This is a genomic window from Ensifer canadensis, from assembly GCF_017488845.2.
GTDB classification, from domain to species: domain Bacteria; phylum Pseudomonadota; class Alphaproteobacteria; order Rhizobiales; family Rhizobiaceae; genus Ensifer; species Ensifer canadensis.
This window is the reverse complement of sequence record NZ_CP083370.1, coordinates 2,079,022-2,135,825: the sequence shown is the minus strand read 5'-3', so window position 1 is coordinate 2,135,825 and position 56,804 is coordinate 2,079,022. Positions and strand designations below refer to the sequence as shown.

Annotated in this window: 50 protein-coding genes and 4 pseudogenes (2 of these 54 only partly in view); 36 read left to right on the top strand and 18 right to left on the bottom strand. The window is 59.7% G+C overall.

Going from position 1 to position 56,804, the window contains the following annotated elements:
- Positions 1–386: the 5' portion of a trypsin-like peptidase domain-containing protein gene (locus J3R84_RS10490; RefSeq protein ID WP_203528211.1), read on the bottom strand. It extends 226 nt beyond the left edge of the window; the window shows 386 of its 612 coding nt (coding positions 1–386); its start codon is at positions 384–386; its stop codon lies beyond the left edge, outside the window.
- Between the two features lie 987 nt (positions 387–1,373).
- On the opposite strand from J3R84_RS10490, the gene J3R84_RS10485 reads away from it, so the two are divergent.
- The 4 genes and pseudogenes from J3R84_RS10485 to J3R84_RS10470 form a co-directional block, all read left to right on the top strand.
- Positions 1,374–1,778: a hypothetical protein gene (locus tag J3R84_RS10485; RefSeq protein ID WP_203528209.1), complete on the top strand. Its 405-nt coding sequence runs from the start codon at positions 1,374–1,376 to the stop codon at positions 1,776–1,778.
- Positions 1,768–2,355, top strand: coding sequence for a hypothetical protein (locus J3R84_RS10480; RefSeq protein WP_203528207.1), 588 nt, complete (start codon positions 1,768–1,770; stop codon positions 2,353–2,355). The genes J3R84_RS10485 and J3R84_RS10480 overlap by 11 nt, the downstream gene beginning before the upstream one ends.
- Before the next feature lie 166 nt (positions 2,356–2,521).
- Positions 2,522–3,715, top strand: coding sequence for an ABC transporter substrate-binding protein (locus tag J3R84_RS10475; RefSeq protein ID WP_225906318.1), 1,194 nt, complete (start codon positions 2,522–2,524; stop codon positions 3,713–3,715).
- 102 nt (positions 3,716–3,817) lie between these two features.
- Positions 3,818–4,234, top strand: a pseudogene (locus tag J3R84_RS10470) (Mu transposase domain-containing protein); the annotation flags it as partial.
- A gap of 407 nt (positions 4,235–4,641) precedes the next feature.
- On the opposite strand, the gene J3R84_RS10465 reads toward J3R84_RS10470, so the two are convergent.
- Entirely contained in the window at positions 4,642–5,364 is a 723-nt protein-coding gene (locus J3R84_RS10465) for a hypothetical protein (protein WP_203528205.1), read from the bottom strand.
- Positions 5,365–5,398: 34 nt separating this feature from the next.
- On the bottom strand, positions 5,399–6,475 hold the full coding sequence (locus J3R84_RS10460) for an endonuclease/exonuclease/phosphatase family protein (protein WP_203528203.1): 1,077 nt from the start codon (positions 6,473–6,475) through the stop codon (positions 5,399–5,401).
- Between the two features lie 181 nt (positions 6,476–6,656).
- On the opposite strand from J3R84_RS10460, the gene J3R84_RS10455 reads away from it, so the two are divergent.
- Positions 6,657–7,775, top strand: coding sequence for a heparin lyase I family protein (locus J3R84_RS10455; protein WP_203528199.1), 1,119 nt, complete (start codon positions 6,657–6,659; stop codon positions 7,773–7,775).
- Positions 7,772–9,004 (top strand): serine hydrolase domain-containing protein, encoded by a 1,233-nt coding sequence (locus J3R84_RS10450; RefSeq protein ID WP_309239112.1) that lies wholly within the window; start codon positions 7,772–7,774, stop codon positions 9,002–9,004. The genes J3R84_RS10455 and J3R84_RS10450 overlap by 4 nt, the downstream gene beginning before the upstream one ends.
- A gap of 27 nt (positions 9,005–9,031) precedes the next feature.
- Here the strand turns inward: J3R84_RS10450 and J3R84_RS10445 are convergent.
- A pseudogene (locus J3R84_RS10445) lies at positions 9,032–9,381 on the bottom strand (thermonuclease family protein); the annotation flags it as partial.
- Between the two features lie 274 nt (positions 9,382–9,655).
- Here J3R84_RS10445 and J3R84_RS10440 point away from each other — a divergent pair.
- Positions 9,656–11,161, top strand: a complete 1,506-nt coding sequence (locus tag J3R84_RS10440; protein WP_203528192.1) for an amidase — start codon at positions 9,656–9,658, stop codon at positions 11,159–11,161.
- Positions 11,162–11,517: 356 nt separating this feature from the next.
- On the opposite strand, the gene J3R84_RS10435 is transcribed toward J3R84_RS10440, so the two are convergent.
- A complete protein-coding gene (locus J3R84_RS10435; protein WP_203528190.1) occupies positions 11,518–12,240 on the bottom strand; it encodes a hypothetical protein in 723 nt (240 codons plus the stop codon).
- Positions 12,241–13,320: 1,080 nt separating this feature from the next.
- Complete coding sequence (locus tag J3R84_RS10430) at positions 13,321–13,632, bottom strand: hypothetical protein (protein WP_203528188.1); 312 nt, start codon at positions 13,630–13,632, stop codon at positions 13,321–13,323.
- A gap of 1,305 nt (positions 13,633–14,937) precedes the next feature.
- On the opposite strand from J3R84_RS10430, the gene J3R84_RS10425 reads away from it, so the two are divergent.
- From J3R84_RS10425 to J3R84_RS10360, 14 genes and pseudogenes are all read left to right on the top strand, one after another.
- Positions 14,938–15,207 (top strand): hypothetical protein, encoded by a 270-nt coding sequence (locus J3R84_RS10425; protein ID WP_203528186.1) that lies wholly within the window; start codon positions 14,938–14,940, stop codon positions 15,205–15,207.
- The gene (locus tag J3R84_RS10420; protein WP_203528184.1) at positions 15,200–18,256 is read left to right on the top strand and encodes a hypothetical protein; all 3,057 of its coding nucleotides are present in this window, start codon (positions 15,200–15,202) and stop codon (positions 18,254–18,256) included. The genes J3R84_RS10425 and J3R84_RS10420 overlap by 8 nt, the downstream gene beginning before the upstream one ends.
- Positions 18,256–20,295: a hypothetical protein gene (locus J3R84_RS10415; RefSeq protein WP_203528181.1), complete on the top strand. Its 2,040-nt coding sequence runs from the start codon at positions 18,256–18,258 to the stop codon at positions 20,293–20,295. The genes J3R84_RS10420 and J3R84_RS10415 overlap by 1 nt, the downstream gene beginning before the upstream one ends.
- Positions 20,273–20,815 carry a hypothetical protein gene (locus J3R84_RS10410; RefSeq protein WP_203528179.1) on the top strand — a complete coding sequence of 181 codons (543 nt, stop codon included), beginning with the start codon at positions 20,273–20,275 and terminating at the stop codon, positions 20,813–20,815. The genes J3R84_RS10415 and J3R84_RS10410 overlap by 23 nt, the downstream gene beginning before the upstream one ends.
- A 27-nt stretch (positions 20,816–20,842) precedes the next feature.
- Positions 20,843–22,477, top strand: a complete 1,635-nt coding sequence (locus J3R84_RS10405; protein ID WP_203528177.1) for a site-specific integrase — start codon at positions 20,843–20,845, stop codon at positions 22,475–22,477.
- Positions 22,478–22,868: 391 nt separating this feature from the next.
- Positions 22,869–23,147 (top strand): annotated as a pseudogene (gene thyA / locus J3R84_RS10400) (thymidylate synthase); the annotation flags it as partial.
- Positions 23,148–23,298: 151 nt separating this feature from the next.
- Positions 23,299–23,904 (top strand): glutathione S-transferase, encoded by a 606-nt coding sequence (locus J3R84_RS10395; protein WP_025427674.1) that lies wholly within the window; start codon positions 23,299–23,301, stop codon positions 23,902–23,904.
- Positions 23,897–24,433, top strand: coding sequence for a dihydrofolate reductase (locus tag J3R84_RS10390; protein WP_025427673.1), 537 nt, complete (start codon positions 23,897–23,899; stop codon positions 24,431–24,433). Before J3R84_RS10395 ends, J3R84_RS10390 begins: the two co-directional genes overlap by 8 nt.
- Before the next feature lie 253 nt (positions 24,434–24,686).
- Positions 24,687–25,784 (top strand): FtsH protease activity modulator HflK, encoded by a 1,098-nt coding sequence (gene hflK, locus J3R84_RS10385; RefSeq protein WP_025427672.1) that lies wholly within the window; start codon positions 24,687–24,689, stop codon positions 25,782–25,784.
- Entirely contained in the window at positions 25,781–26,704 is a 924-nt protein-coding gene (gene hflC / locus J3R84_RS10380) for a protease modulator HflC (protein ID WP_025427671.1), read from the top strand. The genes hflK and hflC overlap by 4 nt, the downstream gene beginning before the upstream one ends.
- Positions 26,705–26,711: 7 nt before the next feature.
- Positions 26,712–26,897, top strand: coding sequence for a DUF2065 domain-containing protein (locus tag J3R84_RS10375; RefSeq protein ID WP_025427670.1), 186 nt, complete (start codon positions 26,712–26,714; stop codon positions 26,895–26,897).
- A 5-nt stretch (positions 26,898–26,902) separates the two neighbouring features.
- Positions 26,903–27,289 carry an ACT domain-containing protein gene (locus J3R84_RS10370; RefSeq protein ID WP_025427669.1) on the top strand — a complete coding sequence of 129 codons (387 nt, stop codon included), beginning with the start codon at positions 26,903–26,905 and terminating at the stop codon, positions 27,287–27,289.
- 466 nt (positions 27,290–27,755) lie between these two features.
- A complete protein-coding gene (locus J3R84_RS10365; protein ID WP_371412250.1) occupies positions 27,756–29,195 on the top strand; it encodes a DegQ family serine endoprotease in 1,440 nt (479 codons plus the stop codon).
- A 40-nt stretch (positions 29,196–29,235) separates the two neighbouring features.
- Complete coding sequence (locus tag J3R84_RS10360; RefSeq protein WP_156408090.1) at positions 29,236–29,406, top strand: hypothetical protein; 171 nt, start codon at positions 29,236–29,238, stop codon at positions 29,404–29,406.
- A gap of 119 nt (positions 29,407–29,525) precedes the next feature.
- Here the strand turns inward: J3R84_RS10360 and J3R84_RS38480 are convergent, their stop codons facing one another.
- Entirely contained in the window at positions 29,526–29,654 is a 129-nt protein-coding gene (locus J3R84_RS38480; protein WP_255569857.1) for a hypothetical protein, read from the bottom strand.
- On the opposite strand from J3R84_RS38480, the gene J3R84_RS10355 reads away from it, so the two are divergent.
- On the top strand, positions 29,653–30,129 hold the full coding sequence (locus J3R84_RS10355) for a LysR substrate-binding domain-containing protein (protein WP_203528173.1): 477 nt from the start codon (positions 29,653–29,655) through the stop codon (positions 30,127–30,129). The genes J3R84_RS38480 and J3R84_RS10355 overlap by 2 nt on opposite strands.
- 272 nt (positions 30,130–30,401) lie before the next feature.
- On the opposite strand, the gene J3R84_RS10350 is transcribed toward J3R84_RS10355, so the two are convergent.
- Entirely contained in the window at positions 30,402–30,977 is a 576-nt protein-coding gene (locus J3R84_RS10350; protein WP_025427666.1) for a GNAT family N-acetyltransferase, read from the bottom strand.
- Positions 30,974–31,861 (bottom strand): phosphoserine phosphatase SerB, encoded by an 888-nt coding sequence (serB, locus tag J3R84_RS10345; RefSeq protein WP_025427665.1) that lies wholly within the window; start codon positions 31,859–31,861, stop codon positions 30,974–30,976. The genes J3R84_RS10350 and serB overlap by 4 nt, the downstream gene beginning before the upstream one ends.
- Here serB and miaA point away from each other — a divergent pair.
- The gene (gene miaA, locus J3R84_RS10340) at positions 31,860–32,771 is read left to right on the top strand and encodes a tRNA (adenosine(37)-N6)-dimethylallyltransferase MiaA (RefSeq protein ID WP_203528171.1); all 912 of its coding nucleotides are present in this window, start codon (positions 31,860–31,862) and stop codon (positions 32,769–32,771) included. The genes serB and miaA overlap by 2 nt on opposite strands.
- Before the next feature lie 166 nt (positions 32,772–32,937).
- On the opposite strand, the pseudogene J3R84_RS10335 reads toward miaA, so the two are convergent.
- Positions 32,938–34,080, bottom strand: a pseudogene (locus tag J3R84_RS10335) (sulfatase-like hydrolase/transferase); the annotation flags it as partial.
- A 186-nt stretch (positions 34,081–34,266) separates the two neighbouring features.
- Here J3R84_RS10335 and J3R84_RS10330 point away from each other — a divergent pair.
- Together J3R84_RS10330 and cax are read left to right on the top strand one after the other, a co-directional pair.
- Positions 34,267–34,608, top strand: coding sequence for a potassium channel family protein (locus J3R84_RS10330; protein ID WP_025427662.1), 342 nt, complete (start codon positions 34,267–34,269; stop codon positions 34,606–34,608).
- Positions 34,609–34,669: 61 nt separating this feature from the next.
- On the top strand, positions 34,670–35,770 hold the full coding sequence (gene cax, locus J3R84_RS10325; protein WP_057211147.1) for a calcium/proton exchanger: 1,101 nt from the start codon (positions 34,670–34,672) through the stop codon (positions 35,768–35,770).
- A gap of 29 nt (positions 35,771–35,799) precedes the next feature.
- Here cax and J3R84_RS10320 read toward each other — a convergent pair whose 3' ends face one another.
- Positions 35,800–36,201 carry a VOC family protein gene (locus J3R84_RS10320; protein ID WP_025427660.1) on the bottom strand — a complete coding sequence of 134 codons (402 nt, stop codon included), beginning with the start codon at positions 36,199–36,201 and terminating at the stop codon, positions 35,800–35,802.
- A gap of 269 nt (positions 36,202–36,470) precedes the next feature.
- Complete coding sequence (locus tag J3R84_RS10315) at positions 36,471–38,495, bottom strand: ATP-binding protein (protein ID WP_162174744.1); 2,025 nt, start codon at positions 38,493–38,495, stop codon at positions 36,471–36,473.
- Positions 38,496–38,711: 216 nt separating this feature from the next.
- Here J3R84_RS10315 and J3R84_RS10310 point away from each other — a divergent pair, with 216 nt between their 5' ends.
- The 7 genes from J3R84_RS10310 to J3R84_RS10280 all read left to right on the top strand — a co-directional run bounded on the left by J3R84_RS10310 (position 38,712) and on the right by J3R84_RS10280 (position 48,122).
- Positions 38,712–41,153: an arylsulfatase gene (locus J3R84_RS10310; protein ID WP_203528169.1), complete on the top strand. Its 2,442-nt coding sequence runs from the start codon at positions 38,712–38,714 to the stop codon at positions 41,151–41,153.
- Positions 41,154–41,211: 58 nt separating this feature from the next.
- A complete protein-coding gene (locus J3R84_RS10305) occupies positions 41,212–41,559 on the top strand; it encodes a hypothetical protein (protein ID WP_025427657.1) in 348 nt (115 codons plus the stop codon).
- 421 nt (positions 41,560–41,980) lie between these two features.
- Complete coding sequence (locus J3R84_RS10300) at positions 41,981–42,514, top strand: SRPBCC family protein (protein ID WP_025427656.1); 534 nt, start codon at positions 41,981–41,983, stop codon at positions 42,512–42,514.
- A gap of 254 nt (positions 42,515–42,768) precedes the next feature.
- A complete protein-coding gene (locus J3R84_RS10295) occupies positions 42,769–43,986 on the top strand; it encodes an MFS transporter (protein WP_025427655.1) in 1,218 nt (405 codons plus the stop codon).
- A gap of 795 nt (positions 43,987–44,781) precedes the next feature.
- Complete coding sequence (locus tag J3R84_RS10290; protein ID WP_025427654.1) at positions 44,782–46,560, top strand: acetolactate synthase 3 large subunit; 1,779 nt, start codon at positions 44,782–44,784, stop codon at positions 46,558–46,560.
- Positions 46,561–46,582: 22 nt separating this feature from the next.
- Positions 46,583–47,155, top strand: a complete 573-nt coding sequence (ilvN, locus tag J3R84_RS10285; protein ID WP_025427653.1) for an acetolactate synthase small subunit — start codon at positions 46,583–46,585, stop codon at positions 47,153–47,155.
- A 472-nt stretch (positions 47,156–47,627) separates the two neighbouring features.
- The gene (locus J3R84_RS10280) at positions 47,628–48,122 is read left to right on the top strand and encodes a nucleoside deaminase (RefSeq protein WP_025427652.1); all 495 of its coding nucleotides are present in this window, start codon (positions 47,628–47,630) and stop codon (positions 48,120–48,122) included.
- A gap of 627 nt (positions 48,123–48,749) precedes the next feature.
- On the opposite strand, the gene J3R84_RS10275 is transcribed toward J3R84_RS10280, so the two are convergent.
- Positions 48,750–49,595 carry an aldo/keto reductase gene (locus J3R84_RS10275; protein WP_025427651.1) on the bottom strand — a complete coding sequence of 282 codons (846 nt, stop codon included), beginning with the start codon at positions 49,593–49,595 and terminating at the stop codon, positions 48,750–48,752.
- 277 nt (positions 49,596–49,872) lie between these two features.
- Between J3R84_RS10275 and J3R84_RS10270 the strand changes: the two genes are divergently transcribed.
- Complete coding sequence (locus J3R84_RS10270; protein WP_025427650.1) at positions 49,873–50,466, top strand: LysE family translocator; 594 nt, start codon at positions 49,873–49,875, stop codon at positions 50,464–50,466.
- On the opposite strand, the gene J3R84_RS10265 is transcribed toward J3R84_RS10270, so the two are convergent.
- The 3 genes from J3R84_RS10265 to J3R84_RS10255 all read right to left on the bottom strand — a co-directional run bounded on the left by J3R84_RS10265 (position 50,458) and on the right by J3R84_RS10255 (position 53,422).
- Complete coding sequence (locus tag J3R84_RS10265; protein WP_025427649.1) at positions 50,458–50,937, bottom strand: DUF2269 family protein; 480 nt, start codon at positions 50,935–50,937, stop codon at positions 50,458–50,460. The genes J3R84_RS10270 and J3R84_RS10265 overlap by 9 nt on opposite strands.
- Positions 50,937–52,220 carry an SDR family oxidoreductase gene (locus J3R84_RS10260; protein WP_025427648.1) on the bottom strand — a complete coding sequence of 428 codons (1,284 nt, stop codon included), beginning with the start codon at positions 52,218–52,220 and terminating at the stop codon, positions 50,937–50,939. The genes J3R84_RS10265 and J3R84_RS10260 overlap by 1 nt, the downstream gene beginning before the upstream one ends.
- A gap of 188 nt (positions 52,221–52,408) precedes the next feature.
- Positions 52,409–53,422 carry a hypothetical protein gene (locus J3R84_RS10255; protein ID WP_025427647.1) on the bottom strand — a complete coding sequence of 338 codons (1,014 nt, stop codon included), beginning with the start codon at positions 53,420–53,422 and terminating at the stop codon, positions 52,409–52,411.
- Between the two features lie 346 nt (positions 53,423–53,768).
- Between J3R84_RS10255 and nthA the strand changes: the two genes are divergently transcribed.
- From nthA to J3R84_RS10240, 3 genes are read left to right on the top strand one after another with little or no spacing between them, the layout of a single operon-like run.
- The gene (gene nthA / locus J3R84_RS10250) at positions 53,769–54,413 is read left to right on the top strand and encodes a nitrile hydratase subunit alpha (RefSeq protein ID WP_025427646.1); all 645 of its coding nucleotides are present in this window, start codon (positions 53,769–53,771) and stop codon (positions 54,411–54,413) included.
- Positions 54,410–55,069 (top strand): nitrile hydratase subunit beta, encoded by a 660-nt coding sequence (gene nthB / locus J3R84_RS10245; protein WP_025427645.1) that lies wholly within the window; start codon positions 54,410–54,412, stop codon positions 55,067–55,069. The genes nthA and nthB overlap by 4 nt, the downstream gene beginning before the upstream one ends.
- Positions 55,038–55,427, top strand: a complete 390-nt coding sequence (locus J3R84_RS10240; RefSeq protein WP_371412247.1) for a nitrile hydratase accessory protein — start codon at positions 55,038–55,040, stop codon at positions 55,425–55,427. The genes nthB and J3R84_RS10240 overlap by 32 nt, the downstream gene beginning before the upstream one ends.
- Before the next feature lie 348 nt (positions 55,428–55,775).
- Here the strand turns inward: J3R84_RS10240 and J3R84_RS10235 are convergent, their stop codons facing one another.
- Together J3R84_RS10235 and J3R84_RS10230 are read right to left on the bottom strand one after the other, a co-directional pair.
- Positions 55,776–56,603, bottom strand: coding sequence for an anti-sigma factor family protein (locus J3R84_RS10235; RefSeq protein ID WP_025427643.1), 828 nt, complete (start codon positions 56,601–56,603; stop codon positions 55,776–55,778).
- Positions 56,600–56,804, bottom strand: the 3' portion of a protein-coding gene (locus J3R84_RS10230) for an RNA polymerase sigma factor (protein ID WP_025427642.1). 350 nt of this gene lie beyond the right edge of the window; 205 of the gene's 555 nt are visible here — the last part of the coding sequence; its start codon lies beyond the right edge, outside the window; its stop codon occupies positions 56,600–56,602. The genes J3R84_RS10235 and J3R84_RS10230 overlap by 4 nt, the downstream gene beginning before the upstream one ends.

Genomic DNA, 56,804 nt, shown 5'->3' with positions numbered 1-56,804 from the left:
GGGAATCCGACGGTGGAAACCGATTGGCCCACTTCCGGTGGCACTATCGCGTCGGCATCGAAGAAGCTGAAACTCGACAAGGCCTGGGCCTCGACCTCGGTAAGTTTTACGGAAATCACGTCGAAGAATGTGCGGTCCGAAGGGTCATAAGCAATCTGCGAGCGTGGTTTGTCGCCGGCCACAGTAATTTTGATGTCAGTCCCCAAAACCGAGAGAGCCGCACCTTCGGGTATTTCGAAGCTGGTAGGGATGACCGTGAGGCCATTGAAAATATGCAGGCAGGTCAGTAGCCAGCATTCTTCGCCGCGTTTGATCAAGAAGCCAGTACCGGCAGACGACTCATTGATAGCAGCATTGTGGTAGGTCAGAGGTAACGGCAACGGCATGGCACATCAACTTTCGTGGTCAGGTTGCAGCTAAATCGCACATGCCCAGAACAAAAAATAGTGCCGCCCTCAGTTGGGGCAGCACTAATCGTTATTCAGGCAGCTTCCGGACATCGGGCCACTGCCGAGCATCGGGAACCGAATGTTGAACTTCGTCAGATGACCAAGGGGCACAACGTCGTGGAGGACTACGAGCGCAGCCTTCGAGGTCCCAATGCTCCTCGGGCGGGGGCGGGTCAACATGATCTCGACGCAGATTTACCAGTCGTCGTCAGGTGTCTCGGGGGCGAACTGGCCGTTGGCCGCGAGCCTATCGATCCTTTCGGCGATTAAGCCGTACCTGCCACACCACTCGGTATGCGGGCCCGCACCGGGCGGTTCGAGAAGCCCAGGTCATGCAAGTCGGGAGAAGCCACAGGCGTCGAAGCGTCCAACCGTCAGGACGTGGCTCAGCCCAGCTTCGCTGTGCCTCCACCGATGCATCCGGCTATGATCAACTCATTGGTTAGCTCTGAGGCTGCGGAGACGGCTATGGACCGTGGTTCCTTCGGAATTGTTTAGCAAAATGCCACTAGACGGCTTAGGATGCCGATTGGGCCATTATCGCCGAGGAAGCACGGTGTCAGACAACGTATCAAACTCTTCAGAAAGGAAACGCCAAGCCGCCGCGCGTGCCCGTTTTGAGAAAGCTACATTGGAAATTGCCTCAGAGCAGCGTTTCGGTGGACCCAATGCGGAATCCACAGAGATCGAGATAATGGAAGAAGCCACTCGGCTCGTAAGAGAAGCTCGGAAGGTCGAATAACAATCTGACGCTTGTGGCATTTGCCACGGAATTCTGGCCTTTCTGTAGGAAGCGAGCATTTCTGGCAATTGCCGTGCCCGACTGCACGACTGGCAGTAAGTGGAATTCGATACAGCCTTGACTCGCAAATGGTCTGTGTCACCCTCGCATACCGGGTTGAGGCTCATCGAGGAGCGACGTCCATGTCAGGGTCAATGGTGAGTGGCGAGGCGACGCCCCCTTGGCAAGACCGCGCGATTGCAAAACTCGCCACCTACTTCGAATTGGATGACGATAGCAAAGCTATAGCCAAGACAGCGCTCGACGCTCTTGGCCAAGTTCTCCGCGATCAACGACTGTACAGCCCCCATATCATTTCTGAGCCCACAATTGTTGTCGGCGGACGACAGTTTGCCGTTCCTCTGAACGGGCCGGAGGTCCCCGGCGCAGTGATTGACCAACTGGCTTCAAGTCCGATCCTAAGACAGTACGCGGAGGGCAGAAAGCTTAGCGGCGCAGGGATTCAGGCACTGCTAAACAATCCGGCTGCAGTTCGCGCAATCTTCGGAAGCCGGCTGCCTATACTGGCTTGTATGGATGTCGATTAACTTTGATGACGAAACGCGTAATTCACTGGACGGTAGCGCTCAGGCAACTCTGATCTCTGGGGTCTGCAACAGCATTCTGCTCTTTTGTGGCCTTCTCATCGCCGGCACATTCACTGTTGTCACAAGCAGCCGGTTCAATTTCGACAACATTGTTTTGGTAGCTGCACTTGCTTGCGTCTTCGGCTTGAGCTTTTCTGCCGGCATCGTCGCTCTCATCGGGATTATGAAGGCGCACAACCTAGCGCGGAGAGCGGAGAGGTACCGCCTTGGGCTGGATGCGGGTCGGTGGCGAATAGATTCGGCCAGAAGGCACTCGGTGTTACTCTCGGTAGCCGCGTTCTACCTGACGATAGGTGCTTCGTTGGCTGCCTTTGTGGTTGTAGTCATGTATCTCTTTCAAAGAGAATTGCCGGAGCCGTCGCAGTTCAAGGGTATAACAATAATCAAAAGCGCTGGTAAGACGACGATAACGATAGGTAAAGCTCTGGAAACAATCCAATTGGTTCACGACGGAAGAGTTTGCAAGACGGTTGTCCCAATCGACAACGGCCAAGTCACCATCGATTCCGCATGCTAGGGCGTAAGCCCATTTAATATCTGATAGCAAGTGCTACACCACCTCACGGGACACGATCCCGCTTAATAAGCTCGGGCTTGGTCCACTATGACAACGGCAGCCGTTATCACCGGGCAAAAAGTGATATAATCGCTTCAGCCGTTTGCCGTTGCTTGTGGGGGCGGACATGAAAAAAGGGTGGAGAGAGACCTGGCTGCCGATGTGGGCGTCGGCATTGGGGCTGATATTCGCCACAGTGGCTTCCGCCGATCCGATGGACGAGCTGGTGGCAGCCGCCAAAGCCGAAGGCCGACTGAACGTTATCGCATTGCCTCGCGACTGGTGTGGATACGGCGGCATAATCGACGGCTTCAAGGCGAAATACGGCCTCACGGTCAACGAACTTTCGCCCAACGCGACATCGTCCGATGAGATTGCCGCGATCAGAAACGCGCGGGACAAAACCGATTCGCGGACGCCGGATGTGATCGACGTCGGTCTGTCCTTCGCACCATTGGCGAAGAGGGACGGCCTGCTGCAGCCTTACAAGGTTTCGACGTGGGCCAGCATCCCGCACTCGGCGAAGGATGCGGACGGGTATTGGTACGGCGACTACTACGGCACGATCGCCTTCGAGGTCAACGCGGACCTTGTCAAGAAGATGCCGACAGATTGGCCCGACCTCGCCGGGCCGGAGTATAGAAACGCAATCGGCCTGGCTGGCGATCTTACGGCAAATCAGGCCATCCAAGCGGTCTTCGCCGCGGGTGTGTCGACCGCGAACGGCAATATCGAAGAGGCGGCCGATCAGGGCTTGAGGTTCTTCGCGGACCTCAACCGAAAGGGCAACTTCGTTCCTGTGGTCGGCGAACTTGCTTCGCTCGTCGACGGACGCACGCCCATTCTCATCCGCTGGGACTACCTTGCGCTGGGCGACCGCGACCGCCTGCGAGGCAAAACCAGGATCGAGATCGTCAGGCCGAAGACCGGCGTCGTCGCGGGTGTGTATGTCCAGGCGATCAGCGCCTTCGCTCCGCATCCGAACGCAGCCCGCCTCTGGATGGAGTACCTATACTCGGACGAGACGCAGCTTGCCTGGCTGAACGGCCACTGTTCGCCGATCCGGCTGCCGGACCTGGTAAGCAGGGGGAAGGTGCCGGCCGATTTGAGAAAAAGGCTCGCGCAGTTCGAGCATCATGGGGAGTATGCCGATCCGCTCTTCCCGACGATCGAGGAGCAGGAAAAGGCAAGGGAGACCATCATGAAGGGATGGGGCAGTATCGTCGGCGTGACGGTGCAATGTTTGCCAGACAAAAGCCCTTCCGATTTCCCGATGGTCCTCAATGACATTCCCATTCTCCAGTGCAGCACTCCCCAGTAGCCGAAGGGGGGGCAGCGCCGGGCAACATCCGCAAGCGGATGTGACAACGGGCCTCGACGCCGATACGGAAGATCATCTTGGTCAGCGCCGGCTAGAGAGCCGTACTCCGTCCTCTCGACTGCGGTCGGTCGTCCTGTTGAGGTTCCCGCCTATGCCGACCGGATCGTCATCCGACAGGACGGAGTGAATGTCGGTGAGCATCCTCGTTGCTTTGGCCGTGGCGAGACGATCTACGATCCCTGGCATTATGTCCCTGTTCTGGCTCGCAAACCCGGTGCTCTTGCGCAATGGCGCGCCGTTCCGGGAATGGGTCTTACCCGCAGCGATGGAGAAAGTGCGCCGGCGGCTGAAGAGCGTCCATGATGGTGATCGGCAAATGGTCAGCATCCTCGGATGCGTCCTGCCGATGGCTTGGCGGCCGTCGATGCCGCCTGCCAGGAAGCGGTGGATCATGGCGTCTGCTCGGCCTCGGTGATCATCAACATTCTGGCCCGGAGCCGTGATCCGGATGCGGCGCTGAGGCGATGGAGGTTCGCGACTGAAATTGGTGCCCCCTCTGTCCAATTGGCAGGCGAAACCGCCGATGGTGCGGTTGCATCTTACTGCTCACACACGTCACTGTCACTATCACTATCACTATCACTATCACTGTCGATGTACCCTCTCGCAGCCCTGATTAGCAAAGCGCGACCGAAGGTTAGAAGGCGAATGACATTTGTTAGGCCCACATCAGAGGGCATTTCACCTGGCAGACGGCAGCCCTCCTGAGAAATCCGCGAATCTCCATGAAGGCAGCCTAACGTTTCCTTCAGTTCTTAGGTTTCTTGACCTCAGCAGGGCCAAGGCCGTCCCGTACCGGTCCCTCGGGGCGAGGCGGCTTTGGCTTCTCCCCGCTTTTTCCTTTGGGCTTTTTTAAGCCTTTTGCGTCAGGGGTTCCGACCTGCTTGGCCATTGTTCTTACTCCATATGTCAGGAAGCGGATTGTCTTTGTTGACGGGAGCGATCGTGAACTTCAACGACTGGACGTCATTGCGTTCGCTTTCCACCCCCGCCGATCCGGCAAGGAAGACGACATCAAAATCGAGCCCGAGCTTGTCCTTCGCGACGACGCCGAATTCGGCATCGTACGTTAGGGCATCGGCCTGTCCCATCGGATAGGTGTATGAGTTGGCATCGAGCCCTTCGACGACGGTCGAAAGCCACTCCGTGAACCCGTACCTGGCGCGCGTGTCGGCACCTACGTTACCACACACGTCAGCGTCTGCCGCCCACATGTAATAGCGGAAGTTGATCTCGGTCTTGATCGTATTGGTGGCGACAACCGAGTGCGAGAAACTTGGAAGGAAGTTACCGACCCCTCCGGCGAAACTGAACACAAACGGACCACCCGTAACGGGCTTCGCTGCGACGCTGAAGTCTTTGGTGTTTTTATGAACGACCTTGAGTGTGAGCGTCCCCGCAGCCACGGTTCCTTCCAGCCGTTTGATTTCACCCGACCGCTTCTCCTTCATAAGCGCGGTAGCGAAGGCACACTTCAGCGCTCCGAGTATGGCTGGAACCTGGACCAGTGAAGAGTCCATCCGCGTTACAGGCGTGGCGCATGCGTTAAGCCCGAAAGCCAGCGCTGACGCCAGGCACAGCTTCTTCATGGCAGGTTGGACCCTTTCGTTTATGGAGTTCATCTTAGGGCAGACTCATCGAGATCGGGCAATGATCGCTCGGCTCCACCTCCGAGAAGGTCAGAACCGAACCGTCTTCAAATTTGTTTGGCGTGCCAGCGCATGTTTTCAGATAGTCGGTCGCGAAATCCGTGGTTTTCGCTTCGGTACCCATCGGATACTGCTCGGCGGCTGGGCTCGCCAAGGGTCCGTCGCCACTTATGACGAAGTAGTCGATCTTGCTGTTCGACTTCGGGCTGTACGGCAGGGGCCTGCCTCCGGCAGCGGCGATCTCTGGGAACTTGGCATTGGCGGCCGAAATGATCGCGTTCCCGCGGTTCGGGAATGACGCCCAGCATTCTCTTTGTGTTGGCTCGAAGCGAATGCCACTGTCGGCGGCTTTGAATTTGGCCGCCACGTTGTCGTTGTGATCGATGAGCTGCCGATTGAAGTCGCCAGCGACAATCACAGTCTTCCCAGCCTGGCGCTCCTTCTTGATCCAATCCAGGAGTACTTCCACCTGCTTCATCAGCGTCGCACAATCATCCTTCTGATCGGCGCTAGTTTCTGCGCTGTTGTTCTTGCATGAAGCCTTGAGATGCACGGAGAGGATGACGACCTTTTTTCCGTTCCGGTCGAATTCGAGACCCACGCCACCTCGGACGGGTCTTGGCATTTCGCCCGCGCATTCACTGGTATGCATCACGGCCAATCCAGGGACTTGGACTTCGGTAGGTGTACCCAGCGATTTCCTATAGGCGATCGCCGTGAAGATATCGCCGACGTCCTCCTTACATTGCTTCGCATTCTGCAAGCAGCGTGTCTCGAACACGATTTCGTATTCATTTGACAGCACCGCTCGTGCGCTCCCGAAGCTTCCCATCTCCTGTAGGCCAATAACGTCCGGAGCGACCTTCGCAACGATGTCTCGGATGTGCTGATATTCAGCCTCGTCTCGTGCGTGTCCGCGCAACGGTATGCCCGGTTTGCCTGCGAGATTTCCGATGTTCCAACTGGCGATTTTGAGATCGGCAGAATAGGTAGCGGTCGAACACAAGACAGTCACTGCGGAAAGCAACCCGAACAATACAGATCGAAACATTTCCCATCCCCCGGATATATGACGACTCGATCATATTTCACCTGAGAGGCGAGTCAATTCTCGATTGTATTATAACTGACTGTGTTAGGTTGGTTGAAAGTGGTGGCGGCAACCGAATGAACGCGCGTCGGACGACATCGGTTAATGTTATGCTCGCTTTCGATCATGTGAGGGGCGTCGCATGCATTTCGCGATACTGAGATCTCGGCCGATACATGCCCTGGTGCTGGCGTGCTTGCTGGTGTTAGGGGGCCCGAACGTATGGGCGAGCAACCTCGACGAGGAGTTTTCCGAGGGCAAGTTGGTGAGAGCCCATTGGTGCCCCTGTCAACTTGATGAGAAGCTGCTCTCGTTTCCCAAAGACGACGACGGAAGCGGCGATCTTATTGCTCGCATAACCGTCAATAGGACCATCGCTGGTGAAAAAGACTGCAACTACAACGCGGTTTGCAAGCCGTATGAGGGCTCGGAGGAAAGCCAGGGCGAGCGGTTGGGGCCAAGCTTCATGCAGGCCCCAAGGATGGATATCATGACAGAGGGACGTACGCGGAAGAAGAACCCGTACTGCCCCTATTCGGACCCGACGGACGATCGATGCCTGCAGCGCCAGGAAATGCGTCTTACGCGTACCTATCAGTATGCCTTTGAACAATTGGTGGATTATACGATCCGATTTCGCATGCCCGAGGAGATCGGAAACGAAACGGATTCACTCCGCTGGGTCATTGCTCAATGGAAACAGGAGCCCGCCCAACAGGTTGTTGACCCGGCCGTCGAGCTAGAGCGTCCGCGCAAGGGTAAGCAGGACGAGAAAGAGGAAAAGTGGGAGCCGAGCCCGTTCCTCGCGCAACGCTTCGACGATGGCATTCTGCACATCACCGTCCAGGATGGCGACTGCCGATGCATCGTTGCATCAGAGAAGAAGCCAGCAATCTGGACGCATGGGTGGGAGAACGGCAAGCCGCCGCCGGACTGCAGGTACACTTACCCGTCGGCCTTGGAAGATCGCCAGTGTGTCAGTTCTCTCATCCTCGAATTCAATGGGGAGCCGAAACTCACCACGGCGAGGGGTGTCTGGACGGAGATGAACTATGAAGTCCAGCCCGGGCGCAAAGGCTCCGGTGGATCGATAACCGTGACACAGGACGGCAACCTCGTGGTCAAAGTTACGGGCAAGATTGGTTATGACGATGTCCCGGACAACCCACCAAAGCAGAAGTTCAAGATCGGCCATTACCGCGACATCATGGCGACGAGCGACTCCATAGATATCGATAGAGTCACGGTCGTCGCCAAATGAGATATCTCCGATTGCGGGCCAAGGTCACGAGTTGCTTGGCAATGGCCACTCTTCTGTTCTGGCTAACAGGAGGGCAACCCGCGGGGGCCACACAAAACGAGCCAATCCACCCGCCACCGAAGCCGATCGGCTTACCCAAAAAGGTCGAAATCGGCGACATCCAATATGCTTGCAGGCGGGGAACCGCAACATGCCGGCTCTCCGATTTCATGGAGAAGGCCAGGGTATGTGCGCTTCTTGTAGTTAGAGATCAGAAGTACCGGATCGAGGAGTTTGGGCCCTCGGACAAGTTCTGCAAGGAGAAGGGTGAGAGAAACGGTCGGAAGAGGCTCTATGGAGTGGCCTCCGTGGCAAAGTCGATTACCTCGACGCTGCTGGGCCACGCGATCGCCGTTACGCAAGGCGCGCGAACGCGGCAAGACTTCGAAGCGGCTCTCAGCCGCCCGGTCGACCGCTATGTGTCCGATCTCCACCTGTTCATTCCATCGGCGTATGTCGGTGTTCCGCTCGACCGGGTTCTGCGCATGCGATCCGGGGTCTGGTGGACGGAATACGGATGGAAGGGGTTCGGTTCAGGTGCCGCTTTCTTCAGTCAAAGAGTGAGGCAGATGCATGAGAGCGTTCCGCATTTCGCACGACGCTACGTGCTGCGCACGATTTGGCGGCCCACATTCAACTATTCGGCGCTCGATACTGCGATCGCAGCGCAGGCCGCGGACGACATGTTGGGCGGCGTGCGATTGACCAAGTTCCTGGAGACCGGAATATGGGCTGCAATTGGGGCTGAATCCGAGGCCATGTGGGGCGTCGACAAAGCGGGAACCGCGATCGGCCCATGTTGCTTCAAGGCGACGGTCGGAGACCTCGCCCGCTTTGGATTGCTGGTGCTTCGGCGGGGGAAGGACCGTCACGGGAATGAGATCATCCCCGAGGCCTGGTTTGACGTTGCGACAATTAGCAGGGGGCAGGCCGACGAAATCCCACCCGAAAACCGATCTGCCAACGCCGGCTGGCGGATGCATTATGGATACTTTTGGTGGCTGAATGCAAAGGGCACCGACTTCTCCGCCATCGGACGGGACGGCCAGTTCATTCACATCTTCCCGGACAACGACACGGTCATCGTGCAGATCAGCGACTGGAACGCTTGGACAAATGGCGATGAGCGCGAGGTCGACACCTTCGAAGCGCATAAAGCGCTGGTTACGACAATCGGCCGATTGCCTTGATCTCCTACAAATGGTTCATCCGCTGGCTCAACAAGCAAGTGTGTGTCCAAAGCGTTCGGCTCGTGCCTTACACGGGAGTTGGAATTCGCCGCGCCAAATACCGATGTACCCTGCGCGAGCTGTCTTGTCGGCAGCTGCATACGTTCCATTGCTGTATCGTGCCCAGTCCAAGGCATTACCACTTTCGACCAACCATCCCGGCCGTCGGCGCGAAAGCAGACTGCGACGAGTCTCTGATAGCGATCGCGTTCGGTCACGTCGCAACGGATTGGTCGGGATGCGGCCAGGAACTGATCAAGCGCGTTTGCCGCCACCTTGCCGCACCGATAGGAGCCTCCATCTCCATCCGAGCATCTTTGCCAACTTTCCGGCGCATCGGGTCACCGACCACGACTGCTCGCCTCGTCGCGCGATGGCCCCGACGGCCGCCTGCGGCAGCGCCTGGCCCGCCTCTTGATAAGCAGTCATCCTGACGCTTCCGCCGGAACTCTGCCGAACATTCGGCCCATGTCAGGTCGCTCGAAGAACTCCGTCGATATGAACGTGCCCGCGTTTCTTGTTGCCAGGACCTGAGCCGGAGGACGTCCGACACTGCTCTGGCGCGATGCGAGTTACACGCTACACTCTGAATCCATACGCTGGGGGTGGTATATGTTAGCAGAGTACGACGACCTGGATGGTATCGGATTGGCGGAACTGGTAAGGGCCCGGGATGTCTCGGCCCTTGAGTTAGTCGAGACCGCAATCGGAAGGATCGAGTCCCGAAATCCGCTACTCAACGCCGTCGTCCTCAACATGTTTGATCAGGCACGTAGCGCGGCGCTCGACGTGAATTTCAGTGCTCCATTCGCAGGCGTTCCTTTTCTCATGAAGGACCTGCTCTCGACGGTAAAGGGTGTACCCACCTCCCACGGAAACCGCCTTTGCGCAAATCTACCCGCCGGCGGTGATTCCGAAATCGTGAAGCGCTGGAAGAAGGCGGGGCTCATTACCCTCGGCAAGACAAATACGCCTGAGTTCGGACTGACCCCATACACAGAGTCCGAAACCTTTGGGCCGGCTCGGAACCCATGGGACATTGAGCGCACACCGGGCGGCTCGAGCGGCGGCTCGGGAGCCGCAGTCGCAGCCCGCATGGTGCCGCTCGCCTCCGGCGGCGATGGCGGCGGGTCTCTCCGGATACCGGCATCTGCCTGCGGGGTGTTCGGCATGAAGCCAACCCGCGGCCGCACCCCAGCCGGACCATACATTGGAGAACCTTGGGCAGGCTTTGCGGTCGAGCATGTGCTGACTCGGTCGGTGCGCGATTCCGCCGCACTGCTCGACGTGGTGCAGGGAGTCGATGTTGGTGCGCCGTATTATCTGCCAACTTTCTCGGGCTCCTTCCTTGACGCCGTCGCTACGCCCACCAGGAAACTGCGAATTGCGGTTTCCTCAGCTCCGATGCTCGGTGGCACAGTCGAGCCGGAGGTCTTGGCGGCGTACGCTGACGCAGCCAAGCTGTTGGAAGAGCTTGGCCACGAGGTCGTGGAGGCCGCGCCACGGATAGATGCGGAGCCATTCTCGTTGTCCTTTCTCACAGTGCTCGCTGCGGAACTGCGCGTAGACATGGAAGAGGCGGCGAAAGCGGCCGGTGTTTCAATACGGGTCGACGATTTCGACGCTTCAACGGTCGGCATGGGTCTACTGGGGCAAACCTTCTCCGCGGGCGAACTTGCAGCGGCTCTGCGCTACCTCAAGCTGGCATCTCGCGGTGTCATGTCCTTCTTCGAGAATTATCAAGTGCTTATGACGCCTGTGCTTTCGATGCTACCGCCGCTGATCGGGGCGCTCCAGCCGTCATCCCAGGAGAAGACGATCATCCGCACGATTGGCCGCGCAAGGGCGGGGTGGTTACTGAGAAAGCTTGGCATAGCGGAGAGACTTGCTGCACATACGTTCAGCTTCATGCCTTGGACGCCGGTGTTCAATGTGACCGGACAGCCTGCCATGTCGGTACCACTTCTATGGACCGACAGTGGACTACCAATCGGGACGCATTTTGTCGGCCGCTTCGGCGATGAGGCAACCCTGTTCGGACTCGCTGACCAACTTGAAAGGGCGCGGCCCTGGTCGCACCGCAAGCCGCCTCTGTTTCTTCCAGTAAGGACATATTGACTGGCCAACCATGCGGCGAAGCACGATGGGCCGAAAAAGCTGAACCTTCCGACATCGTGGATGTGGCCGTCGCCACCCTACATTGGATAATGAAGCGCTCCAGCGCTAGCCGGAGGAGGAGAAGTTACGTCGAGATCGAAGGCAATGTTGAAGCTATTGACGAGATCGCTGTGGCCGGGGCCTGGCACGATGGCGACACAAGCGACAATCCAGTCGTTGTTGGTTGACTGCAAGCGCCGTCGCGAGCAACTTGCATTGGTCGAAGGCGACCATGAGCGTCGGCTTTGCTCGCGGCTAGCGATCCGCGGACGGCGCGACGACCCGGACGCAGCAATGACGACAGACGCAGGGCCCGATTAGGCCAGGTTTGAACGCGCCGACGTGGCAGTTAAGCCTTCAGTGTGTATCTCCCGATAGATTTTGAGTACTTCCTCGACCTCACCCGCTTTTTCTCGCCAAGCGTAAACTGTTGGTCGCGCCTCGGGTCCCCTCCCGATCAAACCATCGCAATGTTCGTATCCGTCCCTACCAGTGTATGTCCCCGGAATTAAGCGGTCTGCAGCTTCGCCGATCATTCGCTTAGCAATTGCTTCGGCCATCCGCGGAGTTTTCGGTTTAATCCGCGTTTCATCAGAGCCGTGCTTCGATGCTGGCATAGAGTCCACCTTCGTCGCGCTGGCGGCTACTTGGGCATCCTCGGTGGACGACTCCTTGAGGTCTGCCACCCACGCCGACACAATACCTTCTGCGTGCGCCACTAGCACAACTGAAGGCTGCTGTGATGTGACAGGCGGCGACTCAAGGAAAGCAGTCCTCTCAGCAGCGGTCTTGGGCATTGTAAGGCCGGCTCGTTTAATAGCCTTTGAAAGCGTGTTGGAAGAAATCCCGAGTGCGGATCGAATTTCCGAATGCGTCTTGCCCGCGCGGATTGCCGTATCCAGTAAAACGTTCGGCAGGTCCAAATTGCGCTTTGCTCCACGGGCTTTGTTGGCATCGTTTCCTCGAACCCAATCCGCCGCCATCTCGGCAAATTGGCTCGGATAAGGCTTGTTTTTGTAAGTAGGAGGACGGATCGTCATTGTGAGCACTCGTTAAAAATGCGACCGCGCTTCCAGATTGTTACTGTTGCTGATCGGTTTCGAGGTGTGGTTTCCGACTTCTGGTATGTGAAACTGTTCACCACCGAGTACCCTCGTCAACTCTTTCTCTTCAGATTATGTATAGCCTGTGGAAATCGGTAATAAATCGTCACGACCATTGACATAGCAAATATAAATTTACGTCTTTAATTTATTGTTGGTTTTGGTCTAAACTTCATAATAGATGAATAACGAAAAAATACAGGAACTCAAGTGCTAATTATTCTGTAGACGCGAGATCGAGTTCTACAATTCCGAATGCTGCGATAGACGGAGTCTTTTAATTGGGAGATAACGAGGAGGTTTGCGCGGACCCGCCGTACATAACCAAGGGCTTACTCTCGAACAGCCCGTGAATTCTTAGACTCGAGGGCTAGTTGGTCGGCGGCTGCGCAGCACTTTCCGGCACGCAAAGGTGTTTGTCAGGCTGCCGCAATCTCGAGCCTTGAGGGAAGCATGCGCGCAGTATCGAGATGCATTATGCTGCTCGATTGGTCGACGACGGGCGGCGAGAAGACTGCGACGCGATCAAGCGCGCCTGAGACCGGCACGAAAAGCAGGTCGAGCTCAATGCTCGCGCTGGGTTCTTTTTGAGCCAGACGGCAGTCGGTCCTCAGCCGACATAGCGGGACGGTCTATATAGATCAGGCCGGCTCCGATCATCCGTTGCATGCCGTGCAGCACAAGCTCGTCATCAGAGCTACGTTCTCCAAGACGCATATCACATCGATCGTGTCGTCGCCCGGCGGACCATCCTTGGATCGCTGTTGTGGCTCCTTCCAGGGCGAGAACTCAGCTGGCCGCCTGCCTCAGATCGGATTTCACCTCGATCATAGCTCGAGCAGCCTGAAAGGGGACGAAAACGAGGAGCGTGATCGATCAGATCAAAAAATCAGGATGTCTATCTGAAGGGGCAGTCGCGCACATCTTTGGCGAAGAGGATCGTGCCCTTGTCGTCGCGGAAAGGTCGGTCATCGCGATCGTCGTTGCCACCGGGCCTTCACGGCAGCCGGAACCGGTTCAACTTTCGTGGTAGAGAAAGAGGTTGGGATATGACTGAAGAGCGCCGCCGGTTACGAACCGGATGTTTTTCAGGTCGTTCTCTTCCAGGTCAGTCCACACCTCGTCCCCCGACAGCATGTAAGGCTCGATGTGTTTGTAGAAGGCGACGACTATGTCGATGTTTAGGAAATCGTATCCATACGGGCCTTCTGCAATCTCCTCCAGCATTTCTGAGATACCATCTATTCCCCAGCCTTCCAGTGCACGTCCATTCGAAGGCTGCGCGAAATGTAGCACGTGGGATTCGATCTTTTTCGAGTAGATTTCCATGTCGTCCCCTTGATTCAAACCAAATCACCAGCGGTGAACATACCGATATTCTTAACCGCAGCAAAGTCTACTTGCCTCACACTGGAGTTGGGAGCAGGACCTGAAACGTGGCAGTTTGGTTCCTAGCGGTTTAATTCTCGCGGTCATGGATAATCACTTCGATCCAGAGGGCCAGAAGGTCTCGGTTGGTCGAGAGCCAGAAAGGCCGTGGGACTGAAATGCCAATGTCGCGAACGGCTTGTAGCTGACCGACCCAGATTTCGTGCCCGGGGGATGTCTGGCGAAGCGTCGATGATCATCTGCGTTGAAGCGCAAACCGGCTCCCCGTCCTCGTAGAATTCGGCGATCCTGACTTCTCTTTCGCTTCGGCTGCCGACGAGCGACCTCCTGTCGTTCCCCAGGTAGATCGAGGGCGGGTCTTCGATGACCTGTTCGCAGGAATCATCGGCCGGATCAGGGCCTGTTGGTCGGCGGGGCGAAGGTGCCCGACAGAGTTTAGAATTGCATCAATTTAGACATCGTGTTGCCGCGCGCCACCAACGACGACGGCATCTACAAGTCTTTCGAGACGGAGACGCAGGTCAACACGCGGGCGTAGTTCGGTGCATCCTAGAAGAAGGAAAGTCCTCTTTCAATCGCGCCGCGTTCATACCGGCCCGACAAGTTGACAGCCGATTCCGACGGCGGGCAACGAGTGAGTGCCGACGCGCACTTCATCCAAGCGATGAATAGGAGTGCTAGACACCTCCAATTATCGGCGGGATGCACCGGCAGGCATTTTGAATCAATTGTTTGCAGCTGAAGTCTTTCAATACAGTGCCAAAGAGGGTCTTCAATTTATAACAATAAAGATAACTAGCGCAGTAAATTTCGCATGACATAAATATAGACCTCACAATCACGGTACCAAAGCCGCGTTTCCTCAGTGAAGAAACGAAGCGTCGAGTTAATTCCTGATTTTCTGATATCAGTAATTCGCGCTATGCTTCCGTTAGCTCAATTTATGTTTCTCTTTAATACTCATTTAACTTTTTTATCCCAGCCTTTATTGCGAAGTAAAAGTTACATAGCCGCTCTCGTTTTCGTCAGTTTCGGGAATATACAATCAGAAAAATGGCTGAGGTGGGCGAAATGACACGCACCGGAAGTACCTTAAAAGAGGCCGTCGAGCGGGGCTGGTCCACGTACTCGTGGACGGTTCTTGGCCCCCCTCGAATTATCCGATCTCGCAAACACCGTTATCCGAACGGCTCGCTGCATTTAGCCACTTTGTATTCCGATGTTTTCGCCCGACCGGAGGTCGTGATGACCGATATCGTGAAAGTCGCGTCACAAATGGCCGTTGAGGTTTCTCGGAGCTTGACATTGGAGGCGATGTTGCTTGCGGACCTTGCGGCTGGGTGCCTACCGAAGGGGCGGCGGGCCGGCATCTCGAATAGCATTTTAGTGTTCTATGAGGATGTCGTCGGCGCTTGCAGTCAACGCGCTGGAATCATCGCCCCAGAAGATTGGCTGGCATCACTTGTGGAGGATAATTATGCGAAGCTGATGAAGAGCGGTATCCGACATGGATGACGCGATAGCTCAGCAATTCTTCCCGGCCGGCACAGCTGAAGTTGGTCCGTCTGCGCCACAGGCATCAAGCGATACAGCCTCCTTTCAGTGGGACCTGATTGATCGGTTCCCGCTGCTTGCCAAGCACCAAAACTACAAACCTTCCTCGACGCGCTTCGCGATCGTTCAGGAGCTCAATTGCGCATTCGAAGCAAACGAAGTGCCTCGCGCTCCCCGGGACGCGGGTATGATCAACCGCAAATATCTCAGCGACCGGCTGGGTGTGAGCATTTTTACCGTCCGACGGTATCTTGATGTGATCGGAGACTATGAGTCTCTACTGCCGTATTTCGCTGCTCCGGAGCGGGGCAGGTTCGGATCAACACCCAACCGTAAAAACGTTTTGGATGACGCCGCACGCTTCGTGCTTGAGCAGTTCCCGTCTTTGGAACACCATCAGCGTTATCCGCCAGGTTCCACGGCATTCCGTTTGGCGAATTTGTTGAACAAGTCGATTTTCGAGGAGGACGTGGCTCGAAGCCGTAAAGGACGATTCAATCAGACGCCGATCGCCGAGGAGCTGGGCTTCAGCCGGTCAGCATTGACATTCTACAAGGAGATTCTCGCAGATTACAATCGTTGCATTGGTACGTGGGAGGATGTCTTCGAGGCACGCGTCCCGTCGATGCGCGAATGGCTACACAACCACATTGCGGAAGGGACGCTAGAGCTTAGAGACGGACAGGTAAATCGCCAGCAGTTATTCTCCGATCTGGGTTATCCAAAGACTTGGTCGTATGATCGATATCCCACTCTGCGCAAATTTTGGGATGAAGCTGATGCTCTAGTTACACAACTGGGATATCAACCAGCGGAGATTGTGCAGCGCCTTAGCCTCCTTTCACAGAAGCTTTCGAATGACCCACCGGTTGGCAAGGACGGTTTTACGATAAATCGCATTCAACTTGGGCGTGACCTCGGTTGGAGCGCGAAAACAACAACGTCCATGCCGTACATTGCCGTCATCTTGGCAGCCGAACAGGAATTGCGGGGTCGGATCGAGTACGATCCTCTAATTCTTGTCATCGAGGGGAAGCAGTACAAATTCAATGCTCTGCTAAGCCAGGGCTGGAACTATCCTTTTCTTGTGGACCTTCGAAAAAGCTTCCAAAAGTTCTATCGAAATCGGAAGATGGCTACACCGGCGTTCTACGCCATTCGAGACGTGCTTGCGCATATCAGCTCTTCGAGTTCCGACGCTGCCAGGGCGCTGCGTGAAGCCATTCAAAATCGCGTACCTCTACGGTACTTGGAAGCGGAGTGGTCTCGCATCGGACTGGAATACCGCGATTTAATCCGACTCCGTTACCGCACGACCACAACTGCGAACAAAGTGCTGGGAACGACCAACTCGCTGATGCGTAGACTGGGTACCGATGGGGTTTTTCCCCCACTCATGGTCAAGCTCCGAAGGTTGAGGGTCGACAACCATGGGCACCTTCGTTCGGTGGCGGAAGTCTCGGCGGGACGACCGTCACACAGTCAAAATCCGCATGTTGATGACTACCTCCGGTTCGCAACATCAATGCTTTCGAAAGCCGCAGCAATTCGCAATGTCGAACTCACAGCATCTGAGGAAGGCGACTTCAGCGCAGCACTTCGGGTTGAGCTTGAAAGGAGAGAATACAAGGCAAGCGAGAATCCGGCGTATGTCATCCTAACCGTGATCGAGCGCCGGTTGGAAGCCCTGAAAACGGAAGCTATGAAAATCATCGACAAGGCTCGTGCGCTTTTGGAGACGGGCCAGGAGCTCCTCGAAAAGACCAAGAGCGTTTTAGTCGATTGGCGGGCGAAACTGGAATTGAAGGGCACGGAGTATCAGGCTTTTCTCGAGGAAACGTTTCCGATCGAAGACGATAGACGAGACGAAGGCCTCGGCAATCTTCTGAGAATTGTTACTAACGACTTCGGCCGTCGCTTGCCGGTTGGTAGAAAAGATCGAGGCGGGGTGTCGTTTCTAACGCAGCGTGCCGACGGCTACGGCGGAACCAAATTGGTTCAGTCTTATTTGCTTCCTTCATCCGATGCCGTATCCGCGTGCCTCACCCTCTATCTCTTGGCTTCAGGAAGTAACATCGGCGTCGGCCGCACGCTTGACGATGACTGCCTGGAAACGTCAGAGGAGCCGAATTCCACAAGAATCACCGGTTTCAAGGCGCGGGCAAAAGGCAAGCCAATTCACACGACTCTGTCCGACAGCAGTGCAGCTGTCCGGTCGATGCGATGGCTGGACAGTGCCACACGCGTCGTGAGACCAAGCAAAGGTAAGTGGGCGAAGACATTTTTCATCTGCCTTAACAGGAACGGTCTTGGAGAGCTTAGCGATCACATTCATAGGCGACGTTTTAAGGAGATGGCTGAACGCTCGCCGGATTTGCAAGGCTTGGGTCTCACTCCAAACATGTTGCGCCCATCGATTTTGCTCAGGGCAGCCCTGACGCAAGACGGGCGGACAAGTCTTTCCCGCGCTATCGGTCAGCACTCTCGGATCGTCAATCAGGGTTACACCGGTAAATACCCCACGCGCTTTCTCCATGATGTAACGATCCGTCACTTCATGCACTCCATGGAAACTGTCGTAGTCCGAAACGTCGAGGAAATCCACGAGGCTCTCGGGGTTTCTGTCGAGGATTTCGAAGCGCGAATCGAAGGCGTCATGGCAACAGGGCTCGGTGTGCTTTGTCGTGATCGGCAAGGACGCCCTGGAAGCGAGGGAACACCCTGCAAATCACTCGATTGCTGGAATGATTGTCCCCAGCTCTTCATCGTTGCGAGGGAGAAGGACATGGCGATCCTTCAGATATGGCAGGCATCCTTACGTGCGGTCGAGGGCGAGTGGATGCGCGACAGGCCGGAACGATGGGGAGAGGTCTGGTTGCCCTGGCTTTGTTTCGTCGATGCTGTCGAACTCAAGATGCGACAAAACTTCTCCAGTGTGTGGAGAGCAGCAACAGCAATGGCGACAAGCGTGATGTCGAACCCAAATTTTCAGTTGATGAGGTTGTTCTGATGCCAGTGAGGCTAAACCAGAAGCCGTCCGTCAAATTTTCCGGAGTTAATCCTGCGTCCAGAGAACGCAGCTGGCTGGACGGTCCGTACGGAGCTCATTCGTGGAAGATAAAGTCAGGCGCGGGTGAGGTCGACAGCCAAGTTGTGCATTTCGATGTCAAAATGGCCGACGGCCGGTCACTGATCGAGCATGTCGAACTCTACGCCACCGCGAAAGAGTTTGTTTTCTGGATCAGAGAAGGAATCTACACCAGACTGGATTCTACTCAGCGGCATATGCAGTATGCAAATACAGTCAAGTCGATATGCTACGCGATGACGTCTCGGAACATATCGTCGTTCGCGATGCTCACTCGCGAAGACATCGACGAAATGACCGAACAGGCCTCTTTCGGCCGCGACCAACTCTCGAATGTCTCAAAGGTAGTAAAGGCCAATCTTGATGGATTTCAGGAATGGGCAGACGTACCCGAACATCTGATGCTGAATGGCGGGTTCAACAAAAAGGCTTTTCGCAGAGAACTTGGCCTTCCTGAGAGCTGGTCGAAGAAGGAGGTAAACCAGGCGTTCGCGGCCGCCAGCGCCAGGCTAAACAATAAACTTCTGGCGCCTGTCGCAAAGGCCCCGCTTGTTCCAGTTACGGAACAGAACGTTTCCACCGTAGCGATGACGTTCGAAGCGGTACATTTGCTAAGGCATTTTATTGAAGCACCGACAATAAGCTTTCGACCGTATTTAGAGGGAGCGGGCAAAAGGGCACTAAGTCTTGGTCGCGAAAGCAAACGAACGCCCATCCCGCCGCCCGAACTTGCGCTAAAACTGATGGAAGAGAGCGCTCGGGTAGTCGCCACCGACGCGGAACGCGTGGCCTCAAGCTACCAGGAGGTGTTGAAATCTGTTGGCATGGGGAAGGACCTCCCACCCCTCAAGTTCGATGCGTTGCTGCCATCTATTCAGCGCGTTTTCTGCGCTTGCTATATCTTGATCTGCTCGTTCACCGCGAGGCGAACATCTGAAACGATGAGGACGCCCCGAGACTGTTTGGCAGGCACCGATGATTATGGTTGGTGGATGAAGGTCTACATCGCGAAAACCCAGCGAGATTACACCTGGATTCCCGTCCCTAAAATCGTTGAACTTGCGGTAAGGACGCTCCAATCATTTACCTCAGAGATATTCGACGAAAAGCAGAAGTTGATCTCCTACTACAATCCAACGGTTGGGACGTACGTTTCGCCGAGAATACACGCCAACATCAACGAGTTTGCGGGTTCCGTAGGAGCGACCCAATACGTGGACACGAAAAAAGTGCCGCGTAACTGGCATTGGGTGACGCGGCAATTTCGGCGCTTCTTCGCGGTATTGTTCCATTACCGTTACAAAGGCAAAATCGAAACGCTGGCGCATCATCTTCGTCATTTCGATTTGGAGGTCACAAATGATTATGTGACCCTCGATCCGGACAATGCGCGCGTTTGGGCCGAGGAGGCTTGGAATTTTCAGATCGGCATTGCACGTAGCGTGGCGTCAGGCGAGACAACATATGTCGGCCCTCTAGCTGAACAGCTTAAAAAGCTGGCCGCACGGCTCCGCAGAAAATTCGGCGAGATACGGATTGTCACTGAATCGATGGCAAAAATGCTTGCCGGCACCATGGGTAGAAACCAGCTTGTCCTTTCTCCCAAACTTTGGGTCACGTGCGCTTGCCCGAGGACCCGAAGCGGTTGTGCAAGGGCGGCTTGCCAAAAGCTGAACGGGAGCGATACGGACATCGGGCCAAACTTCGCAGCTGCGGGGCCGCACGTTTGCCCGGGATGCCCTTTCGCCATTTTCGATAGCGACAACCTCTCTTTCATTGATCAGGAACTGGAATTCCTATCCCACACCGCGAACGCCCAGGGTGAGGCCAACACTATATTCGGAGAGTTGCAGAGGGCGAATGTGGTGGTGCTTTCGCAGTATCGTGACAAGCTCAAAGCTGCCGCAGAGAGCGAACCGTCATCAAGGGAGGCGTTTCATGGCAGTGAAGCAGCAACTTGAAGCCATGAAGGTTCTGTTTGAAAAATGGGTCGAAAAGGGTGTGCCCAAAGGGGTTACGGTTCCGAGAACCCTCTCTGATGCGGTAGGTTGGTCCTGCCCAGAGTTTGGAATTCGTGGAGTTGGAAGCAAACGAGACCTCAACACCAAAAGCGAGAAATATAGCGAGGAATCTACAGAGATCGCTAGGCTCTTAGACGACCTGTATTCTGCCGCGGTTAAAGGACCTGGGGAAGCGAAGGTCGAACCTGAAAAGCCGAAGCGAAAGCGCCAGTACGTTTCCCGAGAGGTCAGAGACCTCGCGACGGAGGAGCGGTTGAAAGGTCTCAAAAAGCAGGTGGAATTGGCAAACGGGAAGGTCCACGTGGCCCGAGACCTTGTTGACGCAGCCGAGGCTGCCTTGAAACGTGAACGGTATACTATCAAGCAACTAACCAGCACGATCAAATCTCTGGAAGCGGAAAATGCGGAACTCAAACGCATCGTTGCGACCCAGGGTGGGGCGCTTACATTGGTACGTTGATCCATGGCTCGATCTACGGCAGCCCAAATGAAACTGTTTGTGGAAGGGCTCGAGAACCTGCTCGTAGGCTTAAATCCTGCGGATGTGCCGAACAGGGCCGGCCGTTACTCGCGTGAGTGGTTTGCTTCGCGGATCGGGTGCGCAACGGCAACGCTGACCAGTAGTACAGCGCTACGGCGCATGTTGGGCGACTGGGAAAGGGATAACCCCGCGCCAGCAGATTTCGGCAAGCTCGCTGGTCTCGAGTCAAATGCAGCCGACAACGTTGTTGTCTTTTCTTCGCGAGTAGCGGACGCATCGATTTGGCGCGTGCCCGTGCTCGTTAAAACCCGTCAGCTGATCGTGCCAACCCTAATCTGGGACGACGAGGGCTTCGACGATTGGGTAGGCGACTACGCGCGGTACTTAGTTGTTGAGCGAAAGCAAACCCCCCAGAGCGTTGAAGAGACGATAAAGGACTTGCGCGTAGTTCGACGAGCTCAACGCAAACGCTCGCTTGAATACCATGAGATCAACGATGGGTTTCTACTCGAGCTGCAGAGCGAATTTGCCAACGCGGGAGTGTCACCCCGGCAAAGTGACGGATACATTATAGCACTCCACGACTTCCTTAAATGGGCGGAGTCGAAAGGCCGCTTGAAAAATCAGGTGCAGGTCGCCTCGAAGCACGACTATCCAGAGGACATGGCCGACTACCCGTTTCCGGTCACCAGCGAGCAGGTGCAAGTAACCGGGCGTCATGGAAAAACTTACATGAAATGGGTGTCACCGTTGCTGATCCGCGGTGGTCACAGCACGTACGGTACAAGACATACTCCGACAGGCGACGAAATCGAAGAGCTTCTGCGTCAGATCGATCTGCACTCCAGGAACATCGGCAGAGACAAGCTTATTGTGAGCTGCCCTTTTATGAGTGGCGCTCGGGTCAGCGAAATGGTCCAGCTGTATCAGAGCGACTTTCCCACCCCCGATACCGTGATGGGCCTATTCGACGAGGGAATGCCGCCATACCTTGAAGTCAAGGTAGTCCGGAAGAACAGAGGGAAAAGCAATCTACGGATTCCGCTCGATCTTGTCCTGATGATTGTTGATTACCTCTACAATGACGAGCAGCGAAAGCAAGTCATCCGGGACCTTGGTCTGGAAGGCCAAAACAACCTTCCGCTCTTCATTTCCGAGAAGACCGGCAAGGCGCTTACCACCGATAGTATCACGCGGATTTGTGGATTTTTCTTCAGAAAGGCTCGTATCAAAAAGGCCAACATTCATCGCTTGCGTGCACGATACATCACGGAGGTGATAGAGTATCAGCTTGACCTGCTGGCTGAACGGGGAATGGATGTCGACCCGACGACCAACTGGCAAGAGACTATCCTTACCATGGCGGTCCAACTCATGGGCCAGGGACACCGAATTTCACTTCAACCGTACTTGAACGAGATTCTCGTCCGCCGCACCACTGCAGAGGGCAAGATCGAGCCGCGATCCGTCGAGGCTCGCGAGAAAGCGCTAGGTGAAATTCAGAAACAAATGGCAGGCCGGTTCAAGGCTTATAAAGTCCTGTCGGACGCCGAGAGACTGTTGGCTGAAGGTAATTATGAAGCTGCCGCCGGTATTCTCGAAAGGGTTTTGGATAGCATTCGGAACCGACGTGCCGGTTAAGCAGCCCTTCACATGGAACGTTTCAGTTCTCGTCGAGGGCTGATGTTGTCACTGGTTTTCTCTCTTTAGCGTTGCAGGTCGGATCGGAACGTGCGATAACAGTCTTGCGGTAATGGGTTGGGGAGCCGACGATCGCGAAGGGTTAAGTTGATGAGTCAGGTGGCCAAGAGGCCGCCTTTTTTGCGTTTCATATATGCAATCTTAGGTTTGTCTTTTTTCTTTTTGAAGCAACCTTCGGTTGCCATCACCCCTGGCGGGGTGCAAAAGAGGGGAGATGAAAGAAGGGTTAAATCACTATTGGGCTACCATTCGTGGGTCAGGACCTTACTTTGAATTAAACATAAACTGAGTCGTAGGTCGGTACCAAATGAATGCCAAAAGTGTTGATGTCGGAAAACCGTTCAACATCGCCTCCTACGCGCTTCTGACGATGATGGTGGCGCAGGTGACCGGGCTGAAGCCGGGCGATTTCGTCCATACCTTCGGCGACGCGCATATCTACCACAACCATTTCGACCAGGCACGGCTGCAGCTTGCCCGCACGCCGAAGACGCTGCCGACCATGCAGATCAAGCCAGACGTCAAGGATCTGTTTTCGTTCCGTTTTGAAGACTTTACCCTGGTCGGCTACGAAGCTGATTCAACCATCAAGGCGCCGATCGCCGTCTGAGGCGTCGTCGCCTCGGGGGTGCGGGCAGGCGGTCGATACGGGCATTCGCGTAACGGCGGCAGACCGGGAGGGTTTGCCGTTTCTTACGGAGTTCAGATGTTACAGCGGCCTTTGCGCATCATGTTCGGCGAGGCGCTGTCGGGAGGTTTCGATGCTGACGCTCGTCCACGCACCCTTGTCGCGCTCGTCGCGTATCGTCTGGCTGCTCGAGGAGATCGGCGCGGAATACGAGATCCGCTATGTCTCGATCCGCCGCTGGGATGGCACCGGCGCACCCGACGACAACAATCCGCATCCGCACAAGCAGGTGCCGGCGCTCTTGCACAAGGGTGCGCTGATCTGGGAATCGGCGGCCGTGGTACAATATCTCACCGACCTTCACCCCGAATGCAGTCTCGGCCGGGCGCCCGGCCATCCCGAGCGCGGCGCCTATCTCTCCTGGCTTGCCTATTATGCCGGCGTGATCGAGCCGACGGCGCTGGCCCACATCACCGGCGCGACGATCAACAATCCGGCGCAGGCGCGGCTCTACAGCGAAATGTGCGCCCATGTGATCGACGTGCTCAACCGACAGACCTATCTGCTCGGCGCGACGATGAGCGCCGCCGACCTGCTTTTGGCCAGCGCACTGCAATGGATGCGCAAGATCCTGCCCGAGAGTGAGGTCGTCGACCGCTATATCCGGGTGGTCACGGACCGGGCAGCCTATGTCAGGGCAAGTGAAATCGACAGCAAACCGAATGGGTTCCATGACTGATACCAGCACCAACGAGCCGAAAATCTCCATCGTCGTCGCGGTTGCCGCCAACGGCGTCATCGGCCGCGACGGCGATCTGCCGTGGCGGCTTTCCACCGATCTCAAGCGCTTCAAGGCGCTGACGATCGGCAAGCCCGTGATCATGGGGCGCAAGACCTGGGCCTCGATCGGACGTCCGCTGCCCGGCCGAGCGAACATCGTCATCAGCCGCAGCGCAGATTTTACTGCTGAGGGCGCGACCGTCGCGCATTCGCTGGAGGAGGCGCTGGGCGCAGCGCGGCGCGAAGCGTCGGCATCAGGGGCAGACGAGATCTGCGTTATTGGCGGCGGCGAGATCTACCGGCAATCGATCGGCGTCGCCGATATCCTGCACATCACAGAGGTTCAGGCGGAAGTCGAAGGCGATACTCGCTTTCCGGATATCGACCCTGACGTTTTCGACAAGGTGTTCGAAGAGGACCTGCCGCAGGGCGAGAAAGACAGCCATGCCATGCATTTCGTGACGTGGCGGCGCCGGGCCACGCGCTAATGCATGCCTCCTAAAATCGGCATCGATCTAAGGAGAAAGTTATGCAGCGAGTTTGAAGCGCTGTCCTTGGCGCGTCATGTTTGGCGCGCCGCGCGTAATGGGCCATTCGTCAACTATTTTGAACCATTTACGGTGAACTCTGGCGTATCGCGTTGAAAGCGGTGCATGTCATACCTATAACGGGTTCACATCGTGGACGTCCGTGCATTCGCGCGGCAGTTCAGCGTGAGCAGTATTCAAAAGAGAGGTTTTGATGCCCTGGAGCAATCAGAATGGCGGCGGCGGCCCTTGGGGCGGCGGCGGCGGCGGAGGCAATCAGGGGCCATGGGGCCAGGGGCCGAACCGGCCGCGTGGCGGCGGCAAGGGCGGACCGCCGGATCTCGAAGAGATCATTCGCCGTGGCCAGGATCAGCTGAAGAACGTCGTTCCCGGCGGTTTCAACGGCGGCATCTTCGCCATCGTCGGCCTGCTGATCGTCGGCTTCATCCTGATCAACTCGATCTACACCGTCCAGCCGGATGAACGCGGCGTCGAAATGCGCTTCGGCAAGCCGAAGGACGAGATCTCGATGCCGGGCCTGCACTATCACTTCTGGCCGCTCGAAACCGTCGAGTTCGTCAAGATCACCGAGCAGCAGCAGAACATCGGCGGCCGCAACAGCGGTCAGTCCAATGCCGGCCTGATGCTCACCGGCGACCAGAACATCGTCAACGTTCAGTTCTCGGTGCTGTTCTCGGTCACGGATCCGAAGGCCTACCTCTTCAACGTCGAAAATCCGGCTGACACGCTGCAGCAGGTCGCCGAAAGCGCGATGCGCGAAGTGGTCGGCCGTCGTCCGGCCCAGGACATTTTCCGCGATAACCGTCAGGCGATCGCCGCCGACGTGAAGAGCACGATCCAGGCAACGATGGACAGCTACGGCGCCGGCGTTTCCGTCAACACCGTGGCGATCGAGGATGCGGCCCCGCCGCGCGAAGTCGCCGATGCGTTCGACGAAGTGCAGCGTGCCGAGCAGGACGAAGACCGCTTCGTCGAAGAAGCCAACCAGTACGCCAACCAGATCCTCGGCAAGGCCCGCGGTCAGGGCGCGCAGATCCGCGAAGAGGCAGCCGCCTACAAGGGCCGCGTCGTCAAGGAAGCGCAAGGTGAGGCCCAGCGCTTCATCTCTGTTTATGACGAATATTCAAAGGCGCCTGATGTAACCCGCAAGCGTCTCTATCTCGAAACGATGCAAGGCGTTCTCGGCAAGTCGAAGAAGGTCATCATCGACGAGAAGAACGGGCAGGGCGTCGTGCCCTATCTGCCGCTGAATGAAATCGGTCGGCCGGCACAGTCGGGAGGCGCACAGTGATCAACAATCGTACTTCAATCATCCTGATCCTGCTCGCCGTCGTCCTGGTCGGTCTCTATTCGTCGATCTTCGTGGTCAACGAACGCCAGCAGGCGATCGTCGTTCGCTTCGGTCAGATCCAGGACGTCAAGACCCAGCCGGGCCTCTACTTCAAGCTGCCCTTCGCCTTCATGGATGCCGATCGCGTGCAGTATGTCGAAGACCAGGCCCTGCGCTTCGATCTCGACAACATCCGCGTCCAGGTTTCGGGCGGCAAGTTCTATGAAGTCGACGCCTTCGTCATCTACAAGATCGCCGATCCCCGTCGCTTCCGCGAAACCGTTTCGGGCGACCGCGATTCTGCCGAGGCACGTCTGCGCACCCGTCTCGACGCATCGCTGCGTCGCGTCTACGGTCTGCGTGGCTTCGAGGCAGCGCTGTCCGACGAGCGTGCATCGATGATGCGCGAAGTTCGCGCCGACCTCAAAACCGATGCCGAATCGCTCGGCCTCAACATCGAGGACGTTCGCATCCGTCGCACAGACCTTACGCAGGAAGTCTCGCAGCAGACCTTCGACCGCATGAAGGCCGAGCGTCTGGCGGAAGCCGAACTGATCCGTGCCCGCGGTAACGAAGCCGGCCAGCGTCGCCGCGCCATCGCCGACCGTCAGGTCGTCGAGATCGTCGCCGACGCCCAGCGCGAATCGGAAATCCTGCGCGGTGAAGGCGAAGCCGAACGGACGAAGACCTTTGCCGACGCATTTGCGCGCGATCCGAAGTTCTTCGAATTCTACCGTTCGATGACCGCCTATACGGAGTCCATCGGTAGCTCGGACACGACGCTCGTGCTGTCGCCGCATTCGGAGTTCTTCCGTTATTTCAATGACTCGGAAGGCAAAGCACCGGCTGCGACAGAGACGCAACCGGCGACCGGGAACTAAGCGGACAATGTCCGACTTTCTGACCGGGATTGCTTTTTTCCTGATCATCGAGGGGCTGGTGTACGCACTGGCCCCTTTGGTTTTAGTGGAATTGGCGAAGCGTTTGCCGTATGTCCCGGAGCATCAGCTTCGACTGGCCGGGGTATTTTCCGTTGCCGCCGGTGTCGGACTTGTCTGGTTGCTTCGAGGATAATGCGAATGCCACATAAACTGCTGATCCGGCTGGTCGATGCCGAATATGCGATCACCCGTCTCAATGTCGGTTCCCAGATGCCGGAATGGCTGCCGGGGCCGGGTTTCTGGACCGTGTCCAGCTCGCGAGAGGAAATGACCCTCGTCTGTCGCGCCGCGCGCGTCCCTTCCAGCACCCAGAGTTCGCTCGGCTGGCGCTGCTTCCGTATCGAACAGCATTTCAGCGTCGACGTGCCCGGCGTGCTTTCTTCCGTGCTCAGGCCGCTGTCGGCCGCGGGCATCGGCGTCTTTGCCAATTCGACCTTCAGCACCGACTATATCTTCGTGCCGGGCTCCGATCTCGACAAAGCGGTGCAGGCGCTGAAAGAGCACGGGCACGAGATCACCATCTGATCTACTGCATAATTCCTTAAATCGGATTCGATTTAAGGAGAAATTATGCAGTGAGCCTGAAGTGCTACAGCGTCCTTAGCGCGTCATATTTGACGCGCGGCGCTGTAGGCTCCGTATCCGCACTTTCGAGCGGATCAGAAAATCGTGTCTGGACGCTTCTGAATTCCGCCGTATCTTCACTGGAAGATCGGGTGCAACGTGATCCCCGGATCGCGTCGCTGTCACCGGCTGCATAAGTCTTCCGATCGGGATCGATCGTGGGATAAATTATGCGGCAAATCAAAGTCGCTGCAGCGACCCTTGCTCTTTGTCGGGCGCATGGGGCTGCAGAGCATCGCATGACGCGGCTACCTTCAAGGGCGCCGCACCGCCGAGACAATGTGAGGAGCTCCGCGAATTGTCCACTCGATCGAAATCCTTCGGCGCTCTGGCGCTGGCCGCCACGCTGCTTCTGTCCAATGCGGCCATGGCGCAGACGGCCGCCGTTCGCCCGCCGAGCAATGGCCCCGCATCCGTCGCCGACCTTGCGGCCGGCCTGCTTGATGCGGTCGTGAACATTTCGACGTCCCAGCGCGTCAAGAACGACGACGATGCGCCGACGCCGCAGGTGCCGGAGGGCTCGCCCTATCAGGACTTCTTCGACGAGTTCTTCAAGGGGCAGGGCGACAAGGGCGGCAACCGCCAGCGCACCGTCAATTCGCTCGGCTCCGGCTTCGTCATCGATCCCGCCGGCGTCATCGTCACCAACAATCACGTGATCGAGGGTGCCGACGATATCGAAGTGATCTTCGCCAATGGCAGCAAGCTGAAGGCCAAGCTCGTCGGCAAGGATACCAAGACCGACCTCGCGGTGCTCAAGGTCGAGCCGAAGACGCCGCTGAAGGCAGTACCCTTCGGCGATTCCCGCAAGATGCGGATCGGCGATTGGGTCATGGCGATCGGCAACCCGTTCGGCTTTGGCGGCTCTGTCTCCGTCGGCATCATCTCGGCGCGCGGCCGGAACATCAATGCCGGCCCCTACGACAATTTCATCCAAACGGACGCCGCCATCAACCGCGGCAACTCGGGCGGCCCGCTGTTCAACATGCAGGGCGAGGTGATCGGCATCAACACGGCGATCATTTCGCCGACGGGCGGCTCGATCGGTATCGGCTTCTCGGTTCCGACCGAGCTTGCCGCCAATGTCGTGCTGCAGCTGAAGGATTTCGGCGAGACGCGGCGCGGCTGGCTTGGCGTGCGCATCCAGCCGGTGACGGACGATATCGCTGAAAGCCTGAAGATGGCCTCGCCGCGCGGCGCTCTGGTCTCGGGCATTATCGAGGGCGGGCCGATCGCCAAGGGCGAGATCAAGGCCGGCGACGTCATCATCAAGTTCGATGGCAAGGACGTCTCCGAGATGCGCGACCTGCCGCGGGCGGTCGCCGAAAGTGCCGTCGGCAAGGCCGTCGACGTGGTGATCATCCGCGACGGCAAGGAGCAGACGGTCAAGGTCACGCTCGGACGGCTCGAGGATGGCGAGGGCATCGCCAATGCCGCGGTAACCACCAATGAAGAAGGCGGCGAGGACAAGAAGACGGATCAGCCGCCGGCAGCCGAGCTGCCCGCCACCGACACGGTGCTCGGCATGAAGCTGACCACGCTCAATGCCGAAAGCCGCAAGAAGTTCGGCATTGCCGACGATGTCGAAGGCGTGGTGATCGCCGAGGTCCAGGCAGGCTCTGCCGCCGCCGAGCGGCGGGTGGAGCCGGGTGACGTTATCGTCGAGGTCGGCCAGGAAGCGATGGATACGCCTGACGACGTCTCCGAGCGCGTTGAAGAGCTGAAGTCCGACGGCCGGCGCAATGCGCTGCTGATGCTTTCCAACAAGACCGGCGAATTGCGCTTCGTCACCGTGCGCATGGAATAGGACGGCGTGGCGCGATGGCCTTTTCCTGAATCCTTTCAGGATGATCGCGCCGTTCTCTCCCGGCTTGATTCCGATCCCTGAGATTTCGATTCAAGGCGGTGTCTTCCTTGAACCGGCAGCGGTCGAAGCTCAGTATTATGCGGTGGCGCTTCGGGCGATCTACAGCGTCGCGCGTCTTATTGGACGCGCAAAGGTCGCTGTCGCACTTTGAATTGCTGCATGTTTGGTAGGTCCTGTCTTACGTCCGGCACTGTGGTGACGGGCGGTGGCCGCTGTCTTGGAGGTACCGCCTGCAGCGCCGTTGGGGAAAGCGGTGCGGCGGCCCCCCCCTCAGTCTTTGGCGCAGGGCACGCCGTGGCTGGCGGTCCGTTCCGGTCGGGTGCGGTGTATGTCGTGCCGCAGGGGCTGAAAGGTCATCAGGCGCAGCGCGTCGATCAGGGTCTCGAGGATGGCGTACATGGCCGGATCCTCCTTTCTGGTTCCTCATTTCAACGCACTCGTCGAGGCGCGACGGCTTGCGCAGGTGGAGATGATCCCGGTGATCGCGCCGGAGCTTGCCCGGTCCGGCAGGCCCTTGTTGATGCCTGTCGATCTCATGCAGCATGCGCTCCTGCACGAGGACAATCGCGAAGCATGGCAGCAATGGTTCACTGCTGCCGGGGCGGGACCGGTTCGCATCGAGCGGGGCGCGATCTTTACCGATGGCGCCATGGTGCTGCAGGCGGCGTTGCGCGGCAACGGCGTCGGGTTGGTCGATCGCGACCATGTGCGCGACGAGCTTGCGGCCGGGCGCCTGCTGCAGCCGTTCGATGTCTCGGTGCCCTATGGCGCCTTCTTTCTCGTGGCGCGGCGGTTCGACGCTTTGTCAGAGGCGGCGCAGGCGTTCGTCACTTGGGTCGAACGGAGTTATCCGGGGGCAGGGCGCGGGGGGTGACGTCTCGGATGGCGTTGCGAGATGTTCCGGGTGGGTCGCCCCTCATCCGCCTGCTGGCACCTTCTCGCCGCCTGCGGGGAGCAGGCTCGGATGTGACCGGACTGACAACGCGCAAACGTTGCGGATTGGCGAAGAGGGTTCGGCTTGCGCATCTCTCCCCGCTGGCGGGGAGAGATGTCCGGCAGGACAGTGAGGGGCAAGCGCAGCGTCATGAACTGCAAGCGGCTGACGGATGAACCCGCAAGCCGCCGTTTACCGGCGCCGCGGCGCTTTCACGCCACGTCCTTCGCCCGCTGTGCCTGCCATTCCGCCCGGGTGATTGCGTAGAGCACGTGGCGAACGAGCTGCGGTTTGTCGGCGGGGATGCGCGGGTGGTTGAAGTCGCGTGCGGGGTCGCGGTGCATTCCAAGGCGCGCCATCACCGCCGTCGAGCGTGTGTTGTCGGGGACGGCGAAGGAGACGATTTCGCGAAGGCCTTTTTCGTCGAAGCCGTAGCGCAGGAGGTCGGACGCTGCCTCGGTGATATAGCCCTTGCCCCAGAAGGGGGCGGCGAGCCGCCAGCCGATCTCGACGGTGCCTTTCGGCAGGTGGGGCTCGAGGTCGGTATAGGCGAGGCCGCAGAAGCCGATCGGCCGGTCGTCTTTTTTCAGCGCGACAGCGAAGAAGCCGAGCCCCGTTTCGGCGATGCCCTGGCCGACGCGGTCGAACAGCGCGTCGGTTTCCTCCCGGTTGCGGCGATGGGGGAAGAACGCCATCACCTCGGCATCATTGTTGATCTCGAAGAAGAGATCGCGGTCGGCCTCCTTCCAGGCGCGGATGCGCAGGCGTTCGGTCTCGGAAACGATCATCTGACGAAATCGGTCTTTCGATAGCCCTGCAGATAGAGAAGGGCCGTGAGGTCGCCATGGTCGATGCGGACCTTCGCCTGTTCGGCGACCACGGGCTTGGCGTGCAGCGCAACGCCGGTGCCGGCGAGCTGCAGCATGCCGAGATCGTTGGCGCCGTCGCCGACGGCAAGCGCCTCGTCGGTCGAAATGCCGAGGCGGCCGGCAATGTCGATGAGCGCATCGACCTTGGCCTGTTTGCCGAGGATCGGTTCGGCGACCTCGCCGGTCAGCGTGCCGTCCTTCTCGATCAGCGTATTGGCGCGGTTTTCCTGGAAGCCGAGCATGTCGGCGACCGGGCCGGTAAACACGGTGAAGCCGCCGGAGATGAGGGCGGTGTAGTAGCCCTTCGCCTTCATCGTGGCGATCAGCTCAGGGCCGCCCGGCGTCAGCGTGATGCGCCTGGCGATGACATCGCCTACGACGCTCGAAGGCAGGCCCTTCAGCAGCGCGACGCGCTCGATCAGCGCCGGCTCGAAGGCGATCTCGCCGTTCATGGCGCGGGCGGTGATGGCGGCAACCTTGTCCTTGAGGCCGACTTCGGCGGCAAGTTCGTCGATGCATTCCTGGCCGATCATGGTGGAGTCCATGTCGGCGATCAGAAGCTTCTTGCGCCTGGTGTCGGCGTCCTGGACGGCGACATCGACAGGCGTTCCGTTCAGCGCGCCGCGCAGCGCCGCCTCGGCGGCAAAGGGGTCCGTGCCGTCGGTGAGCGCCAGGTCGCAGGCGACGCCGTCGGCGAGCCAGTAGAGACCGGATGCCCTAACGGCGTCAGCGGCGGCTTCCGCGAGCGCTGGCGTCAGAACAGGATTTGACGGATTGGCGATAAGCGTGGCAACGAGAGCCATGGACAACAACCTTGAAACCGATACGGACGCGATCCTGATAACCGGGCCGACCGCCAGCGGCAAGTCCGCGCTTGCGGTCGAATTGGCGCGCCGGCATGACGGCGTGGTCATCAACGCCGACAGCATGCAGGTCTATGACACTTTGCGGGTGCTGACCGCGCGCCCTGACGAGGCCGATATGGGTGGCGTCGAACACCGTCTCTACGGCCATATGCCTGCCGGTCAGGCCTATTCGACCGGGGCGTGGCTGCGCGAGGCGCAAGCGCTCGTCGCCACGCTGCGCAAGACCGGCCGGTTGCCGGTCTTCGTCGGCGGCACCGGGCTCTACTTCAAGGCGTTGACCGGCGGGCTTGCCGACATGCCCGAAATTCCGGCCGCCATTCGCGAGCGGCTGCGCGAGCGGCTGATGCAAGAGGGGCCGGATGGGCTGCATGCCGAGCTTGCCGCGCGCGACCCGCAGACGGCAGAGACGCTGAAGCCCGGCGACGGCCAGCGTATCGTGCGCGCGCTCGAAGTGGTGGAGGCGACCGGCCAGTCGATCCGCCTCTACCAGCAGAAGAGCGGCCCTGAGATCATCGATCCGCAACGGGCGCGAAAGCTTGTCGTGCTGCCGGATCGCAAGGTGCTGCACGATCGCATCAACCGCCGCTTCGGTATGATGCTCTCCGGTGGGGCGATCGACGAGGTGCGTGCGCTCTTGGCGATGAACCTCGATCCGGCCATGCCCGTGATGAAGGCGATCGGCGTCAGCCAGATTGCCGCGCTCCTGCGCGGCGAGATCGATGAGGCCGAGGTGATCGAGACCGGCGCCGCCGCAACCCGGCAATATGCCAAGCGGCAGATGACCTGGTTTCGCAACCAGCTCGACGACAGCTGGCAGCGCATCGAGAATGCTGCCGAGGCTATTTGAGTTCCGGCGGGCGATCGCACCACCGGATAACGATGTGTAAAATTCAGACTTGCAGGACAAAGCCGCCATTCTCGGCGGCTTTGTCGTTTGGTGCGGAAGTGTCGTGGTCAAGACGCGCCGCGGTCGACGGCGCGGCTATGCGGGCGACCACCTTCGGGATAGGTGATCAGTTGCCTGTTGGCATCGGGATACTAAAACCGTCCTTTGACAACTCATCGCGTAGCCACTGGAATTGTTGGTATTTCGAGATCTCGATCGGACCGGAGTAGCTCGCGCTCTGCAGCTTGCGCGGCGGATACTTTACATAGGTTTCCATCAGCTGTTTGATCGCGTCGCCGATGGTGACCATCGTCCAGGTGCGCTCCGTGTAGTTGTTCATGAAGATGTCGTAGCGCTCCTGCGGGTCCTGCCAAAGATCGAAGACCTGCGGGACCGTTGCGACATATTTGGATGCGCCCTTCCAGCCAAGGTTCGAATCGACCGCCAGTCCTCCCGTCGACTGACCGTCGTCGCCGCGCAAATTGAACACCGCCTTGTAATTGCCGACGCGGGCAGCGCCGGGCGAAAGTTCGTTCTCGGTGAAGTAGAACCAGGACGTGCGTTCCGACTTGCCCGTACCGAGCAGGATCGGCGACATGTCATAGCTGTCGAAGATGGTCGGCTGGCCCTCGCGGTCCTTATCCGGCAGGGCGACGCCGGCGACGGAGGCGAAAGTCGCCATCAGATCAAGCCCGCCGACGATATCGTGGTTCTTGCTGTTTGGCTTGACCTTGCCCGGCCAGACAGCGATGGCGGGAACGCGATTGCCGCCTTCGCGAACGGTACCTTTGGTGCCGCGGAATGGCGTGTAACCGGCGTCGGGGTACACGTCCTGCCAGGCGCCGTTATCGGTGGTGTAGAACACGAGGGTATTTCTGTCCAAGCCGGTTTCATGGAGTTTGTCCATGATGCGGCCAATGCGGGTGTCCAGTTCCACGATGCTGTCGGCATACTTCGATTTCGACATCGACTTATGCTCGAACTCCGGTGCAGGCAGGTTCGGCTGGTGCACCTTCATGAAGTTGACGCTGATAAAGAATGGCTTGTCGGATTTGGATGCGTCGTCGAGGAAGCCAACGGCGGCCTTCTCGACGTAGCTATCGAAGAACGGAATACCGACAACACCCGGTGCACCGTTGATCGTCGGCGTATCGACGTACTGGCCGTTGATCTTGAACTCTTCCACGGCTTTTTCACCCGCTTTGCCTGACAGAGCGCCTTTGGTCACTTTCTGGAACATCGCCCGCAGCTTCGGATCCATGTCGGGGAACCGCAAAATCCGCTCGATGGCAGCCGACCTACCTCGTTACCGTTACAGAGTTGACATTTCTCCACATTAGATCACCCTAAATTGTAATCTGGACTGCAGGGGTAATCTGGTCGTCGGCATTATCTGGAAATGTCTTTCAGGCGGCCATCATGGGGATGGCGGCTTTCGTTTCTCGGGCAGGGTCCGATGGGTACTAAGCGCACAAGACGGATCTTCTTCATCGAGTTCTATCGCCAGCTTGGCGTTGTCTGGCCAATCCTGTCCGGCATGCTTGGCATCATGCTCGGGTGCGGCCTGTTGATCGGGCGAATAGAGGAATGGCGGATGATGGACACGCTGTATTTCACCTTCGTGACCGGTCTTACCATCGGCTACGGCGATCTGGTGCCGAGCCACTTGTCTTCGCGCGTGCTGGCCTTGCTTATCGGTCTTACGGGGATTGTGCTCACCGGCCTCGTGGCAGCCGTCAGTGTCCAGGCGCTGAGGACTACGGCCGATGATAGCAACGGGCGAGATTCGCCAGACTGAGCCTTGTTTGCTGTCGCCGGCCGCATTCCGGTCGAGAAGCCTCGATGCATTTGGGGGTCTCATGAGCCAGCTTTGGCACGAAATTCGGCACACTCCGCTCCTCTGGCTCCTGGTCCTGGGGCCGTTGGTGCTGGTGGCGCATAGTGCCGCACCCGATGCGCACACGCTGCTTTTCCTGCTTTCGGTCTTGGCGATCATTCCGTTGGCAACTTTGTTGAGCCATGCCACCGAAGCCGTCGCCGCCAGGACGGGCGACACGGTCGGCAGCCTTCTCAACGCAACACTCGGCAATCTGACCGAGCTTATCATTGCGCTGGCCGCCTTGCGGCTTGGTCAGTACACGCTGGTGAAGGCCTCATTGGCCGGCGCCATCGTCTGCAACACGCTTTTCATGCTGGGCGCTTCATTCCTGCTCGGCGGCCTGAAATACCACGTTCAGGACTACAATCGCGTCGGCGCCCGCCTGCAGACGAGCATGCTTTTCCTGGCAACGATCGCCCTTATCGTTCCGTCGGCAATGGCCGAGGCCGATAGTCTCGCAGCGGCACCGGACTTCATGCAGGAGTTGAGCTTCGGTCTGGCGATCGTTCTGATCATCGCATACGGGTTGGGCTTGTTCTTCTCCCTGAAAAGCCATCGCGAATTCTTCGGCAGCGTCGAGCATGCTGCCACCTCGGACGATGCTCCCTGGCCGTTGAGTGTTGCGCTTGCGACGTTGGCCGCCGTGACGGTCATGGTCGCCCTAGTCAGCGAAGTCTTCGTGGAATCGGTGCAGCAGGCGGCCGAGACGTTCGGAATGACGCCGGCATTCGTCGGGTTTATCGTCGTGGCACTGGTGGGGGCGGCGGCCGAAATGGCGTCGGCATTTTCCGGCGCTCGCAAAAACCGGCTGGACCTGAGCGTCGGCATTGCGCTCGGTAGTGCTGCCCAGATTGCCCTTTTCGTTGCTCCCGTTCTCGTGCTTTTGAGCTACGTCATCGGGCCGACGCCGATGGACCTGCAGTTCTGGCCGGGTGCGGTCACCATGGTGCTGCTCTCCACCATGACGGCCTTCATCGTCACGACCAGCGGCCGGGCCGCGTGGTTCGTAGGCGTGCTGATGCTCATGGTCTATGTGATCTTCGCCATGACGCTGTATCTGCTGCCGCCCAAGCTCTTGTGAGCTCGCACGCAGGCAAAGGACCCAGCTGTTCAGGGCAGGTTGATCTGCCAGGAAACGCCGAAGCGATCGTTGACCCAGGTGAAACGCCGGCTGAAGCCGTAATCCTCCGGTGGCATCAGTATCTTGCCGTCCTCAGCAAGAGCGGTGGAAAGACGAGTGAGTTCTTCCTCGCTGTCGCAATCGATGAAAAAGGAGAAGGACGGGGTGAAATCGAAGGCGTGGCTGACCGGGCTGTCGATGCATTTCACCGTCTGGCCGCCAAGGCGGAAGGCTGCCACCTTGACGCTGCCTTCGGCACCCTGTTCGCCAGGGCCATAGCGCTCGATCGACAGGATCTCGGCATCGGGAAACAGCGAGACGTAGAGCGCCATCGCGGTCTCGGCCCTGTTGCTGCCTTGGAACATCAGGAAAGGGGTGACGGCTGCTACCATGTCTGCCTCCTGCGTCGAATGTTTTGGCCGCACGCCGCGGCGCTGTTTTGATGTCGGCTTGGCCCCGTACTGGAGAACGGCCAGGTCGGCCCTGCGGTTCCCGCTCCTTTGACGCGCCCGTGCCTTTGCTGGCGCGAACGCGGGCGCACTTTTGCCGCACGCGGCGGGGGCGCACAAGTCTGTCCGATCTGCTGATGTCCGGTGGGGAGGGTGAAAACGCCTTGAGGGGCCGGCGCGAGCCGAAGCCTGCCGAGGCGCACCTGCGCGTCTCAGGGTTTGCGGATGATGCTGCCGAGCGGCCGCTTGAGCAGGCTGTCGCGCAGCGAGCCTTCGCGTCGCGGTTCGGTGGCGGGGCGGACAGCATAGGCATCAGTCGGTGGCGGCGGGCGATAGCCGGCCGCCGGCTCCGGTGTCTCGGTCAGAAGCTGCTGGCGGATCTGGTTGAAACGCTCGAGCTGCGGATTGCCGGGCTCGGGCGCGCGGGGCAGCATGTCGGGGCGATAGGGCTCGATCTCCGCTACGTCATCGTCGTCGAAGCCGGCAGGCGCCGGTTCGTCGCGGGTCTCGGGGCCCAGTTCTGCGGCCCAGAGCCGCTCGTCCTGCTCGTCGGTGGTGGCGGCCGCCAGATAGCTCTGCTGGAAATTCGAGATGTTCGGGCCGGTGATCGCCCGCATGCGGTTGACGATCGAGCGGATGTCGACGGTCGGCGGCGCGTCCTCGTCGACCCGGTCGATAATCCCGTGGGCGCGGGGCAGCCGCTCCTCGTTGACGCGGGTAAAGCGCATTCGCATGGGCACGGCGACCGCCTCGCCGAAGGCGATGGCTTCGCCGTTGCCAATCGATGAGATGAAACTGGTGGTCGAGATCGACGAGTTGGGAATGGCCGAGCGGATGATCTCCTGGTCGCGGTCGTTGGCGAGCCGCATGGCAAAGACCGTCGAGCACTGCGACAGGATCGTCGGGTCGAGTTCGCCCGGACGCTGGGTGATGATGCCGAGCGAGACCCCGTATTTTCGGCCTTCCTTGGCGATGCGGGCGATCGCCTGGCGCGTCGGCAGGAAGCCGAGCGACGGGTCGGCGGGCACATAGCGGTGTGCCTCTTCGCACACGACCAGCATGTGGATGCCGCCACTGCTCCAAAGGCCGATTTCGAACGCCATGCGGCAAAGCACCGAGGCGACGGAATTGACGACTTCCGACGGGATGCCTGCGAGTTGGAAGGTGGCGATCGGCCGGCCCTCGCCGGGAATGCGGAAGACCTTGGCGATCGTGTCCTGGATCGTGTCGGAGATCGTGTTCGACGAGAACATGAAGTGGTAGCGCGGGTCGTTGATCGCCGAGACGATCCTGACCTTGAGCGAACGCAGATGCGGCTTGTCGTTTCGCCCTTCGAGCCGGCCAATGCGCTCGTCGATCAGCGCCAAGAGGTCGGCGATGCGATAGGGCACGGGGGTATCGGCGGTAATCGAGCTCTTTTCCGTCTGGCGGCGCACGAGGCCGGACTCGGCGCTGCCCTTGAAGGCTTTCTTGGCGTCGGGAATGACGTCGCGCAGGATGTCGAGTTCTTCGGGGATGGCGGGACGGCCACGGAAAATGACCTCGGCGAACTCCTCCAGCCGGAAGAACCAGAACGGCAGGTCAAGCGTATCGGGGTCGATGACGACAGCAAGTTCCGGGAAGGCGGCGGCAAATTCGTTGTGCGGGTCGAGGATCAGCACGCGCAGTTTCGGATCGGCGGCAATCGCCTTGTTGAGCAGCAGCGTCACGGCGGTCGACTTGCCGACACCCGTGGTGCCGACGATGGCGAAATGCTTGGCCAGCATCGACGGCACATGGATCGTCGCGTCGAGGCTTTCGTCCTGGGTCAGCTTGCCGATGATGCAGCAATCGTCCTGGCCGGAATCGTAGATGCGGGCGAGATCGGCGGTGCGAATGCGATGGGCGACCGCACCAAGGTAGGGATACACGCTGATGCCGGCGGAAAACTCCTCACGGCCTCCGGGGCCGACATGGACTTCTCCCATCAGCTCGACCTCGATGCGGAAGGTGTTGTCGGTGTCTTCGCCCCATTCGCTGCTGGCCGTCTGCATGGAATAGACGAGGGCAACCACACGGTTTCTTCCGACCGTGATCGAGATCAGCCGGCCGACCGACCAGAGTTCCGTCAGCGAGGTTTCGCCCTTTTCCGCGACGGCAGCAATGGTTGCGCGCGAACCGCTGCACGCGACGACGCGGCCGAGGAAGCGATTGCCGGGCTTCAAGCCGTCGCGGCGATCCTGCTCTCCGGCACGCATCGAGGAATGAAGATCATTGTTCAGCAACGCACAACCCCGGCACAACGGTCCTTCATGTTAGCGCGGGGGATTTAACAAGTGGTTTCGGCATTGGCTGCGACGATCAGGCGCGAACGCTGCCAGCGACGCATGGCTGGTGCATTGCTCGCATCAATTTATGCGCGTACTCTAATATAATGAATTCAAAGTGTGCCTGAGCCACGGGAGATTTTCCTCATGAAAATTTGTCACAGCATGCTTGCGGGCGCAGGTTTTCTCGCCATGAGTTGCATCCCCGGGTTGGCGCAGGAGGTCAAAGGTCTCCCGGGTTCTCCGGACGCCACGATCACGATTGACGGCAAGCAGCTTCCCCAAGCCGATCCGCGCTTCGGCGGCGTGATCAATCAAAAGGCCTCGGAGTCGCAGCCCTGGTGGGCCCCGCGCATCGCGCCGCCGCAGGGCGCTCCCAACGTGCTGCTTATCATGACGGACGATGTGGGCTTCGGTGCGCCCGGCACCTTTGGTGGCGTCGTCCCGACGCCTGCTCTCGATCGCATCGCCAACGAGGGCCTGCGTTTCACGAACTTCCACTCCACATCGCTGTGCTCGCCTTCACGAGCGGCATTGATTACCGGCCGCAACCATCACGTCGCCGGCTTCGGTGTCGTTGGTGAGATGGCAACGGGATATCCTGGCTATAACTCGATCATCCGCAAGGAGAACGGCACCATCGGCACCATTCTCAGGGACCATGGCTATGCCACCTCGTGGTTCGGCAAGAACCACAACACGCCCTTCTATCAGTCAAGCCAGGCGGGCCCGTTCGACCAATGGCCGAGCGGAATGGGCTTCGAATATTTCTACGGCTTCGTCGGGGGCGACGCGAGCCAGTGGCAACCGAACCTGTTCCGCAACACCACGGCCATCTACCCGTTCGAGGGCAAGCCCGATTGGAACCTGACCACGGCAATGGCCGACGATGCCATACAGTACATGACGCAGTTGAAGGAGATCGCGCCAGACAAGCCGTTCCTCGTCTACTACGTGCCCGGCGGCACCCACGCGCCGCACCATCCCACGCCGGAATGGATTAAGAAGATCGGCGATATGCATCTCTTCGACGAGGGCTGGAACAAGCTTCGCGAGACCATCTTTGCCAACCAGAAACGGCTGGGCATCATGCCCGAAAATGCCAAGCTGACGCCTTGGCCGAAGGAACTGCCGGAATGGGATACCCTCAATCTTGAGCAGAAGAAGCTCTTCATCAAGCAAGCGGACGTTTATGGAGCCTATCTCGCCTATACCGACAATGAGATCGGCAGGGTCATCCAGGCGGTCGACGATCTGGGCGAACGCGACAACACGCTGATCATCTACATCAGCGGCGACAACGGTGCGAGCGCCGAAGGCATGGTCAACGGCACGCCGAACGAGTTCACGACGTTCAACGGCGTTCCGGTCCCGGTGAAAGACCAGTATCTCTGGTACGAATTCTGGGGGTCGGACCGCACGTTCCCGCATTTCTCCGCTGGTTGGGCGTGGGCGATGGGCACGCCGTTCAAATGGATGAAGCAGGTGCCGTCGCACTTCGGCGGAACGGCTCAGGGCATGGCGATGTCGTGGCCGGGCCACATTGTTGACGCGGGAGGTATCCGCCGGCAGTTCCACCATTTCATCGACATCGTGCCGACGATCCTTGAGGCGACCGGTATCACAGCGCCGGACACGATCAACGGCATCCAGCAGCGCCCCTTCGATGGCGTGAGCATGATGTATACCTGGGACAAAGCCAACGCCGAGGCGCCATCCACGCGCAAGACCCAATATTTCGAGATGCTCGGCAATCGCGCCATCTATCACGACGGCTGGGTGGCGGCGACGACGCCAGCGACCCTGCCGTGGGAGCTGAGCGCCAAGACGCCTCCCGATGTGATCTCCGGATACAAATGGGAGCTCTACAACGTCAAGGACGACCCCACCCAGTTCGACGACCTTGCCGCCAAGATGCCAGACAAGCTTAAGGAAATGCAGGCGCTGTTTTATTCGGAGGCAGCAAAACACGACGTCTTGCCGCTGGATAACTCCACGCTCGCCCGCTGGAACGCGCCTCGTCCGAGCCTGACGGCGGGACGGGCGGAATTCACCTATTCGGGCGAACTAAGCGGTGTGCCAGCCAGTGCTGCGCCGAAAATACTGGACAAGTCCTACAGCATCACGGCCGAAGTCGAGATACCCGAAGGCGGAGCGGAAGGCATGATCGTCACCGAGGGTGGGAGGTTCGGCGGTTACGGGCTGTTCCTGAGCAAGGGAGAACTGGGATTCGGGAGCGGTAAGGTCGTCTTCCTCTATAACCTGCTCGACCTCAAACGAACCACATGGGAAGGGCCCACACTGGATGCCGGCAAGCACACCATTGTCTTTGACTTCAAGTCGGACGGCCCAGCGCTGGGTCAAGGTGGCACGGGTATCTTGACCGTGGATGGCAAGGAAGTGGTAAGGAATTCGCTGGATCACACCACGCCGATCACGTTTCCGGAAGACGAATCTTTCGATGTTGGCCTGGATACGCGCTCCGGCGTCGCGATGATCGAGTATCGCTACGATCCACCTTTCAGGTTCACCGGCAAAATCGACAAGTTGACTTTCAAGTTGAGCGAGCAGCCAACAGCGAAGCCTTAGGCTGTTCAGGCAGCCTTGAAGCGCATGGTTGAATGAAAGGTATATGCTGGTGAGTTCGATGAAAACGGTCCTGATGTTCGCCGCCGTCAGCGAGGCGGCCACGGGGATGGCGTTACTCATCGCCCCGTCGTTTGTGGCGGAACTGTTGTTCGGCGAGCCCCTGGCCGGCGCGGGAGCGTCGGCTGCTCGCGTGGCCGGGATCGCCCTGATCGCATTGGGGCTCGCCTGCTGGCGGCATTCGCCTCTGGTCGGCATGTTGACCTACAATGTGGCCGTGACGCTTTATCTTGCCTATCTCGCTGTCGCCGGTGAGCTGACCGGCGTCCTGCTGTGGCCGGTCGTCGCGCTTCATGCCGTCTTTTCCATCCTTTTGTCGCGCGCTTGGCTCGTCGCTCCGGAGCGTTGAACGAAGATCCCAGTTCAGGACGCGGAATCTCGGGGACGACAACCTTGATTGAAGGCCACGGCGGCTGACCTGTTCGCAATAACGGGGAAGTTCGGGAAACCATACGTCCTGTCGCAAACGTAATTCAACCAAACGGTTGACTATTTGCCAGTGCGCGCGTACATTCAACCAAATGGTTGAATTATAGGTGCCTGAGATGATGTTCGTCTTTCACCCCGACCACCTGCCGAATGCCCAAGAACGCTTCTGGACCGACCGTCTCGACAGGCTCGAGAGGGCGTTGAGCCAGCGCGTGTCTCCATCAACGGAAAACCACGGCCCGACCGGCCGTGGCCAGACCAAAGCCGACCCGATCGAACCTCGCCCGGCCTTTCCGGGCCCGACAAACCCAAGTCCGACAAACCCAAAAAGGAGACGACAGATGAACGACCTTTCGACCCTGGACACCTATGGCGTGCTGAGTGAACCGGACACGTTGAAGATGACGCGGCTACTACCCGGGCCGATCGAGCGAGTCTGGGCCTATCTGACCGAAAGCGACCTGCGCCAGCAGTGGTTGGCGTCAGGCCAGATGGAGATGAAGGTAGGCGCGCCGGTCGAACTCGTCTGGCGCAACGACGAACTCACCAACCCGCCCGGCGAGCGCCCGGCCGGTTTTCCCGAAGAGCATCGGATGCAGAGCCAGATCACCGACCTCGACCCGCCGAGAAAGCTCTCGATAAGCTGGGCCGGTAGTGGTGACGTTTCCTTCGAGCTGGAGACGGTGGGCAACAGGGTGCTGTTGACCGTGACCCACCGCAGCATTGCCGACCGCGCCACCATGCTGATGTTCGGTGCCGGCTGGCACATGCATCTCGACATTCTGGCTGCTCGTGCCAACGGCACGGAGCCGCAACCTTTCTGGGACGGCTGGAACCGCCTGATGAAAGACTACGACCAACGGCTGCCTGCCTGAAGGGGAGCGCCGGTCACAACAGGCGTGTGGCGATGCAGGGCTTCTCGCTCCGAGAGCCCGATGCCGCACGCCGGCTGTGCTCCAGAAATCTGTTCGCGCAAAAAAAGTGCGACGACGAGTCGGATGTCCGAGCCCGGAAGCGTCCTTGTGCCGAGGGGACGGTGTGTGTGCCTTGCGTGGAGTTTCCGTCCGGGCCGGCGCAAGCCGGGCCGCTTGAAGAACAGCAGTCGAGATGAGGTACGAGGAGATACCACATGCACAATTCCCGATATCGCTGGGTGATCGTCGCGGCGGGCGGCCTGTTGGGCTGCATCGCCATCGGCGCCATGTTTTCGCTGCCGGTGTTTCTTCGGCCGATCTCGCAGGATACCGGCTGGTCCGTCACCGGCGTCTCCAGCGCGATGACCATCGGCTTTCTATCCATGGCGGCGGCAAGCATCGCCTGGGGCAGCCTCTCGGACCGGCTGGGCGCCCGGATGATCGTGCTGATCGGGTCGGTTATTCTTGCCGGGAGCCTGCTTTTGGCAAGCCGGGCGACATCGCTCATCGAGTTTCAGATCGTCTTCGGCCTTCTCGTCGGCGCGGCGACCGCGGCGATCTTTGCGCCGATGATGGCCTGCGTCACCGGCTGGTTCGATACCCATCGCAGCCTGGCGGTATCCCTGGTTTCTGCCGGCATGGGCATGGCGCCGATGACCATGTCGCCGCTGGCGGCATGGCTCGTCTCCATCTACGATTGGAGAACGGCGCTGCAGATCATCGCGGTCATCGTTGCCGCCGTGATGATACCGACGACGCTCTTGGTGCGCCGCCCGCCGGTTCAGGAAGACGAAAACACCGCTTCGGCAATGGATAGCGGGCCGCAATCGTCAATGTCGGTCAGCCAGGCCGTCCGGTCCCCGCAATTCATCGTGCTTCTGCTGACGAACTTTTTCTGCTGCGCCACCCATTCGGGCCCGATCTTCCATACGGTGAGCTACGCGGTCACCTGCGGCATCCCGATGATAGCTGCCGTTTCGATCTACAGCGTCGAAGGGCTCGCGGGCATGGGCGGCCGCGTCGCCTTCGGCCTGCTCGGGGACCGGTTCGGAGCCAAGCGCATTCTGGTTCTGGGACTGCTGATCCAGGCGTTCGGCGCGCTTGCCTATGTCTTCGTCAGCGAACTGGGGGCGTTCTATGCGGTGGCGGTGCTGTTCGGCTTCATCTATGCCGGTGTCATGCCGCTTTATGCGGTGCTGGCGCGCGAGAATTTTCCGCAGCGGATGATGGGCACGGTGATTGGCGGCACGGCCATGGCAGGTAGCCTTGGCATGGCGACCGGACCCTTGGCCGGTGGCCTGATCTATGACGCCTTCGCCAGCTACGCCTGGCTCTATATCGGTGCCTGGGGCATCGGTCTCGGCGCCTTCCTGATCGCCTTGACCTTCAGGCCATTCCCCAAAGGCGTGCCGGTGCCCGTACCGGCACAGTGATCATCGGGCGATAGCCCACGTGGACGGCCGCGAGGGCTTGGATCAGGTCCGCCTCGCTCGGTCAGCGCCCGGGTACCAGGCGAAGTTCGAGGACCGGCCCGTGTACGGAGGCGGGCAAGCGACGGGCTGGGCCGCGTCAATGACGCGACACGCAGCGGGTCGGCAAACCCAACGGTGACCGGGAACTGGAACGGTTGCTCGGCGATCTCGTGGCTAAGCTGGTCAACGCATGACGTCGGCGGAGCTTTCGGCCGCGATCAAGGGAGCTTTGGTCCGTGAACGGGCAGGGCCGGCTCTGTCGCAACCGCTCTATTGGTGGGAGTTCATGTCGAAGACGACCCAGCGGAAGAACAGGTAGATGGCGCCAGCGCTGATGACCAGCGGCGAGAGTACGGAAAGGTCAAGCATATCATTGCCTTGTTTTTTAGCACTGCATCATGCAGCCGGGCCATCTTTCCCCAGGCCACTTAAGTTTAAGTGGATCGATATGGTAAACGGAAGGGATTGGTGGCGATGGCGCGACGTTGCCTCATGGGCGCTTGCGGCGGCGGCGGCCCGGTTTCGTGCAATCCGATATCTCCCGGAAAAAGCGTTGACGCTTCCGGCTTTTGCGTTTAACAAATCGTCCCATGATAAATTTTGCGGTTATTCTTGTGGTGGGACGGCGCATGGGCAGGATGGTGTAACCATCCGGCAGTAGCCACCCATGCGCTAAACGAGGCTCCTGACGGGGCCTTTTTTTATGCCTTCAAACAAGCTAAGCACCCAACTGGGAAAAGGGATGGAAGCAAGTCAATGAGCGGTACAGAGAACCAGATGACAGGCGCGGAGATCGTTCTCCAGGCACTGAAGGACAATGGCGTCGAGCATATCTTCGGCTATCCCGGTGGCGCCGTGCTTCCGATCTACGACGAAATTCACCAGCAGGAAGATATCCAGCACATCCTCGTTCGCCACGAGCAGGGCGCCGGCCACATGGCCGAAGGCTATGCCCGCTCCACCGGCAAGGTCGGCGTCATGCTGGTTACCTCCGGTCCCGGAGCCACCAACGCCGTCACCCCGCTGCAGGACGCGCTGATGGATTCCATCCCGCTCGTCTGCATCTCCGGCCAGGTCCCGACCTCTCTGATCGGCTCGGACGCCTTCCAGGAGTGCGACACGATCGGCATCACCCGGCCGTGCACCAAGCACAACTGGCTGGTTCGCGACGTCAACGATCTCGCCCGCGTTATCCATGAGGCGTTCCGCATCGCCCAGTCCGGCCGTCCGGGTCCTGTCGTTGTCGACATCCCGAAGGACGTGCAGTTTGCGACCGGCACCTATACGCCGCCGTCGGCCGTTCCGGCCCAGACGAGCTACCAGCCGAAGACGCAGGGCGATCTGAAGAAGATCGAGGAAGCCGTCGAACTGATGAAGACGGCCCGCCGTCCGATCATCTATTCCGGTGGCGGTGTCGTCAATTCCGGCCCTCAAGCCTCGCAGCTGCTGCGCGAACTGGTCGAGCTCACCAATTTCCCGATCACCTCGACGCTGATGGGGCTGGGGGCCTATCCTGCTTCCGGCAAGAACTGGCTCGGCATGCTGGGCATGCACGGCACCTACGAAGCCAACATGGCGATGCATGACTGCGACGTCATGATCTGCGTCGGCGCGCGCTTCGACGACCGCATCACCGGCCGCCTCAACGCGTTCTCGCCCAACTCCAAGAAAATCCACATCGACATCGATCCGTCGTCGATCAACAAGAACGTTCGCGTCGACGTGCCGATCCTCGGCGATGTCGGCTCGGTTCTCGAAGACATGGTCCGGCTTTGGCGTGCGGCCACAAAGGCGGACGACAAGACACGGCTGGCCGACTGGTGGGAAGGCATCGTCAAGTGGCGGGCGCGCAACTCGCTGGCCTATGCCGCCAACGACGACGTCATCATGCCGCAATACGCGATCCAGCGGCTCTATGAGTTGAGCAAGGGTCGCGACACCTACATCACCACCGAAGTCGGCCAGCATCAGATGTGGGCCGCCCAGTTCTTCGGCTTCGAACAGCCGAACCGCTGGATGACCTCGGGTGGTCTCGGCACGATGGGTTACGGTTTCCCGGCTGCCATCGGCGTCCAGGTCGCGCATCCCGACAGCCTCGTCATCGACATTGCCGGCGATGCCTCGATCCAGATGTGCATCCAGGAAATGTCCTGCGCGGTCCAGTACGGCCTGCCGGTCAAGATCTTCATCCTCAACAACCAGTACATGGGCATGGTGCGCCAGTGGCAGCAGCTGCTTCACGGCAACCGTCTGTCGCATTCCTACACCGAGGCGATGCCTGACTTCGTCAAGCTGGCGGAAGCCTATGGCGGTGTCGGCATCCGCTGCGACAAGCCGGGCGAACTCGACGATGCGATCCGTCGCATGATCGACACGCCGGCGCCGGTCATCTTCGATTGCCGCGTTGCCAACCTCGCCAACTGCTTCCCGATGATCCCATCGGGCAAGGCGCACAACGAGATGCTGTTGCCGGACGAAGCCACGGACGAAGCGGTCGCCAACGCGATCGACGCCAAGGGCCGCCAGCTGGTTTGAGATAGGGACAGGAAACAATAAAATGAGCGCACACCTTCAACCGACCGGTTCCGCCTATTTCATCGCCAAGGAAACCGAAGTCGCCGAAACGCACACGCTTTCGGTTCTCGTCGACAACGAGCCGGGCGTTCTCGCCCGGGTCATCGGCCTGTTCTCCGGCCGAGGCTACAACATCGAGAGCCTGACCGTTTCGGAAACGGAACATCAGGCGCATCTCTCGCGCATCACCATCGTCACCCGCGGCACGCCGCACGTGCTCGACCAGATCAAGAACCAGCTCGAGCGGCTGGTTCCGGTCCACCGGGTCGTCGATCTCACCGTGCGTGCCGGCACGCTTGGCCATGACCGCCCGGTCGAGCGCGAGCTGGCGCTCGTCAAGGTGCATGGCTCGGGCGACCATCGCGTCGAGGCCCTGCGGTTGGCAGATGCCTTCCGTGCTTCCGTCATCGACGCCAATATCGATCACTTCGTGTTCGAGATCACCGGCAAGTCGTCGAAGATCGAACAGTTCATCGCCATCATGAAGCCGCTCGGTCTCATCGAAGTCTGCCGCACCGGCATCGCCGCGATGAACCGCGGCCCGCAGGGGATGTGATTGTAGGTTAGCGGGTAGGGGGGTGACCCTTGTCTGGCCTATCTGAGCCAGGCGGGGGGTGTTTGCCCCACACCTCAGCCCTCTCCCCGCAGGCGGGGAGAGGGGGTGCAACTTCGAGTTTGCGCAACTGGAGCGTTTCCGGTTTAGACAGAGTCGCAGAAACGCTCTATCTCCCTGTTTTGACACATTTCCTGACGGAAAACCGCTTCGCACTTTTCCTGGAAATGCTCTAGGTGGCGACTGCCACCCGTCCCCCCGATTCTTCCCTGACAAGCTCGCACCTCGATCGGCCTTGCTGCCAAAGTCAAAAAAGATCAAATTGATTCTTGTATCTGTTCATCGGGGGAATGGCAGATAGGCGGCGCTGGGGAGCTGACATCCTTTTACCTGGCAGAGAATGCAAATTACCCGTTCCGTTACCGGGGAAACATTAGTGGTGAATGAACCGCGATAATTCTCAGGAGCTCACAAAATGGCAAGCAGCAAGCGGCCCTATGATGAGACACTTTTGCGGAAGGCCTTCGATGTGGCGCGGCGTTCGCGCGAGGGCGGGGATCACCCGTTTGGTTCAATTCTCGCCGACCGTGACGGCAATGTCTTACTGGAACAGTGCAACGGCTACAGTTCGGAAGGTGGCGACCGCACGGCCCACGCGGAGCGGCTTTTAGCCACGCGCGCCGGCAAAGCCTATGATTTGGATTTTCTTGCCGGATGCACGATGTACACGTCCGCGGAGCCATGCGCCATGTGCTCAGGCGCGATCTATTGGGCAGGCATAGGGCGCGTCGTGTTTGGCCTGTCCGAGAGAGAGATGAAACAACAGATAGGCGCGAGCGAGGAAAATCCGACGCTTGATCTCCCCTGCCACATCGTGTTCGCCGCCGGTCAGCGCCCAACGGAAGTCGTCGGCCCCATGCTTGTGGACGAGGCGGCGAAACTCCACGAAGAATACTGGTCTCGTCGTTAAAGCGTTTCCGATTTAAACGGAGTCGCAGAAACGCCCTATCTCTTTGTTTTTACGCATTTCCTGACGGAATGCCGCTTCGCACTTTTCCTGGAAATGCTCTGGATCGCGACGATCCTATGAGTCCAATGGATTGGAGTCTGGTGGCAGTTTCTGCCTAATTGCGCAAGTTTGCCGCATCTATCCTTCTCCCCGCAGGCGGGGAGAAGGTGGCCGGCGGGCCGGATGAGGGGCGGGCGGAACGCTGTGCAAGTCGCCAGGAAACTTCGACAGGCCAGGCAGTTGGCTAATCCCGTAAACAGCCTACACGCGATAGGGGCACGCCATTCTCCCGCATTCCGGCCCACTGCATGTATCCTAAGGATACATGCAGCAATTCAAAGTGCTACAGCGACCTTTGCGCGCCTAATAAGACGCGCGGCGCTGTAGTGCCGGAATCCAGCGACTCGACGTCCGTCGGGTCAAAAGACCTTTCAGCCCAAAGACTTGGGCTGGCTGGATTCCTGTGACAAGCACAGGAATGACGGGGGGGTTGGCCGGTCCCCAGCGTCTCCACGACCCGTCATCATGAGAGCTGAACCTGCCAATTTCTGCCGGAAAGATCCGAGTGGGGCCTTAAACGGTCGGCCCTCAAATCATCTCCAACGACCTTTTGCGCTTCGGTGGCGGGAAGGCGTTGTCGAGGGTCGCGAGGTTTTCCGGGGTCAGGTGGATGTCCATCGCGTCGCGGTTTTCGCGGGCGCGTTCCGCCGAGCCAGTCTTGGGGATCGAGATCACGCCGGGGCGGGTTTTCAGGAAGGCGAGTGCGATCTGCGCCGGCGTTGCCTGGTGCGCCTTGGCGATGTGGACGAGATCCGCGTTGCGCAAGAGCCGGCCCTCGTCGAGCGGCGAATAGGCCATGACGGCGACACCGCGCTTCTGGCACCAGGGCAGGAGATCATATTCGATGCCGCGCCTTGAGAGATTGTAGAGAACCTGGTTGGCGGCGACGTTCTTGCCGCCGGGAACCGCCAACAACTCCTCCATGTCGTCGACATCGAAGTTGGAAACGCCCCAGGCGCCGATCTTGCCGGCCTTCTTCAGGGCTTCGAACGCCGCCACCGTCTCGGCGAGCGGATAGCCGCCGCGCCAGTGCAGCAGGTAGAGATCGATATGGTCGATGCCGAGATGCTTCAGGCTGCGCTCGCAGGCGGCCTCGGTGCCGATCCGGCTGGCATTGGAGGGCAGCACCTTGCTGACGATGAAGGCTTCGTCGCGCCGGCCTTTGACCGCCTCGCCGACGACGCGCTCCGAGGCGCCGTTGCCGTACATTTCGGCGGTGTCGATCAGCGTCATGCCGAGGTCGAGGCCGGCCTGCAGGCTCTTCACTTCCTCTGCGGCGCGCGAGCGCTCGTCGCCCATGCGCCAGGTGCCCTGGCCGAGAACCGGAACGGAGCGTCCATCGATGAGCGTGGTGGTCGGGATCGGATCGTGCATTCGGCTTTCCCCTTGGTCGGACGTGGACGGGATTAAGCGTTGGGCGGGTCCCAGCGTTTCGTATGTCGCAATCTAGCGCAATCGGCGGGTCTTTCGAGGTGCCTTTTCTCGGCGCGCAGGCGCGTTGCTGGTCGCGATATCTCGGGCGCGGAACTCGACCCAACTCCCGTTCCGTCCTATCAGGCCGGTGGTCGCCCGATGTTGTCACCGTGACAATTCCGGGCTGGTTGCCAGGATTAGGTCAATTATGTTGACCTAATCCTGGTGGAGGAAGATAATGCAGGCCGATACGCTCCTGGCGTTGTTTCTGTTCGCGCTCACGACGTCGATTACGCCGGGCCCGAACAATATGATGCTCTTTGCCTCGGGCGTGAACTTCGGCTTCGTGCGCACCATCCCGCATATGCTGGGGATCGGTGCCGGTTTCTTCTCGCTGCTGATCGCCGTCGGTCTCGGCCTGGGCGCGCTTCTCCACGCCGTACCGTTGCTCTACACCACCCTGAAGTTTGCCGGCGGTGCCTATCTCGTCTGGATCGCCTGGAAGATCGGCACCTCGCGCTCGCTCGGCGAAGGCAAGGCCGGCGCCGTGCCGATGACCTTCCTGCAGGCGGCGGCCTTCCAATGGGTCAATCCCAAGGCCTGGGTCATGGCAGTCTCGGCAATGGCGACCTATACCGGCGGCGAAAGCTACATCGCCAGCGTGCTTGCCGTCGGCCTGGTCTTTGCCCTCGTCAACGTACCGAGCGTCTCCACCTGGGCCGGTTTCGGCTCGGCCCTGCGCCAATGGCTGTCGGAGCCCGCACGGCTCAAATGGTTCAACATCACCATGGCGGTGCTGCTCGTCGTCAGCCTGTGGCCGATGCTAAAATAGCTGGAACTGCGGCTTTGCCAGCATCAGCCAGAAAATGCCGACAACGGCAAAGAAGGCCGGGAAGCCGCAGGCAAACCAGATGGCATAGAGCCGATCGAAGGCCGGCGGCAGCGGCGTGTTCTCCGCCGCAGCAAGCTGCGCCAGATTGCGCAGCCGGATCTGGATCCAGACCACGGGAAGCCAGAACAGGCCGGTGACGACATAGAGGATCAGCGACAGCGCGATCCACCCTTCCGCAAGCGACCAGCCGATGCTTGTCGCCAGCAGATATCCGGTGATCGGCTGAAACACCACGGCTGTGGCGGTGAAGACCGTATCTGCGACCACGACTGTGCCGGCGACATGGGCGATCAGCCGCGCATCGCGCGTGCGGCTCGCCATCAGCATGAAGAAGGCGATGCCGGCGCCGGTACCGAAGAGCACGGTGGCGCCGATGACATGGGCGAGGCGCAGGAGGTCGTCCGGAAACATCAGCGTTCATCCCGAATGGCGAGGGTGGCAAGCGTCAACAGGATCGACGGCAGAACCTTGACGAGCGGCCCGAGCGGATCGGTCCAGAGTTCGGGCTCCGCCAGGGTTGCGGAGGCGAGATAGGCGGCGGTCAGCGCCAGCATTCCCAAGAGCGCCTGTTTCGCCCACGGGCGGACGAGCACCGCGGCTCCGAGCACGATATCGGCAAGGCAGGTCAACAGCGTCAACGCCGTTGCCGGGCCTTCGGCCAGGAACCGCAGGAAATGCTGTCTCGCCGCATCGATGGCAAAGAGCGGGACCAGCCCCGAAAGCAACCAGAAGGCCGACAGCCCGACGATCAACAGTGGTTTCAAAAGATAAAGCCGGGCAAACCAGAGATCCTGCACGCCGGATGGCACAGCCGAAAGGCTTTGGCGGGCCGACAGAAACGGCACCGGGGCGTGAGCGTCATCCTCGGCTGAGACGCCGCCGGCCATCACCGAAAGCGCAGTCGAGCGCAGTGGCGAGCGCCAGCCGAGCCGTCCGGCGATATCGGCAAGGAGCCCGACGGGTGCGGCGAGCGGGGCCGGCAGCGAAACGATCCTAGCTGGCGATAGGCCAAGCCATTGGCGGTGCAGCGCGACGAGCTCGGCAAGGGGTGGCCGCTCTGGGTGGCCGAGCACGAGGTCGCTTCGTTCGGGCAGGAGACCTGCGACGGCGGCGCTGACCGCCTCGGTGACATCGCTAAGGGCAACTGTTTCGACGCGGCTTTGCGCGTGGACGAGCGGGATCGCGAAGGGCAGGGCGGCAAGCGCCCTGAGCAGGGCCGAGCCGCCATGGGCATTGCGGCCGAGCACCAGCGCCGGCCGCAGAATGACATGCGACACGCCGCTTTCCGCAAGCGCCGTGTCGGCGCGGAACTTGGTGGCGAGAAAGGCGAGGTCAGTGCCGGCATCGCCGCGCGGCGCCGAGATCTGCACGATGCGCATCGGCGGTTTGTTTTTGGCAGCGGTATAGAGCGCCAGCATCGCCGCTTCCTGGGTTGCAGCGACATGATCGGCCAGGCCATCCTGCAGCGCGCCGGCGCAGTTGACGACCACGTCATGCGTCTCGACCAGCGGCAGCCAGTCGCCGGCCTTGCGCATCTCAGCAAGGTCGGCGGCAATCCATGACGCTCCCGGCCGTTTCAGCCGGGCGCGGGCGACATTGCGACCAAGGCCGGTCACCCCATGTCCGTCGCTTGTCAGTCGATCGAGGAGGGCCGAGCCGATGAAGCCGGTGGCGCCGAGAATCAGAATTTTCATGACGTCAGTTTACAGAGCTGCCAGCGAAAATTGGCGGGTAAAAATGATCGAGCAGCGAAGGTGGATTGGACGACTTCGCGCCTCGGATGGAGCCGGCATCATGCAACAGCAGAGGCTGCTGCGGGCACCAGGGCAAGCCTGCGATTGCTAGGTCAACAACCGACGCGGCAGGGGGCAGGGCGAACCTATCACAAGAACTGGTCGATAATGGACAAGACAGCGAGCAGCAGCATTGGCGGAATGACTATGGCAAGCCGGAATGCCCATTTTGAAGGCAATCGTGGCCTATCGACCGGATTGTCTTTCCGCAACGGTCGAATGAGTTTTTCCCTGACGAACGCGGGGGATAGGAGGTCGCCGAAGGACACCCCTATGGTCTCATCGATTGCCGCTCGAATGTGATTGCGCTCGGCCTCGCTCAGTTCAAGCCGGGTGAGTTTCTCGTCAAGCAGGATCGGTAACGGGACGCCTTCGGTGATGACGGCGAGGGCGGGGTAGGCATGTCCGGCGAAGGGGGTTGTCGGCAGCGCGCGGTCGTCGCTCGTCGGCCGGAGGTACAGTGGGCGCTGGCCTGGCTTCATCCGGGTATAGGCTGTCTTTATAGTACCGCGCGCAAAGGGAACGCTCGGGGCGTAGCGCAGGATTTGGCTGCCGCTCAGATCGACGATGATGGGCTTCAGCAAATACCGCCGGCCGGCGGCGCGGCGGGCAAGGAGAATGGGGATGGCGTTGCTCAGCATGACCAGGCTGAACAGCACAAGGCCGGCTCCGAGGATGAGCCGCTGCGCCGTCGTGCGAATGACGCTGCGATAATCATGGGTGAGGCTGACATGCTCGGGGCTGTCGCCGGCGATTGTGATGTTGCCGTGCCGGCAAAGGCCGGGTTGACCGACCGAACGGGTGTTCAAGATTTGCTCGTGGGGCTGACCATCGTGCTGAAAGCGAACCTGCGTGCTGCAGAGCTGGGGTTCGCCGCTGCCAGGCAGGCAATCGACCGAGCAAATCTCTGCGCCGCTGACGAGAACGGGGTTCCGGCTGATGGCGTAATCACGCCTGATCTCGTCGATCGGGAGCCGGAGCAGGCCCACCGCCAATGGCAACGGCAAAAGTGCCAGGAAGAGGAAAAAGAAGCCGAGGGAAAAGACGGGCGCAACGACGCGGATAGCACGGGACGGGAAAGCACTTTCGATTGGTGTCGTCATGCGCTGCCAGTTCCCCCAATGCTCCGTCCTCCGCCTTCCGCCCACAAGGCGTCGTGGCGTCGAATCACCCCGCTTGCTAAGACCTTAGCGCAACTTCAGACTTGTGACGGAGGTGGTGTGCAATCGTGCCTTCGCCGTTTCCTGATGATTGCTTGCAATCAAACGGGCCGTTTTGACAGCGATGGCAAACCGCGTCGAACCGGACTTGTTACGGTGACAATTCCGGTCCACGGCCGCTGGTAAAATCGATTTCGAAATCGGCGTTTATTCGCTACGACTATTGCCTCAGGGAGGCAGCGGCGCCATCTGCGCAGCCGCGAGGCGCCGTGCTGCGAGGAGCCAGGCAATGTCCGAACACCATCATGGTCACGATCACCATGATCACGACCATCACCACGACAACCATTTCACCGATATGGAGGCGCGGGTAAAGGCGTTGGAAACGGTGTTGACGGAGAAGGGCCTGATCGATCCGGCGGCGATCGATGCCATCGTCGAGACCTACGAGACCAAGATCGGCCCGCGAAACGGCGCCCGCGTCGTTGCCAAGGCCTGGACCGACGCCGAATTTGCCGACTGGCTGAAGGGCGACGCAACGGCGGCGATCGCCAGCCTCGGCTATACCGGCCGGCAGGGCGAGCACATGCGCGCCGTGTTCAATACGGCCGACACCCACAACCTCGTCGTCTGCACGCTCTGCTCCTGTTATCCCTGGTCGGTGCTCGGCCTGCCGCCGGTCTGGTACAAGGCGCCGCCCTATCGCTCGCGCGCGGTCATCGATCCGCGCGGGGTGCTGGCGGAATTCGGGCTGATGCTCCCCGAGGACAGGCGCATTCGCGTCTGGGATTCGACGGCGGAGCTGCGTTATCTCGTCGTGCCGGAGCGGCCGGTGGGGACAGAGGGGCTCCGCGAGGAAGAGCTTGCCGATTTGGTGACCCGCGATTCCATGATCGGTACCGGGCTTGCGCTTGTCACCGAGGCGCTGCGATGAACGGGCCGCACGATCTCGGCGGGCAGCATGGAATGGGTCCGGTCGCGCCCGAGACCAACGAACCCTATTTTCACGCCGAATGGGAAAAACGGGCGCTCGGCGTGACGCTTTCCTGCGGCGCCTTCGGCGCCTGGACCATCGACGAGAGCCGGCATGCGCGTGAAAACCTGCCGCCTGCCACCTATCTCTCGGCGAGCTATTACGAGATCTGGACGCGGGCGCTGGAGACGCTGCTGAAGCGCCACGGTTTCGTGACCCAGGCCGAACTCGACGGCGGCCAAATGCTCGAGAAAGGAGCCGAGCCCAAGCGCGTGCTGAAGGCCGACATGGTGCCGGCGGTGCTTGCCAAGGGCGGCTCTTGCGACCGGCTGGTCGAAACGCGCCCGCGCTTCGTCGTCGGCGAACAGGTGCGCACCAAAAATTTCAACCCGACGACCCATACGCGGCTGCCGCGCTATGCCCGCGCCAAGCTCGGCACGATCGAGGCGGTGCAGGGTTCCTTCGTCTTTCCCGATGATAACGCCCATGGCCGCGGCGAGAGCGCGCAGTGGCTCTATACAGTGGTGTTTGACGGGGCTGAGATCTGGGGCGAGGGCGCCGACCCGACATTGACGGTGTCGATCGATGCCTGGGAGAGCTACCTTGAGCACCTGTAAGACGACATCGCCGCTTGCCGCCTCCGCCGAGCTGCCGAAATCGCCCGAGGGCGATCCCGTCTTCGCCGAGCTGTGGCAGGCGTCTGCCTTTGCCATGACGGTGAGACTGCACGAAAAGGGCGTCTTTTCCTGGAACGAATGGGCCGAGGCGCTTTCCGCCGAACTCTACAAGCCCGGCCGCAAGGCGGATGCCAGCGACTATTTCGATTGCTGGGTGGCGGCGCTGTCGCGGCTCGTCACCGAGCTTTCGATCACCTCCAGCGGGCAGCTGGAAACCTTGACGAAGAGCTGGCAGCGCGCGGCCGAGGCGACGCCGCATGGGCATCCGATCCTGATCGAGAACGACCCGCTGCGGTAGCGGTCTGTCATATCTCATGGGACGCGAGCGGGTTTGCCCCTCACCCTAGCCCTCTCCCCGCGGGCGGGGAGAGGGGACGTGGACGACAATAGCGTTGCCACCTGGCATCTGTCGTTGACGAGCACCTCGGCAGCGAATGGCTGACGTGGAGTGGCCGCGAGCCACAAGTTTCCTTCTCCCCGCGTGCGGGGAGAAGGTGGCCGGCAGGCCGGATGAGGGGCCATCTCCACGGAACATCACGTAACGTGAATCGATGCTTCGAAAACTGAGCCAACGTTATGATATGGCGACGGTTTTAACCTCGAAACGCTTTCAGTTGCGGCAGCGCTGCAGTCGTCTCTGACGCCGTCAACTCTTGGCGGCTGCCGGCTTCTCGAACTGGCGGTAGCATTCGTCGGCGACCTGTTGCAGAAGCGTACGCGGCACTTCGCCGGTGACGGCATAGCCGATCGGTCCGTCGATCCAGTAGAAGGTTTCGACGCCGCCGCTGCTGTCGATGCGGAAGCTGGTTTCGCGGTTGTCCGGGTTGCGGCCGAGAAGCACGGTCAACCGCTGGCCGCTCGGGTCTTCATACATGAACAGCGCGCCCGCCTTGCCGTTGACCGGTAGCAGCCTGCCGCCGACGAGCGAAAAGCCGAGTTTCGACAGATCGGGAATGTTGAGCGGATGATCGAGCCGCTTGCCGAGCCAGGTGGCAAGGTGGGTCTGCTGGTCCGGCCCGACCTCGACGGCGTGGCGCACCTCGCTTGCATAGATGAGAAACGCTGACTGCGCCTGCCGCGGCAAGCTCTCAGTCACCAGGGCAACCTGTTCTGAACGTTCGGGGGCGAGGACATGCGGGGCATAAAGTCCGCTGAGGGCGCCGGCGCCAAAGAGCAGGAGACCGGCGGCGATGCGGCCGCCAAGGCGCAAAGTCCAGCGATCGCGCGAAGCGACGGCCGCGCCCCGGCTGCTCGTACCTGCGAGCAACGCCCGGTCGCGCTCGTCACTGCGGGCATAGGTCGAAAACATGGCGCGGAGTTCGGTTGCCTGGCCCTGCCACTGGCGGACCTCCTCGGCGCGCGCGGGGTTGCGCTCGAGCCATTGCTCGACCCGCGCCCGGTCCGCCTCGCTCAGGAAGCCGTCGACATAGGCGTTGAGGTCGTCTTCGGAGACGGTGTTCAATTCGTCCGTCATTTCGGTCTCCGCATGCTGATCACGTTGTCGTCCTTCATCGCTTCGGCAAGCTGGTGACGCGCCCGCGACAGGCGGGACATCACCGTGCCGATCGGAATGGCCAACATGTCGGCCACATCCTGGTATCGGTATCCCTCAATCACCACGAGCATCAGCACCGAGCGGTTTTCCGCCGAAAGGCCGTTCAGCGCCCGTTCCAGC

What these genes read in the sequence shown, in the direction of transcription:
- J3R84_RS10485 (WP_203528209.1), top strand. Translation starts at nt 1,374, where the DNA reads ATGTCAGGGTCAATGGTGAGTGGCGAGGCGACGCCCCCTTGGCAAGAC.
- J3R84_RS10480 (WP_203528207.1), top strand. Translation starts at nt 1,768, where the DNA reads ATGTCGATTAACTTTGATGACGAAACGCGTAATTCACTGGACGGTAGC.
- J3R84_RS10475 (WP_225906318.1), top strand. Translation starts at nt 2,522, where the DNA reads ATGAAAAAAGGGTGGAGAGAGACCTGGCTGCCGATGTGGGCGTCGGCA.
- J3R84_RS10465 (WP_203528205.1), bottom strand. Translation starts at nt 5,364, where the DNA reads ATGAAGAAGCTGTGCCTGGCGTCAGCGCTGGCTTTCGGGCTTAACGCA.
- J3R84_RS10460 (WP_203528203.1), bottom strand. Translation starts at nt 6,475, where the DNA reads ATGTTTCGATCTGTATTGTTCGGGTTGCTTTCCGCAGTGACTGTCTTG.
- J3R84_RS10455 (WP_203528199.1), top strand. Translation starts at nt 6,657, where the DNA reads ATGCATTTCGCGATACTGAGATCTCGGCCGATACATGCCCTGGTGCTG.
- J3R84_RS10450 (WP_309239112.1), top strand. Translation starts at nt 7,772, where the DNA reads ATGAGATATCTCCGATTGCGGGCCAAGGTCACGAGTTGCTTGGCAATG.
- J3R84_RS10440 (WP_203528192.1), top strand. Translation starts at nt 9,656, where the DNA reads ATGTTAGCAGAGTACGACGACCTGGATGGTATCGGATTGGCGGAACTG.
- J3R84_RS10435 (WP_203528190.1), bottom strand. Translation starts at nt 12,240, where the DNA reads ATGACGATCCGTCCTCCTACTTACAAAAACAAGCCTTATCCGAGCCAA.
- J3R84_RS10430 (WP_203528188.1), bottom strand. Translation starts at nt 13,632, where the DNA reads ATGGAAATCTACTCGAAAAAGATCGAATCCCACGTGCTACATTTCGCG.
- J3R84_RS10425 (WP_203528186.1), top strand. Translation starts at nt 14,938, where the DNA reads ATGACCGATATCGTGAAAGTCGCGTCACAAATGGCCGTTGAGGTTTCT.
- J3R84_RS10420 (WP_203528184.1), top strand. Translation starts at nt 15,200, where the DNA reads ATGGATGACGCGATAGCTCAGCAATTCTTCCCGGCCGGCACAGCTGAA.
- J3R84_RS10415 (WP_203528181.1), top strand. Translation starts at nt 18,256, where the DNA reads ATGCCAGTGAGGCTAAACCAGAAGCCGTCCGTCAAATTTTCCGGAGTT.
- J3R84_RS10410 (WP_203528179.1), top strand. Translation starts at nt 20,273, where the DNA reads ATGGCAGTGAAGCAGCAACTTGAAGCCATGAAGGTTCTGTTTGAAAAA.
- J3R84_RS10405 (WP_203528177.1), top strand. Translation starts at nt 20,843, where the DNA reads ATGAAACTGTTTGTGGAAGGGCTCGAGAACCTGCTCGTAGGCTTAAAT.
- J3R84_RS10395 (WP_025427674.1), top strand. Translation starts at nt 23,299, where the DNA reads ATGCTGACGCTCGTCCACGCACCCTTGTCGCGCTCGTCGCGTATCGTC.
- J3R84_RS10390 (WP_025427673.1), top strand. Translation starts at nt 23,897, where the DNA reads ATGACTGATACCAGCACCAACGAGCCGAAAATCTCCATCGTCGTCGCG.
- hflK (WP_025427672.1), top strand. Translation starts at nt 24,687, where the DNA reads ATGCCCTGGAGCAATCAGAATGGCGGCGGCGGCCCTTGGGGCGGCGGC.
- J3R84_RS10375 (WP_025427670.1), top strand. Translation starts at nt 26,712, where the DNA reads ATGTCCGACTTTCTGACCGGGATTGCTTTTTTCCTGATCATCGAGGGG.
- J3R84_RS10370 (WP_025427669.1), top strand. Translation starts at nt 26,903, where the DNA reads ATGCCACATAAACTGCTGATCCGGCTGGTCGATGCCGAATATGCGATC.
- J3R84_RS10365 (WP_371412250.1), top strand. Translation starts at nt 27,756, where the DNA reads ATGGCGCAGACGGCCGCCGTTCGCCCGCCGAGCAATGGCCCCGCATCC.
- J3R84_RS10360 (WP_156408090.1), top strand. Translation starts at nt 29,236, where the DNA reads ATGATCGCGCCGTTCTCTCCCGGCTTGATTCCGATCCCTGAGATTTCG.
- J3R84_RS10355 (WP_203528173.1), top strand. Translation starts at nt 29,653, where the DNA reads ATGGCCGGATCCTCCTTTCTGGTTCCTCATTTCAACGCACTCGTCGAG.
- J3R84_RS38480 (WP_255569857.1), bottom strand. Translation starts at nt 29,654, where the DNA reads ATGTACGCCATCCTCGAGACCCTGATCGACGCGCTGCGCCTGATGACC.
- J3R84_RS10350 (WP_025427666.1), bottom strand. Translation starts at nt 30,977, where the DNA reads ATGATCGTTTCCGAGACCGAACGCCTGCGCATCCGCGCCTGGAAGGAG.
- miaA (WP_203528171.1), top strand. Translation starts at nt 31,860, where the DNA reads ATGGACAACAACCTTGAAACCGATACGGACGCGATCCTGATAACCGGG.
- serB (WP_025427665.1), bottom strand. Translation starts at nt 31,861, where the DNA reads ATGGCTCTCGTTGCCACGCTTATCGCCAATCCGTCAAATCCTGTTCTG.
- J3R84_RS10330 (WP_025427662.1), top strand. Translation starts at nt 34,267, where the DNA reads ATGGGTACTAAGCGCACAAGACGGATCTTCTTCATCGAGTTCTATCGC.
- cax (WP_057211147.1), top strand. Translation starts at nt 34,670, where the DNA reads ATGAGCCAGCTTTGGCACGAAATTCGGCACACTCCGCTCCTCTGGCTC.
- J3R84_RS10320 (WP_025427660.1), bottom strand. Translation starts at nt 36,201, where the DNA reads ATGGTAGCAGCCGTCACCCCTTTCCTGATGTTCCAAGGCAGCAACAGG.
- J3R84_RS10315 (WP_162174744.1), bottom strand. Translation starts at nt 38,495, where the DNA reads ATGCGTGCCGGAGAGCAGGATCGCCGCGACGGCTTGAAGCCCGGCAAT.
- J3R84_RS10310 (WP_203528169.1), top strand. Translation starts at nt 38,712, where the DNA reads ATGAAAATTTGTCACAGCATGCTTGCGGGCGCAGGTTTTCTCGCCATG.
- J3R84_RS10305 (WP_025427657.1), top strand. Translation starts at nt 41,212, where the DNA reads ATGAAAACGGTCCTGATGTTCGCCGCCGTCAGCGAGGCGGCCACGGGG.
- J3R84_RS10300 (WP_025427656.1), top strand. Translation starts at nt 41,981, where the DNA reads ATGAACGACCTTTCGACCCTGGACACCTATGGCGTGCTGAGTGAACCG.
- J3R84_RS10295 (WP_025427655.1), top strand. Translation starts at nt 42,769, where the DNA reads ATGCACAATTCCCGATATCGCTGGGTGATCGTCGCGGCGGGCGGCCTG.
- J3R84_RS10290 (WP_025427654.1), top strand. Translation starts at nt 44,782, where the DNA reads ATGAGCGGTACAGAGAACCAGATGACAGGCGCGGAGATCGTTCTCCAG.
- ilvN (WP_025427653.1), top strand. Translation starts at nt 46,583, where the DNA reads ATGAGCGCACACCTTCAACCGACCGGTTCCGCCTATTTCATCGCCAAG.
- J3R84_RS10280 (WP_025427652.1), top strand. Translation starts at nt 47,628, where the DNA reads ATGGCAAGCAGCAAGCGGCCCTATGATGAGACACTTTTGCGGAAGGCC.
- J3R84_RS10275 (WP_025427651.1), bottom strand. Translation starts at nt 49,595, where the DNA reads ATGCACGATCCGATCCCGACCACCACGCTCATCGATGGACGCTCCGTT.
- J3R84_RS10270 (WP_025427650.1), top strand. Translation starts at nt 49,873, where the DNA reads ATGCAGGCCGATACGCTCCTGGCGTTGTTTCTGTTCGCGCTCACGACG.
- J3R84_RS10265 (WP_025427649.1), bottom strand. Translation starts at nt 50,937, where the DNA reads ATGTTTCCGGACGACCTCCTGCGCCTCGCCCATGTCATCGGCGCCACC.
- J3R84_RS10260 (WP_025427648.1), bottom strand. Translation starts at nt 52,220, where the DNA reads ATGAAAATTCTGATTCTCGGCGCCACCGGCTTCATCGGCTCGGCCCTC.
- J3R84_RS10255 (WP_025427647.1), bottom strand. Translation starts at nt 53,422, where the DNA reads ATGACGACACCAATCGAAAGTGCTTTCCCGTCCCGTGCTATCCGCGTC.
- nthA (WP_025427646.1), top strand. Translation starts at nt 53,769, where the DNA reads ATGTCCGAACACCATCATGGTCACGATCACCATGATCACGACCATCAC.
- nthB (WP_025427645.1), top strand. Translation starts at nt 54,410, where the DNA reads ATGAACGGGCCGCACGATCTCGGCGGGCAGCATGGAATGGGTCCGGTC.
- J3R84_RS10240 (WP_371412247.1), top strand. Translation starts at nt 55,038, where the DNA reads ATGCCTGGGAGAGCTACCTTGAGCACCTGTAAGACGACATCGCCGCTT.
- J3R84_RS10235 (WP_025427643.1), bottom strand. Translation starts at nt 56,603, where the DNA reads ATGACGGACGAATTGAACACCGTCTCCGAAGACGACCTCAACGCCTAT.